This window comes from Plantibacter flavus, from assembly GCF_900177615.1.
Classification (GTDB): Bacteria; Actinomycetota; Actinomycetes; order Actinomycetales; family Microbacteriaceae; genus Plantibacter; species Plantibacter flavus.
The window spans coordinates 1,261,964-1,319,634 of sequence record NZ_FXAP01000001.1 but is presented as its reverse complement, the minus strand read 5'-3'; the positions used below and the strand labels follow the sequence as shown (position 1 = coordinate 1,319,634).

The window sequence follows — 57,671 nt, the reverse complement described above, 5'->3', positions numbered from 1 at the left end:
TTGTACGTGTCGGAGATGAAGCTGCAGGTGACGCGGATGCCCGCGATGTCCGTGATGTGTTCGCGGATGTCGTCGATGTCCTGCCCGTACTGCTTGCGTTCGATCTTGCCGATGATGCTCTCCGGCGACTTCAACCGCGAGCTGATGTGCTCGATCGGGTTGTAGTCGTGGATCTGCGTGAACTCCTCCTTGAGGATGTTGAGCTTCGTGGTGATCTCGTCGATGCCGAACTTGTACAGCATCATGAACCGCGTGAACTCGTCCTTGAGGCGCTTCAGCTCCTCGAGGTTGTCCGACGACGTTGGTCCGGTCATGGGCGTGCGCTCCAGCTCTGTCTCCGACGGGCCGACGGCCCGCTCGCACTCTACTGAAGCGGCCTTGGAACGCCTCTCAGCCTCCTGTGAATCAGGACCGTTGCGAGCAATTCAGTGCTGCAGGGCCGCGCGGCGACGTGACGAGGCCTGGAGTCGGCGGGCGCGCCCGGCGGTCAGCATCAGGCCGATGACGACCCCGGCGACGGCCCCCGACGTGTTCGCGAGGAGGTCGCGGGGATCGCTCACGCGTCCGGGGATCGCCAGCTGCGCGGCCTCGATGCCGACCGTCAGCGTGGCTGCGACAAGGATGGCGAGCCACCAGCGCCGTCGTCCGAGCAGGAGCAAAAAAAAGACGCCGATCGGGACGAACATGGCGATGTTCGCCCCGAACTCGAGGCGCTCGTAGGTGACCCACGCCGTCGACTCCCACCGGGCGAGGAGGTCGACGAGTCGGTATACGAGGGACTCGGTCCGGCCGTCGAAGGGCCGTGGGCCGAGGGTGACGGCCGCCACGAGCGCGAGGTACACCACGGTGAGGGTGCTGAGCACGGGATGGCGGCGGAACATCGGCCCAGCATGCCCGAGTCACCTTGGCGGCGCTTGAGTGTTCCCTGGACGGGGGCGATGCGTCGCCGATGAGGCCGGTCTGGTCGTCAGCAGCGCGTCAGCGCCCACGCAACCGCTCGATGTCGCGTCGTTCCCGCTTCGTCGGTCGACCGGCACCGCGGTCGCGGACGGCCACGACCTGCCGTTCCACCGGCGTCGGCAGTGGGGGAGAGCGGTCGATGAGGCATTCCGCCGCGACGTCCGCCCCGACCCGTTTCGCGATGAGGCGTCGGACCTCCACGACTCGGTCGAAGCCCGCCACGCGGAGTCGGACCTCGTCGCCGATCCTGACGGCCTGTGCCGGCTTCGCCCGCTCGCCGTTGACTCGGACGTGGCCGGCTCGGCAGGCGGTCGCGCCGGCCGAGCGGGTCTTCGTCAGCCGCACCGCCCAGATCCATGCGTCGACGCGCACGCTCGACGGGCTGTCCATCATCCGATGGTAGAGCAGCCCATCGGTAGACTCGACCCGTGACTGACGGGGCGGGGCGCGGGGTTCGACGGACCGGTGAAGACCGCGTCGTCACCCTCCCCAATGCGCTCAGCGTGTTCCGGATCCTCCTCGTCCCGGTCTTCCTGATCCTCCTCGTGCAGGGGCAGGACCTGTTGGCTCTCGCGACGCTCGCGTTCTCCGGCGTCACCGACCTCCTCGACGGGTGGATCGCGCGACGGTTCGACCAGATGACGAAGCTCGGTCGTCAACTCGATCCGGCCGCCGATCGCCTCTACATCCTCGCGGCGTTGATCGGCCTCGCGGCCCGCGGCCTCATCCCGTGGTGGTTGCTCATCGTCGTCTTCGCCCGCGACCTGCTGCTCGTCGGGCTCGCCGTCGTCCTCCACCGGTCCGGCACGGGCGTGCTGCCGGTCATCCGCGTGGGGAAGTGGGGCACGGCACTCCTGTTCATCGGGCTCCCGGTCCTCATGCTCGGCCAGGCGTTCCCCGCCGTCGCGATGATCGCGACGCCGCTCGGGTGGGTGTCGGTGATCGCCGGAGCGACGCTCTACTGGTGGGCGGGCATCCTCTACCTGCTGCAGACCGTGCGCATCTCGGGGGATGCCCGTTCGAAGCAGCGGGAACGGGCCGGATCCGGCACGTCACCCTCGACCGGGCGGCTCGACAGTGACGCCACATCGGATACGCTTGACGGAGAGGAGGTCGACGGTGGCTGAGCACGATGAGAAGTACCCCGCGACCGGGGCGTACACGCCGGGAGCTGTCGATGACGGCGCCCCGACGAGCGGCTCGGGCGATCGGGAAGTCGACACGACACTCACCTTCGGTGAAGACCTCGGAGCGGCCCTCGCGGCGATCGACTCCGACGTCACCGCTGAGGAGCACGAGGCGATCGCGGCCCTGCCGTCCGGTTCCGCACTGCTGATCGTCCGTCGTGGTCCGAACGCCGGTGCGCGGTTCCTCCTCGACGCCGACGTCACCACCGTCGGACGTCACCCCGAGGCCGACATCTTCCTCGACGACGTCACGGTGTCGCGTCGGCACACCGAGTTCCACCGTCACGGGACCGCGTTCGAGATCCGCGATCTCAACTCCCTGAACGGCACGTACTTCGACGGCGTCCGCATCGACAAGGCGATCCTGCGCGACGCCGCTGAGGTGCAGATCGGCAAGTTCCGCCTCACCTTCTACGCGTCGCGGATCGACCTCGCCTCCCAGCTGGGAAGCTAGTGGCGGCAGCCAGCGCGAACGCGCGTAGCGACGGCGCTCCGCTGCTGAGCATCGGGCAGGTCCTCGCACGCCTCACCCCGGAGTTCCCCGAGCTGAGCAATTCGAAGCTCCGGTTCCTCGAGGAGCAGGGGCTGGTGTCCCCGGCACGGACGAAATCGGGCTATCGGAAGTTCTCCAGCGAGGACCTCGAACGTCTGCGGCTGATCCTGTCGATGCAGCGCGACCACTACTTCCCCCTCAAGGTCATCCGTACCTACCTCGTCGAGGTCGACGCGGGAAGGTCGCCGCTGTTCCCCGGCAGCGGGCAAGCCGTCGGCGCGCCGTCGATCCATCCCGGGGTCCGCAGGTTCTCGAGGAACGAACTGATCCGCGAAGCCGGCGCCACCCCGATGCTCTTCAACGACGCCGTGAGCGCGTCACTGATCCTGCCCGCCGAGAACTACGGCGAGGACGCCGCGTCCCTCTTGCGGATCCTCGTGGAGCTGCAGCGCTCCGGTATCGAACCCCGTCACCTCCGCGGGTTCCGCGCTTCGATCGAGCGCGAAGTCGGGCTCATCGAGAGCGCGTTGAGCGCCGTCGCCAAGCGGAACGACGCCGCCGGCCGGGCACGTACCGCCGACCGGGCGCTGGAGATCGCCGCACAGCTCGAGGGTGTGCGGTCGAACCTCGTCCGCTCAGCACTCGAGCGACACCAATCCTCCTGATCGACCTCCCAGGGCGTAGACTGCCCTCATCCATCACGGCCAGGTCACAGTTCGATCACTCGTCACGACACGCCGTCCGTTTCGAACGGATGTCGCAGCGTTGACCGGGGCGGATCGGTAGCGTGGTGGGAGTGGTCAAGCCGGCTCGACGCCCCCGTCGAGACCGTATCGACCGTGCAGCGAACATCGAGGAGAAGCAGACATGAGTGAACTCAGTCGCGACGGGGCGTCACGGTACGGTGACCTCGGGCTGCTGTTCACCGACGGGCTTCCAGAACTCGAAGAGGGCCAGGGCTACCGCGGAGCGGTCGCCGCCCGTGCAGCCGGCATCAGCTACCGCCAGCTCGACTACTGGGCCCGGACGGGTCTGGTCGAGCCCACCGTCCGCGGTGCATCCGGATCCGGAACGCAGCGTCTCTACGGCTTCCGCGACATCCTCGTCCTCAAGCTGGTCAAGCGACTGCTCGACACGGGCATCTCCCTGCAGCAGATCCGCACGGCGGTCGACCAGCTCCGCGAAGCGGGCATCGTCGACCTCGCCCAGACCACGCTCATGAGCGACGGCGCGAGTGTCTACCTCTGCACCTCCAACGATGAGGTCATCGACCTCGTCAGCCGCGGACAGGGCGTCTTCGGCATCGCCGTCGGCAAGGTGCTGCGCGAGGTGGAGTCCACGCTCATCGAGTTCGACGCACAGTCGGCCGACCCCATGGACGAGCTCGCAGCACGTCGCTCCGCTCGCAGCGCTTAGCCCGAGCCGAAGGCGCCGGTCCCTGAGCACTCCTACCGGTCCCTGAGCACTCCTACCGGTCCCTGAGCTTGTCGAAGGGCTCACCAACGCGAGTCGCACCTTCCCTGAGAGCACGCATCCCCGGTCCCTGAGCACTCCTACCGGTTCCTGAGCACTCCTACCGGTCCCTGAGCCTGTCGAAGGGCGACCCGAGCGAGCGCCTGGTCCCCGATTGCGACTCAGGGGCTCCCCGAAGCCTCAGCTGTCGGTGGAGGGCGCCTCGACGGCAGCGGGGCTCGTCACGGCAGCCGGCTCCGGGGGAGTGCCGTCGGCGTACTCGCCGACGCGGCCCGTGCGCAGCACGCGGTCGAGGAGGGAGTCGAAGTTCTTCGCCATCTCCTGCGCCGTGTCGCCCGGCCAGACGTGGACGGGCTTGGCGGCACCCTGCGCCTGCTGGAGGGACGTGCGCTCCAACAGCTGCGGGTTGAGGATGAGGGGTCCGAACATGTCGCGGAGTTCCTTGATGCGGAACTGGTGCTCCATCGACTGCGGACGCACCCGGTTGACGATGATGCCGAGCGGCTGCAGCCGGGGGCTCAGCCCCCGACGGATCTCCTCGACGGCGCGGAGGGCGCGGTCGGCGGCGGAGACCGAGAACAGGCCCGGCTCCGTGACGACGGCGACGCGGTCGCTCGCCGCCCAGGCGGTGCGGGTGAGCGCGTTGAGCGAGGGGGCGCTGTCGATGAGGACGAGGTCGTACTCCTCCTCGACGTGCGCGAGTGCCTCTTCCAGGCGCCAGATGTCGCGGATGCTGGGGTGCGGGCCGTCGAAGTTGATCGCAGACGGGCTGCCGATCATGACGTCCATCTTGCCCGGGTGGATCTTCGTCCAGCCGCTCGCCACGATCGCCTGCTCGACGATCTTCTTCTTCGGCGAGGTCAGCACATCCGTCACCGTGAGGTGCCCTGCGACATCGACGGCCATGCCGGTCGAGACGTCGGATTGGGGGTCGAGATCCACGACCAGCGTGCGGATGTCCTTCGAGAACGCGGCGGAAGCCAGGCCAAGGGTGACGGTGGTCTTGCCGACGCCCCCCTTCAGGGAGCTAACGCTGAGTACATGCACAAGGCTCAACGTTACCGTGACTAGGCTAGGGAATCTCAACGTTTGCTGAGTTGGCTGTTGTGGGAAGGGTTCCATGTTCAGGAAGATTCTTGTCGCCAATCGCGGAGAGATCGCCATCCGGGCGTTCCGTGCCGCGTACGAGCTGGGGGCGAAGACGGTTGCGGTGTTCCCCTATGAGGACCGCAATTCGATGCATCGGCTGAAGGCCGATGAGGCTTACCAGATCGGCACGGAGGGTCATCCGGTGCGCGCCTACCTCGACGTCTCGGAGATCATCCGCGTCGCGAAGGAGTCGGGCGCCGACGCGATCTACCCCGGGTACGGCTTCCTCTCCGAGAATCCGGAACTGGCCGAGGCCGCTCGAGCCGCCGGCATCACCTTCATCGGCCCGCCGTCCTCCGTCCTGGAGATGGCCGGCAACAAGGTGACCGCGAAGGAGCACGCCATCGCGGCCGGGGTCCCGGTCTTGAAGTCCACGCCGGCCAGCCGTGACATCGAAGAGCTCCTCGCTGGAGCCGCCGACATCGGGTTCCCGATCTTCGCGAAGGCGGTCGCCGGTGGTGGTGGTCGTGGCATGCGACGCGTCGACAACGCTGAGGACCTCCGTGGCGCCCTCGAGGCCGCCATGCGCGAGGCGGACAGCGCCTTCGGCGACCCGACCATGTTCCTCGAGCAGGCCGTCGTCCGCCCCCGGCACATCGAGGTCCAGATCCTGGCGAGCGCCGACGGCGAGACCATCCACCTCTTCGAGCGCGACTGCTCCGTGCAGCGCCGGCACCAGAAGGTCGTCGAGATCGCCCCGGCCCCGAACCTCGACGAGGACACCCGGCAGGCGATGTACCGCGACGCCATCGCGTTCGCCAAGTCGATCGGCTACGTCAACGCCGGGACGGTCGAGTTCCTCCTCGACACCGCGGGGGAGCGGGCCGGTCAGCACGTGTTCATCGAGATGAACCCGCGCATCCAGGTCGAGCACACGGTGACCGAGGAGGTCACCGACGTCGACCTCGTCCAGTCGCAGATGCGCATCGCCGCCGGCGAGTCGCTCGGCGACCTCGGCCTCACGCAGGAGTCCCTGCACCTCCGCGGCTTCGCGCTCCAGTGTCGTATCACCACGGAGGACCCCACGGCGGGCTTCCGTCCCGACACCGGGAAGATCACGACCTACCGCTCTCCGGGCGGCGGCGGCATCCGACTCGACGGCGGTACGGTCGCCTCCGGCGCACAGATCAGCCCCCACTTCGACTCGATGCTCGCGAAGCTCACCTGTCGTGGGCGCACCTTCGAGGCGGCCGTCACGCGCGCCAAGCGCGCCCTCGCAGAGTTCCGCATCCGCGGCGTCTCCACGAACATCCCCTTCCTGCAGGCGGTCCTCGAGGACGCCTCGTTCGTGGCCGGCGACCTCAGCACCTCCTTCATCGACGAGCGTCCGCAGCTCCTCCGCGGGCATGTCTCGAAGGACCGCGGGACGAAGATCGTCAACTGGCTCGCCGACGTCACGGTCAACCAGCCCAACGGGTCGCGTCCGTCCGGCGCGGACCCGGTCGACAAGCTGCCCGCGATCGACATCACGACCGACGCCCCGGCCGGCTCGCGTCAGCGACTGCTCGAGCTCGGCCCGAAGGGCTTCGCTGACGCCCTCCGCGCCCAGACCGCCCTCGCCGTGACGGAGACCACCTTCCGCGACGCCCACCAGTCGCTCCTGGCCACGCGCGTCCGGACGAAGGACCTCCTCGCGGTCGCACCGTTCGTCTCCCGGCTCACCCCTGAACTGCTGTCCGTCGAGGCCTGGGGTGGCGCGACGTACGACGTGGCCCTCCGCTTCCTCGGTGAGGAGCCGTGGGAGCGGCTGGCCTCGCTGCGTCAGGCGATGCCGAACATCGCGATCCAGATGCTGCTGCGCGGCCGGAACACCGTCGGCTACACGCCGTATCCCACGGAGGTGACGAACGCCTTCGTGCGGGAGGCCGCCGACACCGGGATCGACATCTTCCGGATCTTCGACGCCCTCAACGACGTGTCGCAGATGCGCCCGGCCATCGATGCGGTCCTGGAGACGGGGACGACCGTGGCCGAGGTCGCCGTCTGCTACACCGGAGACCTGCTGAACCCGGCTGAGGACCTCTACACCCTCGACTACTACCTCCGTCTCGCCGAGAAGATCGTCGAGTCCGGTGCCCACGTGCTCGCCATCAAGGACATGGCCGGGCTCCTCCGTCCGTCCGCGGCGGCCAAGCTCGTCGCGGCGTTCCGCGAGCGGTTCGACCTGCCGGTCCACGTGCACACGCACGACACCCCCGGTGGACAGCTGGCGACCCTCCTCGCGGCGAGCAACGCGGGCGCCGACGCGGTCGACGTCGCGAGCGCGCCGATGGCCGGCACGACGAGTCAGCCGTCCGCGTCCTCGCTGGTCGCCGCGCTGGCCCACACGGAGCGCGACACCGGCATCTCCCTGCAGGGGATCGCCGACCTCGAGCCGTACTGGGAGGCCGTCCGCGCGATGTACCGGCCGTTCGAGTCAGGACTCGCGGGCCCGACCGGTCGCGTGTACACGCACGAGATCCCGGGCGGTCAGCTGTCGAACCTCCGCCAGCAGGCGATCGCCCTGGGGCTCGCGGACCACTTCGAGCTCATCGAGGACATGTACGCGGCCTCCAACAAGATCCTCGGTCGGGTGCCCAAGGTGACCCCGTCGAGCAAGGTCGTCGGTGACCTCGCCCTCCACCTCGCCGCCGTCAAGGCGGACCCGGCCGACTTCGAGGCCAACCCCGACAAGTACGACGTCCCGGACTCCGTCGTGGGGTTCATGGCGGGCGAACTCGGGGAGCTCCCGGGCGGATGGCCAGAACCGTTCCGCTCGAAGGTCCTCGCCGGTCGTTCGGTCGACATCGGGATCACGCCGATCTCCGCTGAAGACCAGGCCTCGCTCGACGGCGAGTCCGCCGAGCGCCGGTCGACCCTCAACCGGTTGTTGTTCCCGGCGCCGACCAAGCAGTTCGAGCAGCAGCGCGACCTGTACGGCGACCTCTCCGTCGTCGACACCGCCGACTACCTGTACGGCCTCGAGCCGGGCATGGAGCACGTCGTCGAGATCGACAAGGGCGTCCGGCTCTTCGTCGGGCTCGAAGCGATCGGTGCGGCCGACGAGAAGGGCATGCGCACCGTCATGGCGACTCTGAACGGTCAACTGCGTCCGGTGTTCGTCCGCGACCGCAGCATCGAGGTCGACTCCCGCGCGGCCGAGAAGGCCGACACCTCCGTCCCCGGTCAGGTGGCCGCGCCGTTCTCCGGTGTCGTGACCGTCAAGGTCGCCGTCGGTGACCGCGTCGAGGCGGGCCAGCCGGTCGCCTCGATCGAGGCCATGAAGATGGAGGCGGCGATCACGACCGCCGTCGCCGGCATCGTCGAGCGCCTCGCCATCCCGGCGACCCAGCAGGTCGAGGCGGGCGACCTGCTCGTCGTCGTGAAGCCGAGCGCCTGACCCTCCCGAGACCGGCCGCGTCCCTCCTCGAGGCGACGCGGCCGGTCTCCGCGTCCACCACACCTGTCCCGCCCGGAAGGATCCAACCCGTGACGACACGACCCATCAGACACTTCGGTGACCCGGTCCTGAAGGCTCCGACGGCCGAGGTCGTCACGATCGACGACGACATCCGCAGCCTCGTCCGCGATCTCGTGGACAGCGTGGAGCTCCCCGGTCGTGCCGGCGTCGCCGCGACGCAGATCGGCGTCGGACTCCGCGTGTTCAGCTACAACGTCGACGGCGTCATCGGGTACCTCATCAACCCCAAGCTCGTCGAGGTGCGCGGTGAACTCGAGGAGATCGGCGAGGGCTGCCTGTCGGTGCCCGGGCTCTGGTTCCCGACGCCGCGCCATCCCTACGCACGTGCCGTCGGCATCGACCTCGACGGGCAGGAGCTCGTCGTCGAGGGTCAAGGACTCCTCGCCCAGGCGCTGCAGCACGAGACCGACCACCTCGACGGCATGCTCTACCTCGACCGATTGTCGAAGGAGCACCGCCGCGAGGCGATGAAGCAGGTCCGCGAGAGCGACTGGTTCTAGACGCCGGTCGACGGGCCCGGCGGTCGTCGACCGACCGCCGAGCCCGTCGAGGCGCTACTTCAGGGACATCCCCTGGGTCTCGGGCGAACCCGCTCCGAGGTACATGCCCTCGATCGTCTCCGCGAAGTCCTTGAGGATCACGTTCCGCTTGATGCTGAGCTTCGGCGTGAGGTGACCGCTCGCCTCCGTGAGCTCGTCGTCGAGGATGACGAACTTGCGGATCGACTCCGCGCGGGACACCTTGGTGTTGGCCTCGTCGATGGCGCGCTGGACCGCGGCGAGCACCGCGGGGTTCCGAGCCGCCTCGGCGGCGCTCATCGACGCGTCCTGGCCGTTGTTGGCGAGCCATGAGGGCAGCATCTCGGTGTCGAGCGTGATGAGGGCGCTGATGAACGGCTTCTGATCGCCGACGACGACGACCTGCCCGACGACCGGGGTCGCGCGGATCGGGTCCTCGAGCGCCGCCGGGGCGACGTTCTTCCCGCCGGCGGTGACGATGATCTCCTTCTTCCGCCCGGTGATCGTGAGGAAGCCGTCGGCGTCGAAGGAGCCGATGTCGCCGGTGCGGAACCAGCCGTCGTCGAAGGCCTCCGCCGTCGCCTCGGGGTTCTGCCAGTACTCCTTGAACACGTTGATCCCGCGCACCTCGACCTCGCCGTCGTCGGCAATGCGGAGCGAGACGCCGGGGAGTGCCGGTCCGACCGTGCCGATCTTCGACTTCTGGGCGAGGTTGACCGTCGCGGGCGCGGTGGTCTCGGTGAGGCCGTAGCCCTCCAGGATCACGATGCCGAGCGCGTGGAAGAAATGACCGAGTCGCGGACCGAGTGGAGCGCTCCCGGAGACCGCGTACCGCACCCGGCCGCCCATGGCCGTGCGGATCTTCGCCAGCACGAGGCGGTCGAGGACCCGGAACTTCACCTTCAGGCCGAACGGCACGGAACCGCTCTCGAGAGCCTTCGAGTAGGCGATCCCGGTCTCGGCGGCTGCGCGGAAGATCTTGCCCTTGCCGCCGGCCTCGGCCTTCTGCTCGGAGGAGTTGTAGACCTTCTCGAAGACCCGGGGGACCGCGAGGAGGAACGTCGGCTTGAAGGTGCCGAGCGAGGGGAGCAGCTGCTTCGTGTCGGGCTGGTGGCCCGTCTTCACGCCGGAGTGCACACACAGCACGGCGATGAAGCGCGCGAAGATATGCGCCGTCGTGATGAAGAGGAGGGTGGAGGCACCGGGAGCGGACACGACGTCCTTGAGCGCGACGGCCGAGTTCCGTGACAGCTCGACGAAGTTCGCGTGGGTGAGGACGCACCCCTTCGGCCGACCGGTCGAGCCGGAGGTGTAGATGAGGGTCGCCATGTCCGAACCCACCGCGAGGTTGCGGCGGCGTTCGATCTCGTCGTCGGGGACGTCGACGCCGGCGGCAGCGATCTTGTCGAGGTCGCCGAGGTCGATCTGCCAGACCCGTGCCACCTCGGGGAGGTCGCCGTGCACCTCGTCGAAGCGGGCGAACTGATCGGGCGTCTCGACCAGCACACTCGTCGCTCCCGAGTCGCTGAGGATCCACTGCACCTGGCTCGGCGAACTGGTCTCGTAGATCGGGACGAGGAGTGCTCCGGCGAACCAGACGGCGAAGTCGATGAGGGTCCACTCGTACCGGGTCTTGCACATGAGCCCGATCTTGTCGCCGGGTTCGATCCCCGCGGCGACGAGCCCCTTCGCCAGGGCGACGACCTGCGCGTGGAATTCGGCGGTGGTCACGTCCACCCACTCCGACCCGCGGGGAACGGCGAACAGCGCGGCGTCGGGCGCAACAGCCAGGCGCTTCACGAGCAGATCGGTCGCATTGGCGGATGGGTCTGCTGCGACGACTGCGGGGACGTCGAACTGTTCCACGGCAACTCCTTCGGTACCAGGTCGGCAAGATGTGGCTCCATCCTAGAGCACGGGTGTTTGCGCGGTTTCTGTGGCGCGCAGACGCTCAGTAGACTCGACTGCGGCGCGCGGGCGACCGACTCGACGGGGCCCGGCCGCACGCCACTGCCGGTATCGGCGACATCAGCACGGCGACATCAGGACAGGGAGACGGCACCGGTATGGCAAACGCGATCGGCATCGACATCGGCGGGACGAAGATCGCGGGCGGGGTCGTCGACGACGACGGTCGTATCCTCGCGGCCGGGCGCACGCCGACGCAGGCCTCCGATCCCGACGCCATCATCGAGGACGTCGTCGCCATGGTCCGGTCCTTGGACGACGGCAGTATCTCGAGCGTCGGAGTCGCCGCCCCAGGGTTCTTCGACGCCACGCGCTCGACCGTCTACTACTCGCCGAACATCGCCTGGCGGAACGAGCCCCTGCAGGCCCGGCTGGCCGCGCGGTTGCCCGACAAGGTCGTGACGATCGAGAACGACGCGAACGCCGCGGGCTGGGCCGAGTTCCGGTTCGGCGCGGGGCGCGAGGAACGCAGCATGGTCATGGTGACGATCGGCACGGGTGTCGGCGGGGCGATCGTCCTCGACGACCGGCTGCTCACTGGTGGCTTCGGCAGCGGTGCGGAACTGGGACACATGCGCCTCATCCCTGACGGTCTGCCCTGCGGCTGCGGCGCGCGTGGCTGCGTCGAGCAGTACTGCTCGGGGAACGCGCTGCTTCGGCTCGCGAACGAGGCGGCGGACGCCGGTGGCGACGGTGCCGCCCTCGCTCGAGCGCGAGCCGCTGCCGGCGGGCTGTTGAACGGACACCACGTCTCCGCCCTGCTCGAGTCCGGCGATCCCGGCGCCCTCCGGTGCCTCAATGAGCTCGCCGATCTGCTGGGGCAGGCCCTCGCGAGCATGTCGGCCATCCTCGACCCCAACATCTTCGTGATCGGCGGCGGCGTCGCCCAGGCCGGCGACCTCCTCCTGGACCCCGTACGGGAGGCGTTCCTGACGCACCTCCCGGCGCGCGGGTTCCACCCGGAGCCGTCCTTCAGCATCGCGCAGCTCGTGAACGACGCCGGTGTCATCGGCGCCGGCGATCTCGCCAGGAGCGCCCTCGTCCTCGGCTGACGACGACGGCAAGACGGAGGAGCACGATGTTCTACTGGTTCATGAAGTACCTGGTCGCCGGCCCGATCCTGAAGTCGATCTTCCGGCCGTGGGTGATCGGCGCCGAGAACATCCCGGAGCACGGCGGCGCGATCATCGCCAGCAACCACCTGTCCTTCATCGACTCGGTGATCCTCCCGCTGTGCGTCGATCGGCGGATCTCCTTCCTGGCCAAGAGCGAGTACTTCCGCGGCAAGGGATTCGGCGGCTGGGCCACGAAGACCTTCATGCTCGGCACGGGCCAGCTCCCGATCGACCGGTCGGGAGGCAAGGCCTCCGAGGCCTCGCTCAACACCGGGCTCGCGGTCCTCGGCGGCGGTCATCTGCTCGGGATCTACCCGGAGGGCACCCGCAGTCCAGACGGGACGATGTACCGCGGCCGCACCGGCGTCGCGCGGATGGTGCTCGAGGCCGGGGTCCCCATCGTCCCCGTCGCGATGATCGACACCGAGAAGGTCATGCCCATCGGCACGAAGCTGCCCCGGATCCGTCGGATCGGGATCGTCATCGGCAAGCCGCTCGACTTCTCGCGGTTCGAGGGCATGGAGGGGGACCGCTTCATCCTCCGCAGCGTCACCGACGAGTTGATGGTCGAGCTCCGCAAGCTCTCGGGCCAGGACTATCGCGACGTCTACGCCACGAGCGTCAAGGAGCGCGCGGCGTCGGCGTGACGCTAAGCTGAAAAACCGGGCCGCGATCGCGGTCCGTTCCCCCTTCCGGGCGGGCTCCGGAGCGCGTCCGGTCGAAGAGAAACAGGAAATCCGTGTCCCACGCTACAGAACCAGTCGTCATGGCCGAACCCTCGGTGATCGCCGGACTGGACTATTGGCGTGAGCTGCCGATCAAGCAGCAGCCGTCTTGGCCGGACCAGGCCGCGGTGGCGCGTGCCTCCGCCGAACTCGCGACCCTCCCTCCGCTGGTCTTCGCCGGCGAGGTCGACATCCTGCGCGACCGGTTGGCCCGGGCGGCGAGCGGCAACGCGTTCCTGCTCCAGGGCGGTGATTGCGCCGAGACCTTCGCCGGTGCGACGGCCGAGCAGATCCGCAACCGCGTGAAGACGGTCCTGCAGATGGCCGTCGTGCTCACGTACGGTGCGTCGATGCCGGTCGTCAAGATGGGCCGGATGGCCGGGCAGTTCGCCAAGCCGCGCTCCAACGACTCCGAGACGCGGGGCGACGTCACCCTGCCCGCCTACCGCGGCGACATCGTCAACGGCTACGACTTCACCCCGGAGTCGCGCACGGCCGACCCCGCTCGGCTCGTCAAGGGCTACCACACCTCCGCATCGACGCTGAACCTCATCCGGGCGTTCACCCAGGGCGGGTTCGCCGACCTCCGTGAGGTCCACAGCTGGAACAAGGGGTTCGCCGCCAACCCGGTGAACCACCGGTACGAGGGACTGGCCCGCGACATCGACCGTGCGATCAAGTTCATGGAGGCGGCTGGAGCCGACTTCGACCAGCTGCGTGGTGTCGAGTTCTACTCGAGCCACGAGGCGCTGCTCATGGACTACGAGCGACCGATGACGCGGATCGACTCGCGGACCGGCACGCCGTACAACACCTCGGCCCACTTCGTGTGGATCGGTGAGCGGACCCGTGAGCTCGACGGCGCGCACGTCGACTTCCTGTCGCGCGTGCGCAACCCGATCGGCGTGAAGCTCGGCCCCACCACCTCGGCCGACGACATGCTGCGTCTCATCGACAAGCTCGATCCCGAGCGCGAGCCCGGGCGCTTGACGTTCATCACGCGAATGGGTGCCGGCAAGATCAGGGACGCCCTGCCTCCGCTGCTCGAGGCGATCAAGGGCGCCGACGCGACGCCGCTCTGGGTCACCGATCCGATGCACGGCAACGGACTCACGACGCCCACCGGATACAAGACGCGACGCTTCGACGACGTCGTGGACGAGGTCAAGGGGTTCTTCGAAGCCCACCGTGCCGCAGGGACGCACCCCGGCGGCATCCACGTCGAGCTCACCGGCGACGACGTCACCGAGTGCCTGGGCGGCTCCGAGCAGATCGACGAGGCGACCCTGGCGACGCGGTACGAGTCGCTGTGCGATCCGCGCCTCAACCACATGCAGTCGCTCGAGCTCGCCTTCCTCGTGGCGGAGGAGCTCGCCGCCGCGAAGTAGGTCTCACACGACGAAGCGCCCATGCCGGGTCCGGCATGGGCGCTTCGTCGTCTAGCAGCTGCGTGGGTGGATCTCGCTTCGCCGTGGCTACAGGCCGAAGTCGGTGATGTTGACGGTCGAGCCCTTCTTGACGGATTTACCCGCCGGGGGATCGGTCTTCTTCACCTTGAAGATGTCGCGGAATGCCTCGGCTACGGCGATGTCGCCGACGGTGAATCCAGCGTCCTGAAGTGCCTTGATGGCTTGATTGATCGTCTGGCCCGTGGTGTCGGGGACGGCGACCAACTCGACGCCCTTCGACACGATCAGCGTGACGTCGTCGCCCGGGATGAACGCCGTCTCGTTCCCGTCGGCATCGGTCTTGGCCTGGATGCCGATGACCTGCCCCGCGGGGATCGTGTCGTCGAACGCCTCGTCCGAGGTACCCACACCGAGCCCGACGGATTCGAGGGCGTCGCGCGCCTGGTCCGGCGTCATCCCCGAGACCGAGGGCACCTGTCCGGCCGAGACGAGCAACGTCACCGTGGAGCCTTGGAAGGACGGCCCACCCTGGCTGTAGTCGGCGCCCGAGGTCGCGTCGGTCGCCGCGAGCACGATGTCCTTCGCGATGCTCGGGTCGAACTGCTGGTTCACGGTGCCGACGGCGACGCCGAGCGCGTCCAACTGCTGTTCGGCGTCGGATTGTGCGAGCCCGGCGAGGACCGGGATGTCCACCGGCTGCGGTCCCTGGGAGACGAGGACCGTGACGGAGCTTCCCTTGTCGATCTTCGAGCCGGACGGCGGATCGCTGCCGGCGACCGTGCCGGCCGGGACGGTGAGGCTGAACGTCGCGCCTTCGACGGGCACGAAGCCCAGCTCCACGAGTTTGGCGGACGCCTGGTCGAAACTCCCGTCGGCGACGTTCGGGACCTCGACGAGCGAGCCGGGGCCCTGACCGAAGTACCATCCGGTCCCGCCAGCGAGCGCGGCGAGCATGAGGACGATCGTGAACAGCGCGACGCCCACGCGACTGCGCTTGCGGGCCTTCGTGGCGAGTTTGCCCGGACCGTCCGTCGCGTCGGCGCGCACCGGCACCTGCTGCGGTTTGGTGTTGCGGCCGATGACCTGGGTGACGTCGTCGGCGTGCTCGCTCGAATAGGAGGCCGGCATGACGATCGTGGGCTGCGCCCCGGTGGCGACCGAGGTGAACCCGAGACTGGACTCGATGGACCGCAGGCGCTCCAGCATCTCGCCGGCGTTCGACGGACGATCGTCCGGTTCGCGCTCGGTGGCCCAGAAGACGAGGTCGTCGAGTTCCTTCGGGACGGCGGGGTTCTTGGCGCTCGGTGCGGGGACCGACTCGTTGGCGTGCTGGTAGGCGATCTGCATCGGCTGCTCGCCCTTGTAGGGCTGCTCGCCGGTGAGCATCTCGTAGAGCATGATCCCGAGCGCGTAGATGTCGCTCCGCGCGTCGGCCTGTCCACGGGTGACGAGTTCGGGGGAGAGGTAGGCGATCGTCCCGAGGAGCGCTTGGCCGGTGGCCGTGTTCGCGCTCGCGGCTCTCGCGAGGCCGAAGTCGCCGATCTTGATGCGTCCGTCGTCGGCGAGGAGGACGTTCTCCGGCTTGACGTCGCGGTGGACGATGCCGGCGCGGTGCGCGGCTGCGAGACCGGACAGCACGGCGTCGAGGATGTCGGCGGCCTGCCGAGGGGTCAGCGTGCCGTTGTCGCGGATGAGGTCGCGGAGGGTGATCCCCGGCAGGTGCTCCATGACGAGGTAGGCCATGTCGGAGTCCTGGCCCTGGTCGAACACGCTGACGACGTGCGGGTTCGCGAGTCGTGCGGCGGAGCGCGCCTCCTGGATGAAGCGGTTCTTGAACGTCGTGTCGTCCGAGAGGTGGCCGTGCATGACCTTGATCGCCACGCGCCGTTCCAGCCGGAGGTCGGTGGCGAGGTACACCGTCGCCATGCCGCCCCGGGCGATGCGTGAGCGCACCTGATATCTCCCGTCGAGGAGACGGCCGATCATCGGATCGGTCTGCTGGTTGCTACTCACCAGTCGAGTGTATGGAACGTCGAGCGCGAAGAGCTGTCAACACCCCGGGAGGGCGGCGAGGTGCCTGGATCGTTACCCGAACGCGATCCGACGGCGCCGAGTGGAGCGCGGTCGTGGCAGACTGCTGTGCGTGACTGAGCAGAATTCCGAACTCGTGTGGTTCACCCTTCCTGATCTGGCGACCGAACTCGGGCTGCCGATCCGTCGCATCCGCCAGTACCTCGAGGAGCGCGACCTCCTCGCCGTCCGACGCGACGGCGTGCTGCAGGTGCCGTCGTCGTTCATCGCGGACGGCGGGCCGGTGCACAACCTGCGCGGCACGCTCACGCTGCTGTCCGACAACGGCTTCGACGACGAGGCCGCGATGGTCTGGATGCTCGAGGACGACGACGCGATCGGGACCTCGCCGATCCAAGCCCTCCGCGAGGGACGTCGTTCCGAGGTGCGCCGGGTGGCTCAGGCGCTCGCCTGATCCCGCGCCGTCCGAGCCGGACGGCTCAGGTCTCGCGGCGTGCGACCGCGACCGCGAGGCCGCGCAAGTGTGCCCGGGCGTCATCGTTGATCGGAGCCTCGCCCAGTGCGGAGAGCGCCCGTGCGACGTGGTCTTGGATGAGCTTCTCCACCTGGTCGACGGCTCCGCTGTCGCGGATGGTCGCCTGGAGCAGGCCGATCTGGTCGTCGTCGAGGTCGGGATCCCCGAGCAGCTCGTCGAGGATGGCGCGTGCGCCCGGCTGGAGGGCCTCCCTCGTGAGCGCGATGAGGATGGTGCGCTTGCCCTCTCGGAGGTCGTCGCCACTCGGTTTGCCGGTGACGGCGGGATCGCCGTAGACGCCGAGGAGGTCGTCGCGCAGCTGGAAGGCGATGCCGAGGGGGAGACCGTACCCGCGGAGCGACGCGAGCTGCTGTTCGTTCCCGCCACCGAGGAGCGCTCCGAGCGCGAGCGGGGACTCGATGCTGTACTTGGCCGATTTGAAGATCAGGACGCGCTCGGCCCGGCGGCGCTGTTCGTCGTCGGCGGCGTCGCGCCAGGCGCGCTCCTCGAGGATGTCGAGGTACTGGCCGGCCGTGACCTCGGTCCGCATGCGGTTGAACTCGGCCCGCGCTGCGCGAGCGGCGGTGCGGTCGTCCAGCTGGTCGAGTCCGTCGTCGAGGAGTTCGTCGCTCCAGCCGAGGAGCAGGTCTCCGAGGAGCGTGGCGGCTCCGGTGCCGAAGGTGGTCGGGTCACCGTCCCATCGGCTGCGACGGTGCAACTCCGCGAAGGAGACGTGTGCCGACGGTGCACCCCGGCGTGTGTCGGAGTTGTCGATGATGTCGTCGTGGACGAGCGCTGCGGCGTGGAACAGCTCGAGTGCTCCACAGGTCGCGATGACGGTCTCGAGGCCGCCCTGACCGCTGGCGTGCCTCCCGGTCGAGACGGCCTGCCAGCCCCGGAAGCAGAACTGTGCGCGAAACCGCTTCCCACCGCTGAGAAATTCCCGGGAGAAGTCGAGGAACGGGGAGAGCTCCGGGCCGATCTGCGCGACAATGGAGCTTCGCGAGGAGAGAAAGTCGGAGAGCCCGCGGCCCACCAGGGTGGCGAGTTCATTGCTTTCGATCACGCACCTAGCCTAGTCATGCTTCGGTGGCTAGACTCGATCAACAACGTCGCGTCGTGTGACCTTGAGGGGAATCAGATGCCACTTTCAGAGCAGGAGCAACGGCTCCTCGATGAGATGGAACGCCACCTCTACCGCAGCGATGCCGATTTCGTCTCCAAGGTCAGCGCTGGCGCGGGCAAACCGAGTTACCGCGGAATCGCGCTCGGCTCCCTCATCGCGGTGGTCGGGGCGATCGGCCTCGTGCTCGGAGTCGTGATCCAGCAGCCCATCGTCGGTCTGCTCGGGTTCGCGATCATGCTCACCGGCGTGCTCGTGGCGACGAAGCCGACCCGGGCTCCACTCGAACAGCCGCGACCTCGTCAGGCTGCGCCGGCAGGCCAGAAGTCCTCGCGTCTGATGGACCGCTTCAACGACCGCTGGGACAAGCGCCAGTCGGGCGACGAGCGGTAGCGAGGCCCGATCTCCTGGTCGCTCCTCGGTCGGCCACCTGACTCCACTTCCCTCCCTCGCGGCGCCGCCGCACCACGACTCCAAACGGGGCCGATCTTCGGATCGGCCCCGTTTCGTCGTTTCCGGCCCTCCCTGACCGCCCCGGGTACGGCAAAGTCCCTCCATTTCCCTCCACCCCGCAGAGTCCTGACTTTGCGGGGTTTTTTCATGAGAAGAAGGCCCAATATGGAGGAATGTGCTGCGTTGGTGGTGCAAAGTGGAGTAAAGTGGAGTCCAACCAAGATGTTGGCCAGAACGATTGGGGGCGGGGGCGTATGTTCCTCGGTAGTCACGCCCCCAAACTCGACGAAAAAGGCCGCATCATCCTGCCGGCGAAGTTCCGCGATGAGCTCTCCGGCGGGGTCGTCATGACTCGAGGCCAGGAGCACTGCATCTACGTCTTCAGCACGCGGGAGTTCGAGGCGCTCCACGAGAAGATCCGCCAGGCTCCGGTCACCAGCAAGCAGGCTCGCGACTACCTGCGCGTGTTCCTCTCCGGAGCGAGCGCCGAGACCCCCGACAAGCAGCACCGCGTGACCATTCCGTCCAACCTCCGCCAGTACGCCGGGCTCAGCCGCGACCTCGTCGTCATCGGCGCCGGCAGCCGCGCGGAGATCTGGGACGCCGAGGCATGGGAGTCCTACCTCGCCGAACAGGAGAGCGTCTTCTCCGAGACCGCCGAGGAGGTGATCCCCGGACTCTTCTAGTGCCCTGCCCCCTGACTCCCAGCCGTCCCGCCCTGACACACTTCCCCGGTGTCAGGTCGGAGCCCGCCCTGACACACTTCCCCGGTGCCAGGTCGGAACGGATGGGGATCAGGGGTCAGGGACCGTCCGGATTACGCATATGGCCATCAACGACATCCACACCCCGGTCCTCCTCGAGCGATGCATCGAGTTGCTCGCCCCCGCCGTGTCCCACGAGGGCGCGGTCCTCATCGACGCCACGCTCGGCATGGCGGGCCACGCCGAAGCCATGCTCGAGCGGTTCCCACAGTTGACCCTCATCGGGCTCGACCGGGACCTCGACGCGCTGGACATCGCTCAGGAGCGGCTCGCGCGCTTCGGATCGCGCGCTCGGTTCGTCAAAGCCGTCTACGACGACATCGACGAGGCGGCTGAGGAGCTCGGCTTCCCACAGGTGGACGGGATCCTGTTCGACCTCGGTGTCTCCTCGCTGCAACTCGATCGGACCGAACGCGGCTTCTCGTACTCGCAGGACGCGCCCCTCGACATGCGGATGGACGCATCGAGCGAGCTGACGGCGGAGACGATCCTCGCCTCGTACGACGAAGTCGCGCTTCGGAAGATCTTCTGGGAGTACGGCGATGAGAAGTTGGCGCAGCGCTACGCACGCCGCATCGTCGAGGAACGCCAGCAGCGACCCCTGACGAGTTCCGGTCAGCTCGTCGAGCTCATCGATCGGGCCACGCCGGCGGCCGCACGTCGCACCGGCCACCCGGCCAAGCGGGTCTTCCAGGCGCTGCGCATCGAGGTCAACGCGGAGCTGTCGGTGCTCGAAGCCGCCGTGCCCCGCGCCCTCGACCTGCTGCGGGTCGGAGGCCGGATCGTGTTCCTGTCGTACCAGTCGCTGGAGGACCGGATCGTCAAGCGCGAGCTCCAGGCCCGGGCGAAGTCGACCACGCCGGCGGGGCTGCCCGTCGAACTCCCGGAGCACAGCGCGGAGCTGAAGCTCCTCGTCAAGGGCGCCGAACTCGCTACCGAGGCGGAGATCGACGAGAACCCCAGAGCGAAACCCGTGCGACTCCGCGCGGCTGAACGGCTGAGGAGGCCAGCATGAGCGGAGCGACCGCAGCACTCGATCTCGCACCCGAACGGCTCGGACGTGCTCGGCCGCAGCCGACCCGGACGGCCCCCGAACGGCAGCACATCCGCGCGGTCACGACCGGGGCGCGCTCGAAGCTCCGGCCGCGTCCGATGTACGCGGTCATCGTGGTCGGCGCGGTCGTCGCCATCGTCGTCGGCCAGCTGCTCCTCAGCGTCGGGCTGAGCCAGGGCGCGTACCAGATCCAGCAGCTCGAGGGGAAGCAGGTCGATCTCGGCCGAACCTCGGCCGCGCTGGCCGAGGACCTCGACCGCCTGGCCTCGCCGCAGTACCTCGCCGTGAACGCGCAGGCACTCGGCATGGTGGGCAATTCCCTCCCGACCTACCTCCGGCTCTCGGATGGTGCCGTGCTGGGGACGCCCACGCCGGCGTCGGCGAGCACGAGTCCGATCTTCAACGCCGCCCTCGTGCCGAACGCACAGGCTGCGACGCTCCCGCTCGTAGGCGGACAGAGCGCCGCCGCCGCGGACGGCGCGTCGAGCCAGGAAGCGGTCACGCCGCCCGTACCGTTGCAGGACGGGCTGCCGTCGCCGACCACACGATGACCGGACGGCTCACAGTGGACGACGACGCCCTGCTCGGAGGTGCGACGTCAGGAGAGGACGCGGTGCGGGAATCATGGTGAGACACACGAAGACCACGCGCCGACGCCTCGCGTTCACCATCGTCGCGGTCTCCATCGTGATGACGCTCTTCGTCCTCCGTCTGGTCGACATCCAGGTTGTCCGCGCGAGTGCCTTGAGCGCCGAATCCCTCGAGAAGACCGAGACGGGCGACACGATCCTCGCCACCCGTGGCAACATCCTCGCCTCCGACGGTTCGGTGCTCGCCGAAGCGGTCATGCGCTACAGCATGGCGGCATCCCCGAAGGACGCCGGTCCGTTCGAACGCGACGTCGACGGCGCCGAGCAGACGATCACCCTCGAGCAGGCGACGAACGAGATCGGCGCGATCATCGGCAAGCCCGGTCCGGAGGTCCTCGCGCTCATCACGGACGCCCTCGCCGCGGACAAGGACTCGCTCTACGCCCTCATCGCCAAGAAGCTCACCCTCGACCAGCTCCGAGCGCTCAAGGCACTGGAGATCCCGTGGACGACCTTCAAGGAAGAGCCCTACCGGGTGTACCCGAACGGCGCTGTCGCCGGTAACATCGTCGGCTTCGTGGGCGAGGAGGGCGAGGCCCAGGCGGGCGTCGAGCTCATGGAGGACTCCTGCCTCGCCGGTAAGGACGGACGCACGACGTACGAGAAGGGCAGCGGTGGTCTCCCGCTCCCCGGTACCACGGTGACGAAGCCGGCGAAGGACGGCGGCGACGTCGTGCTCACGCTCGACAAGGACATCCAGTGGTTCTCGCAGCAGTCGCTCGCGGCGCAGGCCGAAGCGGTCGGTGCGAGCTGGGGCGTCGTCACGGTGATGGAGGTCAAGACCGGCAAGCTCCTCGCCGTCGCCGAGTACCCGGCCGTCGACCCCGGCAACGTCAGCGCGACGCCGTCCGAGGACCGAGGCTCACGGGCCTTCGCCGCGCCGTTCGAACCGGGATCGACGTACAAGTCGCTCACCGCCGCGGCGCTCATCGACCAGGGCGTCGCGAATCCGAACTCCCAGGTGGTCGCTCCGTTCCGGTACAAGCCCTCGAACGGTGCCGACATCAACGACAGCGAGTTCCACGCGGATCTGAACCTCACCCTGTCCGGTGTCATGGTCGAATCGTCCAACACGGGGATCTCGCAGTTCGGCGAGAAGATGAGTGCCGACACCCGTTACGCCTACTTCCAGAAGTTCGGTCAGCTGCAGAAGACCGAGGTCGGCTTCCCGAGCGAGTCCGGTGGCCTCATGGCGGACCCTGCGGACTGGGACAACCAGACGGACTACGCGACCATGTTCGGTCAGGGCTTCTCGACGACCGCGATCCAGGGCGCCAGCCTGTACCAGACGATCGCGAACGGCGGTGTACGCATGCCCGTCCAACTGGTAGAGGGGTGCCGGAACGCCGACGGCACCATGACCGACGTCCCCGACGCGACCGGAACCCAGGTCGTCTCCGCCGACGCGGCGAAGCAGGTCAGCGCCATGCTCGAGATGGTCGACCAGGAGAGCTGGGTCGCCAAGAACGTCGACGTCCCCGGCTACCGGGTGGCCATGAAGACCGGTACCGCACAGCAGCCGGACGGCGACGGCGGCTACAGCTCGAGCTACCTCGTCTCGATGGCCGGTTTCGCCCCTGCAGAGGCGCCGCAGTTCGTCGTTTCGGTGAACCTGGCCGACCCGGTTAAGATGAATTCATCGGCTGCAGTCGCTCCCATCTTCCGGGATGTGACCACCCAGGTGCTGAAGAGCAGGGGAGTGCAGCCGTCCACGGAGCCGGCACCGAACCTGCCGCTCAGTTTTTGAACGACCTCATGAAGGATGGGCTCAGCGTGAACAATCAGGGCCCGATCAGCCTCAGGCCGGAACATCCGCAACAGCGGGCGCTCTCGCAGCTGGTGACCGAATTCGACCTCGACCTGCACGGCTCGGCCGACGGCGTGGAGATCAGCGGTGTCAGCCTGAGCTCCGGTGCCGTCGAGCCTGGTGACCTCTACATCGGCATGCCGGGTGTCCGCGCCCACGGTGCCGCGTACGCCGAGCAGGCGAAGGAACGCGGCGCTGTCGCGGTGCTCACGGACGACGCCGGACGAGACCTGGCCGCAGCGGCCGGCTTGCCGATCGTCGTCGTGCCCGAGCCGCGTGCCGCCCTCGGCCACCTCGCCGCCTGGGTCTATCGCACCGCCGAGGAGCCGCCGACGCTGTTCGGCGTGACCGGTACCAACGGCAAGACGAGCGTGGTCTACCTCCTGAGTGGCATGCTCGCGCAACTCGGGATCGTCTCCGGGCTGAGCTCCACTGCGGAGCGGCGCATCGGCGACCTCGCGGTGACGAGCTCGCTCACCACGCCGGAGGCCAGCGAGTTGCACGCGCTGCTTGCGCGCATGCGCGAATCCGAGGTGCGCGCTGTCGCCATCGAGGTCTCCGCCCAGGCGCTGACCAGGCACCGCGTCGACGGCATCGTCTTCGACGTCGTCGGCTTCACCAACCTCAGTCACGACCACTTCGACGACTACGGCGACTTCGACGAGTACTTCGCGGCCAAACGCGAGCTGTTCGAACCCGATCGCGCCCGACGAGGCGTCGTCACGATCGATTCCGAGTGGGGCGGCCGGCTCGTCGAGCAGAGCCGGATCCCGGTGACGACTTTGACGACCCGCCCGGAGGTCGACGCCGACTGGCGCATGACGATCCTCGAGGAGACCGCCGGTTCCACGACCTTCCGACTCGACGGCCCCGGCGACCGCGTGCTCGTGACGAGCGTGCCGCTGCTCGGCTGGTTCATGGCGGCGAACGCCGCGCTCGCGATCGTGATGCTGGTCGAGTCCGGTGTGGAGTTCGACATGATCGCCCAGGCCCTCGAGCGGGACGGTGGGATCGACGCCTACATCCCGGGGCGTGCCGAGCGGATCAGTGGCGACCGCGGTCCGGTCGTGTACATCGACTACGGGCACAGCCCCGACGCGTTCCTCAACACCCTCGCAGCCATCCGGGCCGTCACGCCGGGCCGCGTGATCATGGTGTTCGGCGCCGACGGAGACCGCGACACGACGAAGCGTCGCGACATGGGTGCGATCGCCGCCCGCGGTGCCGACATCGTGGTGGTCACCGACTTCCACCCGCGGAGCGAGGACCCGGCGTCGATCCGACGCGTGCTCCTCGAGGCCGCCCGTGAAGCTGCACCCGAGGGCGAGTTGCTCGAGGTCGCCGACCCGGCGACCGCGTTCCGCGCGGCCCTCGCGCTGGCCGGGCAAGGCGACACCATCCTCTACGCCGGACCGGGGCACGAGGACTACCACGAGGTGGCCGGTGTGAAGCTCCCGTACTCGGCGCGCGACGACTCGCGCGACGCGCTGCGTGAGGCAGGGTGGCTCTGATGATCGACCTGACCCTCAGCGAGATCGCCGCGGCGACCGACGGCCGACTGATCCCAGGCTCGGCGGACGCCGGCCTCGTCGTGTCCGGCGTCGCCGACACCGACTCCCGACTCGTCACGCCCGGCGACATCTTCGTCGCGAAGCCCGGCGAGGAGACCGACGGACACCTGTTCGCCGATGCGGCGGTCGCCAACGGCGCGGCCCTGCTGATCGTCGAACGGGAGCTGGCCGTCGCCGTGCCGCAGATCGTCGTCGAGGACTCCGTGACCGCGCTCGGTGCCCTCGCCACCGAGGTCATCACGAGGGTGCGCGCGCTCGGACGACTCCGGATCGTCGGTATCACCGGCTCCAACGGCAAGACCACGACCAAGAACCTCCTCGCCGCGGTCCTCGAGCGCGTCGGGGAGACGGTCAGCCCCAAAGCCTCCTTCAACAACGAGGTCGGAGCACCGATCACCATGCTGCGCGTGACGAACGAGACGCGGTTCCTCGTCGCTGAGATGGGTGCAAGCGGCATCGGCGAGATCGCCCGACTCATCCGCATGGCGAAGCCCGACATCGGCGTGGTCCTGAAGGTCGGACTCGCCCACGCGGGGGAGTTCGGCGGGATCGAAGCGACCGTCACGGCGAAGACCGAGATGGTGTCCGAGCTGCTCCCGGAGGACGTCGCCGTCCTCAACCTCGACGATCCACGGGTGGCGGGCATGGCCGATGCCACCCGGGCACGCGTCCTCTGGTTCGGCCTCGACGACCGCGCCACCGTTCGAGCGACCGACATCGTCGCGACGGCGTCCGGAACCGCGTTCACGCTGCACCTGCCCGATGGTTCCTGTGCGGCCGTCCGGTTCAAGGTGCTCGGTGAGCACCACGTCATGAACGCCCTCGCCGCGGCCGCAGCCGCCCACGAACTCGGTGTGGAGATCGACCTCATCGTCGACGGCCTCCAGAGCGTGAGCCGGGCGGAGCGCTGGCGGATGGAGCCCCTCGGCGGACGCGACGACGTGTCCATCATCAACGACGCCTACAACGCGAGCCCCGACTCGATGTCTGCCGCCATCCGGACCCTCGCCCAGATCGGTGCTGAACGCGGCCGGACCATCGCGGTGCTCGGTGCCATGAGCGAACTGGGCGACTGGGCGGGCGAGGAACACGACCGGATCGGGCTCCAGGTCGTCCGGCTCGGCATCGGCCGCCTCGTCGTGGTCGGCCCCGAGGCCCGCCGAATGCACATCACAGCGATCAACGAAGGGTCGTGGGACGGCGAGTCGGTGTACTTCGCGACCGCGGACGAGGCGTTCGCGTACTTGAGCGCGGAGATCGCCCCGGGCGACACCGTGCTCGTGAAATCGTCGAACGCGGCCGGGCTCCGGTTGCTGGGCGATCGACTGGGGGAGTTGTACGCATGAGAGTCCTGTTGGCTGCGGGAGCGATCTCGCTGGCGTTCTCCCTGTTCCTGACCCCGCTCTTCATCAGAGCGTTCCGCAAACTCGCCTGGGGTCAGTTCATCCGCGACGACGGACCGCAGAGTCACCACACGAAGCGCGGAACCGCGACGATGGGCGGCGTCATCATCATCGTCGGCACCCTCGTCGGCTTCTTCGCGAGCTATCTGATCTTCCAGGAGCAGGTCGGCGTCTCGGCGCTCCTCGTCCTGCTGATGATGGTCGGACTCGGCATCGTCGGGTTCATCGACGACTTCCTGAAGGTCCGCAAGAAGCAGAGCCTCGGCCTCGGTGGGTGGGCGAAGGTCTCGGGGCAGCTCATCGTCGCGACGGTGTTCGCCGCACTGGCGATCAACTTCCCGAACACCGAGGGGTTCACCCCGGCATCGACGAACATCTCGGTCATCCGCGACATCCCGATCAACTTCATGGCGATCGGCATCCCGGTGATCGGCATCCTGCTGTACATCCTCTGGACCTCGGTGATCGTGGCGGCGACGTCGAACGGCGTGAACGTGACCGACGGGCTCGACGGGCTCGCCACCGGTGCCTCGATCCTCGCGATCGGCTCGTACATCATCATCGGGTTCTGGCAGTTCAACCAGTCGTGCTTCAGCTCCTCGCTCGCCTCCGACGTGGCCTACAAGTGCTACGACGTCCGGGATCCGCTCGACCTCGCCGTGGTCGCGGCGGCGATCGTGGGCGCGCTCATCGGGTTCCTCTGGTGGAACACCTCGCCGGCACAGATCTTCATGGGTGACAGCGGTTCGTTGGCGCTCGGTGGAGCGCTCGCGGCCCTGGCCATCCTCAGCAAGACCGAGCTCCTCCTGGTGCTCGTCGGTGGGCTGTTCGTCATCGAGGCCGGTTCGGTGATCGTGCAGCGCGCCTACTTCAAGGTGACCCACGGCAAGCGCATCTTCCTCATGAGCCCCATCCACCACCACTTCGAACTCAAGGGGTGGGCCGAGGTCACCGTCGTCGTCCGCTTCTGGATCATCGGTGGTCTGCTCGTCGCTGCGGGTGTGGGTTCCTTCTACCTCGAGTGGCTGAGCCGTTGAGCGCCGAGCGCCTCGACGGACTCCTGAGCTGGCACGCCGACTGGCGCGGACTCCGGGTCGCCGTCCTAGGGCTCGGGATGACCGGGTTCTCCGTCGCTGACACGCTCACCGAGCTCGGCTCGGAGGTACTGGTCCTGGCAGGCGAAGCCGCGGACGAACGAGCCGAACTCGTCGGCGTCATCGGTGCGCGGCTCATCCAGCGGGACCTGTCGACCGTGCCGTCCGAGCTCGTGGAGTTCGCTCCGGAACTCGTCGTCGTCTCACCCGGGTTCCACCCAGACCACCCCGTCGTCGCGTGGGCGCAGACGGCCGGGGTCGCCGTCTGGGGCGACATCGAGCTCGCCTGGCGGGTCCGCGACAAGGTCGGCACCCCGGCCGAGTGGATCTGCGTCACCGGCACGAACGGCAAGACCACGACTGTTCAGCTGACGGCGTCGATGCTCGTCGAGGCGGGCTTCCGGGCGGCGCCCTGCGGCAACTTCGGCGTCCCGGTCCTGGACGCCGTCCGTGATCCGCAGGGCTTCGACTTCTTCGTCGTCGAGCTCTCGAGTTACCAGTTGCACACCCTCGGCCTGCAGGGCGGTCGGAGCATCGTCTCGCCGCTCGCCAGCGTCTGCCTGAACCTCGCCGACGACCACCTCGACTGGCACGGCTCCGCCGCGGCGTATCGGGCGGCGAAGGCCGTGGTGTACGAGAACACGAAGGTCGCGTGCGTCTACAACCGCGCTGACGCGGCGACGATGTCGATGGTCGAGGAGGCCGAGGTCGTCGACGGCGCCCGCGCCGTCGGGTTCGGCCTCGACGTCCCCGGACCGAGCGACTTCGGCGTCGTGGACGGCATCCTGGTCGACCGCGCGTTCCTCGACGACCGCCGCACGAGCGCCCTCGAGATCACGACGGTCGAAGCGCTCTCCCAGCGCGGGCTCGCCGCCCCGCACATCGTCGCCAATATCCTGGCGGCAGCGGCACTTGCTCGGGCCGCCGGCATCACGGTCGAGGCCGTGCGCGACACCCTCCTGTCGTTCGGTCTGGACGCGCACCGGATCCAGCTCATCGCGCGGAGACTCGAGGTGGACTGGATCGACGACTCGAAGGCCACCAATCCGCACGCCGCCGACGCATCGCTCGCCGCCTACCGCTCCGTGGTCTGGATCGTCGGAGGCCTGTTGAAGGGCGTCTCGATCGATCACCTGGTGGAGCGGCACGCCGACCACCTGCGCGCGGCCGTCGTGATCGGCGCCGACCGCGCGGAGGTCCTCGCGGCATTCGCGCGACACGCGCCGACGCTGACCGTCATCGAGGTCGACGCAGCGGAGACTGAACACGTCATGCCGGAGGCCGTTCGCCGGGCCGCCGAGGTCGCGCAGGCAGGGGACACCGTGCTCCTCGCTCCTGCAGCCGCCTCGATGGACCAGTTCACGGACTACGGACACCGTGGTCGCCTGTTCCAGGCCGCCGTCGAAGCAGAGCTGGGAGGTGAGGCGGATGATCGATCCGCCTCGCGCTGACCCGCGCCGCGTGCGGCCGGCGTCGTCCCGGATGACGACGGTCGCCTCAGGCAGTGGGACACCCGACGCGCCGACGTCGCCGAGAGGCATGTCGAGTGCGCGGATCTCGCTGGGCAAGGTGCTGCGTCCGGAGTCGAAGAACTACTTCCTCCTGCTGGGTGTCACCCTGTTCCTCGTCGGGCTCGGGCTCGTCATGGTGCTGTCCTCGTCCTCCGTCGAGTCCTACGAGGCCGGCGACGGGTACTTCGGGCTGTTCTGGCGCCAGGCGACGTTCGCGATGATCGGTGTTCCGCTCATGCTCATCGTGAGTCGCTTCCCGGCACGGTTCTGGAAGAAGTGGGCGTGGGCGTTCCTCCTGGTGGCCATGGGCCTGCAGCTGCTCGTCTTCACACCGCTCGGCTACGAGATCGGTGGCAACCGCAACTGGATCGAGATCGGCGGCTTCACCGCGCAGCCCTCGGAAGCGGTCAAGCTCGCGCTGGTCGTGTGGCTCGGGCTCGTGCTGACGGTCAAGCAACCGCGGCTCCTCGAGTGGAAGCACGCCCTGATCCCGGTCATCCCCTTCGCCGGTCTCTCCATCGGCCTCGTCCTGCTCGGTGGCGACCTCGGTACCGTCGTGATCATGGCCCTCATCGTGTTCTCGGCGCTGTACTTCGCCGGGGTGCGACTGCGCTACATCGCGATCCCGGTGGTCGCGGGGGCCGTGCTGTTCCTCATCATGGCCGTCACGAGCGCCAACCGCATGCAGCGCATCATGGCGTTCTTCGGCGACGGCAAGGGCGACTACGAGAACGCCGACTGGCAGTCGACCCACGGCACGTGGGCGCTGGCGAACGGTGGCCTCTGGGGTGTCGGTCTCGGCAACTCGCGCGCGAAGTACGGGTGGCTGCCGGCGATCTCGAACGACTTCATCTTCGCGGCGATCGGCGAGGAGCTGGGCCTCATCGGCGCCGTCCTCGTCCTCGGGCTGTTCGTCTTCCTCGCCGTCATGTTCATCCGGGTGATCCGCACCAGCGACGACTCCTTCGTCCGGATCACCACCGGCGCCGTCATGGCCTGGATCATCGGCCAGGCGCTCGTGAACATCGGCGTCGTCCTCGGAGTCCTGCCGGTGCTCGGCGTGCCGTTACCGCTGCTGTCCTCGGGCGGCACGGCGCTGCTCACCACCCTCGTCGCGATCGGGATCGTCCTGTCGTTCGCCCGGGAGCGCGGGCGCCCCGCGTCCCAGCAGTCCCGTCGGTCACCCGCTCGACGTCCTCAATCCTCCGGAGTCACCCGATGACCACCTACCTCCTCGCTGGCGGCGGCACCGCCGGCCATGTCAATCCGCTGTTGGCGGTGGCCGACGGACTCCGCGCCAGAGACCCTGAAGCGACGATCCTGGTGGTCGGTACGGCGGAGGGACTCGAGGCGCGACTCGTCCCGGAACGCGGCTACGAATTGCTCACGATCCCCAAACTGCCCTTCCCCCGCCGGCCGAACATCGATGCGCTCCGCTTCCCCGGTCGCCTCCGCCGGACGGTCGCAGCCGTGGTGGCGATGATCCGGGACCACCAGGTGGACGTCGTGATCGGTTTCGGCGGCTACGCGGCCGCACCGGCGTACACGGCGGCGAGGCGCGCCGGCGTCCCACTGGTCATCCACGAGGCGAACGCACGTCCGGGCCTCGCGAACCGGCTCGGCGCGAGGTACACGCCCTACGTCGGTGTCGCCTTCCACCACACGCCCATCCGCAACGCACGCTTCGTCGGCATGCCGCTGCGTCGCGAGATCGAGGAGCTGGACCGCGAGACGCTCCGGCCGGCGGCCCTCGCCGAGTTCGGCCTCGTGTCGGACCGACCGCTGCTGCTCGTCACCGGCGGTTCGCTCGGCGCGAGACGGATCAATGCGACGATGAGCCAGAGCGCCGAAGACGTCGTCGCGGCCGGTTGGCAGGTGCTCCACATCACGGGTGCGAAGAGTGAGATCTCGGATCCCGGTGTCGACCACTACCACCTGCTCGAGTACTGCTCCCGGATGGAGCTCGCCATCGCCGCAGCCGACTTCGCGGTGTCGCGTGCTGGTAGCGCCACGGTCAGCGAGCTGTGCGCGGTCGGACTCCCGGCCGTCTACGTGCCCTATCCGGTCGGCAACGGTGAGCAGCGCTTCAACGCCGCCGACGTCGTGCGGGCCGGGGGAGCGGTTATGGTAGATGACGCGCAGTTCGTGCCAGCCTGGGTGCGTGAGCACCTCGTCCCGTTGCTGAGCGATCGGCACCGGGTCGACGACCTGGCCGCCCAATCCAAGAGCGTCGGTGTCTCCGACGGCACGGCTCGCGTCATCGCCCTCATCGATGAGGCGCTCCAACCATCGGTGCAGCGCGTGCGCGGCCGGTGATCCAGTCTTCCCAGAAAGCGTGACACCGTGATCAAGCCAGACCCAACCGTCGAGATCCCCGCCGACCTCGGCGTCGTGCACTTCGTCGGCATCGGCGGCAGCGGGATGAGCGGCATCGCACGGTTGTTCGTGAGCGCCGGATCGCGCGTGACCGGCTCGGACGTGCGCGAGTCGAAGAACATCGACGCCCTGCGCGAGCTCGGCGTCCCCGTCGCCATCGGCCACGATGCACAGAACGTCGGGGACGCGGACACCCTCGTCGTGACCGGGGCGCTGTGGGCGGACAATCCCGAGTACTTGCTCGCGAAGGAACGGGGTCTGACGATCCTGCACCGGTCGCAGGCGCTCGCGTGGCTGACCTCCGGGACGCGACTCATCTCCGTCGCGGGGGCCCACGGGAAGACGACGTCGACCGGCATGATCATCACGGCGCTCCTGGAGCTCGGTGCCGATCCCAGCTTCGTCAACGGTGGCGTGATCGAGTCCCTCGGGTTGAGCTCGGCCCGCGGCACCGGAGAACTGTTCGTCGTCGAGGCGGACGAGTCCGACGGTTCGTTCCTGCTCTACGACACGGCCGTCGCGCTCATCACGAACATCGACCCCGACCACTTGGACCATTACGGTTCGCTCGAGGCGTTCGAGCAGGCGTTCGTGACCTTCGCCCAGCAGGCCCGCGAACTCGTCGTCATCTCCTCGGACGACGCCCGCTCGGTCCGGATCACCCCGGCGCTCCGAGCAGCCTCCGACGGCAAGCGGGTACTGACCTTCGGCGAGGCCGCCGACGCGGACGTCCGACTGCACGACGTCGGCTCGACCGGTCCGGTCTCCTTCCAGCTCAGCTACGAGGGCACCAGCTACGCGGCGACCCTCCGCGTGCCAGGGCGCCACAACGCCATCAACGCCGCCGGCGCATTCGCGGTCCTCGTCGGCGTCGGCTTCGACCCGGCGGACGCGCTCCGGGGTATCACCGCCTTCGGCGGTACGCAGCGTCGATTCGAGCTGCACGGTGTCGTCGACGGTGTGAGTGTCTACGACGACTACGCGCACCACCCCACCGAGGTCGCAGCCGCTCTCGCCGCAGCGCGCACGGTGGTCGGCGACGGTCGTATCATCGCTGTCCACCAGCCGCACCTGTACAGCCGGACCCGCCTGTTCGCTCAGGAGTTCGCCGACGCCCTCGAGCGGTACGCCGACCACACGGTCGTGCTCGAGGTCTACGGTGCGCGCGAGGATCCCGAGCCCGGCGTGACCGGTGCGACGGTGTCGACGCGGTTCTCCGACGCTGACCGCGTCGCGTACATCGACGACTGGCAGCGCGCCGCGGACTACACGGCGACGGTCGTGCGGCCCGGCGACTTCGTCATCACGCTCGGATGCGGCGACGTCTACCGGATCGTGCCGCAGCTCCTCGAAGCCATCGCCGGTCGCGAGTCCGTCTGATGGGCGTCCGGTGAAGCGCCCGGACGGCTTCGACCCCGCGGCCGGTCCGCGCCCCGAGCGTCAGACCCGGTCGGCGGCGTCCACACCGGTCGACCGTGCCGGCGTGACCGCTGAGCCCGTCACCGAGCAGGAGACGGACGTCATCGAGCTGGACGCTGCCCGGCTCCGGCCGAAGCGGTCGGGTGCCGGGGCACCGACCCAGCCGTCGGATTCGAAGTCGAAGGCGAAGTCGGCGTCAGCCTCATCGACGCCGGCACCATCGTCGAAGGTCGGTGCGAAACCGGCGGCGACGTCCTCCGCCTCGGCGACGGCGACCCTGGAGCGCCCGGACGAACGGGAGGACGAGACGTTCCTCACCCCGCGTGAGGCCGCCAAGCTGCGACGTCGTCACGAACGCCAGGAGATCCGTCGGTTCACGGCCCGCAAGCGCGGTCGCCACCGCGCCTGGGTGGTCGCGGCCGCGACCCTCGGCCTCCTGATCGTCGTCTCGCTCGCCGGAGCCTATTCGCCCCTGCTGGCCGTCCGGTCCATCGAGGTCGTCGGTGCGAGCCGGGTGGACCAGGCCGAGATCACCGAGGCGCTCAGCGACCAGCTGGGTCGCCCGCTCGCACTGGTCGACGCGGGAGCGGTCAAGGCGGTGCTCGTCGGATACCCGCTCATCGCGAGCTACTCCCTCGAATCCCAGCCCCCGAGCACGCTCGTCGTGCGGATCGTCGAACGCGAGCCGGTGGGCGTGTTGCAGTCCGGATCGGTGTACACCCTCGTCGACGCCGCCGGGGTCACGATCGAGCGCAGCGACCAACCGATCACCGGGTATCCCACGCTCATGGTCACCGGCGGCCCGACCTCCAAGGGCTTCGTCGCCGCGGCCGCGGTGATCCGGGCGCTCCCGACGGATCTCCGCGCCCGCGTGGCGTCGGTCTCGGCGTCGACCGCGGACGACGTCACCCTCACGCTCGTGGACTCGCCCGCCGAGGTCGTGTGGGGGAGTGCGGAGGACTCGGTCCTGAAAGCGCGGATCCTCGCGACCACGATGGCGGCCACCGACCCGTCCCAGGTGAACCAGTACGACGTGTCGTCGCCGTCCGCCGCCATCGTCCGCTGAGGAAGCGCGCCGGGATATTCCCGTCGATGTGCCGACACGCCCGGAAGCGTCCCGACACCGCAGGGGCTGGGCCCTAACGTCGTGCTCAGGACAGAAAATGCATACGCAGCATAACTTTAAACCTTAACTAGAGGTTGAGAGTTCTCACGGAGGCCTGAAGTGACTACAAACCAGAACTACCTCGCCGTCATCAAGGTCGTCGGTATCGGCGGCGGCGGCGTGAACGCGGTCAACCGCATGATCGAGCTCGGCCTCCGAGGCGTGGAGTTCATCGCCATCAACACGGACGCGCAGGCGCTGCTGATGAGCGATGCCGACGTCAAGCTCGACGTCGGCCGCGAGATCACCCGCGGCCTCGGCGCCGGCGCCGACCCCGAGGTCGGACGCCGCGCGGCGGAGGATCACGCCGAGGAGATCGAAGAGGCCATCGCCGGCGCCGACATGGTGTTCGTCACCGCCGGTGAGGGTGGCGGTACCGGAACCGGCGGCGCACCCGTCGTGGCGCGGATCGCGAAGTCGATCGGTGCGCTGACCATCGGTGTCGTCACGAAGCCGTTCGGATTCGAGGGTCGTCGCCGTCAGGCCCAGGCCGAGCTCGGCGTCGCCCGCCTGAAGGAGGAGGTCGACACGCTCATCGTCGTGCCGAACGACCGCCTGCTGGAGATCAGCGACCGCGGCATCAGCATGCTCGAGGCGTTCGCGACCGCCGACCAGGTGCTCCTCGCCGGCGTCCAGGGCATCACCGACCTCATCACCACCCCCGGCCTCATCAACCTCGACTTCGCCGACGTCAAGTCGGTCATGCAGGGGGCCGGTTCCGCCCTCATGGGTATCGGCTCCTCGCGTGGCGCTGATCGTGCCATCAAGGCGGCTGAACTCGCCGTCGCCTCCCCGCTGCTCGAAGCGAGCATCGAGGGCGCCCACGGTGTCCTGCTGTCCATTCAGGGTGGCTCGAACCTCGGCATCTTCGAGATCAACGACGCCGCCAAGCTCGTCCAGGAGGCCGTGCACCCCGAGGCGAACATCATCTTCGGAGCGGTCGTCGACGACACCCTCGGTGACGAGGTGCGTGTGACGGTCATCGCCGCCGGATTCGACGGTGGCGAGCCCCTCACCAGGACGGCGGCCTCGCCGGCCGACGCGGTCATCTCCGGCGGCGTCATGAGCACCTCGGACGAGGCGCCCAGCGCTCCCATCAGCACCTCGGCCAACACGGCCTCGGAGTCGTCCGAGCACCGCTCGGCGCCTGCTGCGGCACCGGTCGCCTCCGGTGGCGACTGGAGCTCCAGGCAGAACGCGTCCTCGCCCTTCTCCGGAGCGACGCACCGCCAGCCTGAAGCGGTCGTCGAGACCGCCGTCGTCGACCCCTCGTTCGACGACGAGGGCGAGCTGGACATCCCCGACTTCCTGAAGTAGTGGGCGGCGATACGATCACCTCGACCGGGTCGGGCTCTTCGGAGCCCGATCCGGCTCTGCTCGATCGCCTCGCCGCGATCCGAGGCCGCGTCGCAGATGCTGCCCGTGCGGCCGGTCGCACCCACGAGCCGACGCTCATCGTCGTGACGAAGTTCCATCCGGTCGCACTCGTGCAGCAGCTCGCGGCCGCGGGGGTCACCGACGTGGGGGAGAACCGACACCCGGAGGCCCGCGACAAGGCCGAGGCGGCCGCCGGACTCGGGCTGCGGTGGCACTTCATCGGCCAGTTGCAGACGAACAAGGCGAAGCAGGTGCGTCGATACGTCGACGCCGTGCACTCGGTGGACCGACCCGAACTCCTGCGCGCGCTGTCATCACCGGACCGCCTCCTCGAGGTGTTCCTCCAGGTGAACCTGACCGACGACCCGGGTCGCGGCGGTGTGGCCGGCGACGAAGCGCTGGAAGCGCTCGCCACGGAGACGCTCGAGGCCGAGGGTGTCGTCCTGCGAGGCGTCATGGCCGTCGCACCGATCGACGAGCCGCCGGCCGCCGCGTTCGCGCGGGTCGTCGCGGCGTCCGCGCGGGTGCGATCCCTCGCTCCGCAGGCCGACGGCCTGTCGATCGGGATGAGCCACGACTACGTCGAGGCGATCGAAGCGGGCGCGACACACCTACGCATCGGCACGGCAATCACCGGGAATCGTCCGGTGTGACGTTAATCTCGAAGGTGCAAGGACCGCAGATCACGGAGGAAACGATGTCGAACCCACTGAAGAAGACCATGGTGTACCTCGGGCTCGCCGACGATGATCTCGAGTACGAGCAGCAGCACGCTGCCCAGGCCGAGCCCACGCAGCAGGCCGAGCCTCGCCGGGCAGAACGTCCCGAGCGCGCAGAGCGGGTCGAGCGCGTCGAGAAGGCCGCTCCCGTGACCCCGCTGCGCAAGCCGGTCCCGGTTCGTCAGCCGGTCGCCCCGAGCTCCGACCTCAACGAGATCCTCACGGTGCACCCCAAGCAGTACCGCGACGCTCAGATCATCGCCGAGAGCTTCCGCGATGGTGTCCCGGTCATCATCAACCTCTCCCAGATGAGCGACGGCGACGCCCGACGCCTCATCGACTTCGCCAGTGGCCTCTCGCAGGGCCTCTACGGGAAGATCGAGCGAGTGACGAGCAAGGTCTTCCTGCTCTCGCCCGAGCACGTCGCCGTGTCCGGCGACAACGGGCAGGGCGCACCGGAAGCGACCGAGGCGACCTTCTTCGCTCAGTCATAATCGAGGGGTGGCTTCTCTCATCTCCGTGATCGGCACGATCCTCTATCTCGCGCTGCTCCTGTACTTCTTCGTCCTCTGGGCGCGGTTCATCCTCGACCTGGCTCGGGTACTCCGCCCGCAGTGGCGACCGTCGGGCGTCGGCCTGGTCCTCGCCGAGCTCAGTTTCACCGTCACCGACCCGCCGATCCGGTTCTTCCGCCGTGTCCTCCCGCGCGTCGCGGTCGGTCCCGTCGCGCTCGACTTCGGTTGGACGCTGACGATGCTGTGTTGCATCATCGCGATGACGCTCGTCCAGCTCCTGTAGCCGCCGACGTCGGTGCCCGCGCAGGGTTCACGACGATTGTGCGGCTACGATAGAACGCCCGTCACCTGACGGGAAGCTCCGACGCTGACAACATGTCTCACCCACTGGGTCAGACTTTGCTAGCGTGGGGGCGTTGTACACAGATTTTCGATTCGACAGTGAAGGTGGTTCGCTATGGCGCTCACTCCCGAAGACGTGGTCCAGAAGCGGTTTCAGCAGACCAAGTTCCGCGAAGGCTACGACCAGGACGAGGTAGACGACTTCCTCGATGAGGTGGTCGTCGAACTGCGTCGCCTCATCCAGGAGAAGGACGAGGTCCAGCAGAAGCTGACCGCGGCCGAGGCCAAGGTCGCCGAGCTGCAGAAGGGCGGCTCCTCCGCTCCCGCCGCTCTTGCAAAGGCTGAGCCTGCTCCCGCACCGGCTCCGGTCGTCGCACCCGCCGCGGCTCCTGCCGCCGAGTCGACCGACAACACGGCCGAGAGCTCCAACAACCTCCTGCAGCTGGCCCGCCGCCTGCACGACGAGCACGTCGCAGAGGGCGCTCAGCGTCGCGACGCACTCATCGCCGAAGGCCACGCGACCGCGGCACGCGTCGTCGCCGAAGCCGAGGCGAAGCAGCGCGCACAGATGCAGATCCTCGAGCAGGAGCGCTCCGTGCTGGAGCACAAGATCGACGAGCTGCGCAACTTCGAGCGTGAGTACCGCTCGCAGCTCCGCGGCTACATCGAGGGTCAGCTGAAGGACCTCGACGCCTCGTCGTCGAGCTCCGCACCCGATGCGAAGTCCGGCGTCACCGCCGACAGCGCAGCGGTCTAGCGCAGACACCCGGTTGTCTCCCGCATCACCGTCGAAGGCCAGCGCCAGGACTCTTGCAGTCCTGGCGCTGGTTGCCGTCGTGGCCTATTCGGCCGATCAGTTCACGAAGTTCCTCGTCACCAGCAACCTGACGGTCGGTGAGTCCGTCCCCGTCTTCGGACAGGCGCTGGTCCTGTACTTCGTCAAGAACTCGGGTGCCGCCTTCTCGCTGGGCGCCGGCTACACCTGGATCTTCTCGATCCTCGCCGCGGTCGTCGTCGTCGTCATCGTCTGGTTCGCGCGCCGCATCCGTTCGCGCGCCTGGGCGATCGTGTTCGGTCTGCTCCTCGGAGGCGTGCTCGGCAACCTGACCGACCGCCTCTTCCGTGAGCCGTCCTTCGGCCTCGGCCACGTCGTCGACTTCATCTCGACGCCCTGGATGCTCCCCGCGATCTACAACGTGGCCGACATCTGCATCGTGGTCAGCATGGCGCTGTTCATCCTGTTGACGCTCTTCGGTGTCAACCTCGACGGCACGCGCACGACGCGAGCGAGCGAACGGGCAGCCCAGGATGCGGAGGACCGCGAGGCTGAGGCAGACGCGGCCACCCTCGATCCGGCGGAGCCAGGAGACGCGAGCCCGGACGCAGGTCGCCAGTGAACGAGTCCCGAAGCCTGTACGTCCCCGACGGACTCGACGGCGAGCGCGTCGACGCCGGACTTGCCAAGCTCCTGGGCTTCTCGCGGAGCTACGCGGCCGAGGTGGCGTTGGCCGGTGGTGTCGCCATGAACGGGAAGTCGGTCGACAAGTCCGATCGCCTGCTCGCCGGCGCCTGGCTCGAGATCGAATGGACGCCTCGACGGGAGGCCGTGATCGTCCCGATCGCGGTACCCGACCTCGGCATCGTCCACGACGACGACGAGATCGTCGTCGTCGACAAGCCTGCGGGCGTCGCGGCGCATCCCTCGGTCGGTTGGGAGGGACCGACGGTGCTCGGTGCCCTCGCGGCGGCGGGCTTCCGCATCTCGACCTCCGGAGCCGCCGAGCGCGCCGGCATCGTCCATCGGCTGGACGCCGGGACGAGCGGCCTCATGGTCGTCGCGAAGACCGAGCGGGCGTACACCTGGCTCAAGCGGGCCTTCCACGACCGCGAGGTCGAGAAGATCTACCGTGCGGTGGTGCAGGGGCATCCAGATCCTCTCGCCGGCACCATCGACGGCCCGATCGGACGCCACCCCCGGCACGACTGGCGGTTCGCCGTGACCGCCGACGGCAAGCCGTCGATCACGCACTACGAGACGCTCGAGGCGTTCCCGTACGCCTCGCTACTCGAGGTGCACCTGGAGACCGGCCGCACGCATCAGATCCGCGTGCACATGGCGGCCCAGCGGCACCCGTGCGTCGGCGACGCGATGTACGGAGCCGACGCTGCGCTCTCGGCGCGGTTGGGTCTCACCCGCCAGTGGCTCCACGCCACGAAGCTCGGGTTCGCCCACCCGGCCACGGGGGAGTTCGTGCGGTTCGAGGCGGCCTACCCGGCCGACCTCCAGCACGCGCTGTCCGTGCTCGAGCTCGACTGAGCCGACGCCCGCCCATCCCGTCGGCGTCAGCGACGGCATCGCTGGAACTGACCGTCAGCGGTGACGGTTAGGCTGGATCACAGACCACCTCGGCGTCCGCGCCGAACCCCACAGCACGATCCCCGGAGGCGCCGTCCGTGCCCACGTCCACCGATTCGTTCGTCCATCTGCACGTCCACAGCGAGTACTCGATGCTCGACGGAGCAGCCCGCGTGAAGCCGCTCATCCAGGCCGCGGTCGAGCAGGGGATGCCCGCCGTCGCCGTGACCGACCACGGCAACATGTTCGGCGCCTTCGACTTCTGGCGCACGGCGACCGATGCCGGCATCAAGCCGATCATCGGCACCGAGGCGTACATCACCCCGGGGACCGCGCGCGGCGACCGGACGCGGATCAAGTGGGGCGACGGCGGGGGAGACGACGTCTCCGGCGCCGGCGCCTACACCCACATGACCTTGCTCTCGGAGACCACCGAGGGGATGCACAACCTCTTCCGGCTGTCGTCGAAGGCGTCGATCGAGGGGTACTACTTCAAGCCGCGCATGGACCGCGAGATCCTGAGCCAGTACAGCGCCGGCCTCATCGCGACGACCGGCTGCCCGAGCGGCGAGGTGCAGACGCGACTCCGTCTCGGCCAGTACGACGAAGCGGTCAAGGCCGCGGCGGACTTCCGCGACATCTTCGGTGCGGAGAACTACTTCTGCGAGATCATGGACCACGGGCTCGGGATCGAGCGCCGGATCATGGCCGACCTCATCAGGCTGTCGAAAGACCTCGGTCTCCCGCTCCTCGCGACGAACGACCTCCACTACACGCATGCCGCGGACGCCAAAGCCCACGCCGCCCTCCTCTGCGTGCAGTCCGGTTCCACCCTCAACGACCCGAACCGGTTCAAGTTCGACGCCGACGAGTTCTACCTGAAGTCCGCGGACGAGATGCGCCGACTGTTCCGCGAGTACCCCGAGGCGTGCGACAACACCCTCGCGATCGCCGAGCGATGCGACGTCGCCTTCGACACCTCGGCCAACTACATGCCGCGGTTCCCGGTGCCGGAGGGCGAGAACGAGGAGAGCTGGTTCATCAAGGAGGTCGAGACCGGGCTCAACCTGCGGTACCCGAACGGGATCCCCGCCGACGTCCGGGAACGGGCGAACTACGAGACACGCGTCATCGTGCAGATGGGCTTCCCCGGGTACTTCCTCGTCGTCGCCGACTTCATCCAGTGGTCGAAGCGCAACGGCATCCGCGTCGGGCCCGGTCGTGGTTCCGGGGCGGGTTCCATGGCTGCGTACGCGATGCAGATCACCGACCTCGACCCACTCCGCCACGGGCTCATCTTCGAGCGGTTCCTCAACCCCGACCGCGTGTCGATGCCCGACTTCGACGTCGACTTCGACGACCGCCGCCGCGGCGAGGTCATCAAGTACGTCACCGAGAAGTACGGCGACGAGCGTGTCGCGCAGATCGTCACGTACGGCACCATCAAGGCCAAGCAGGCGCTCAAGGACTCGTCACGCGTCCTCGGCTTCCCGTTCGGCATGGGCGACAAGCTGACGAAGGCCATGCCGCCGGCGGTCATGGGCAAGGACATCCCGCTCGAGGGCATCCTCGACACCAAGCACCCGCGGTACAAGGAGGCGGTCGACCTCCGTGGCATCCTGGACACCGACCCGGAGGCGCGGACCGTCTTCGAGACCGCGCTCGGCATCGAGAACCTGAAGCGCCAGTGGGGCGTCCACGCGGCCGGCGTGATCATGTCGAGCGACCCGCTCATCGACATCATCCCGATCATGAAGCGCGAGCAGGACGGCCAGATCGTCACGCAGTTCGACTACCCGGCGTGCGAGTCCCTCGGATTGATCAAGATGGACTTCCTCGGGTTGCGCAACCTGACGATCATCAACGACGCCCTCGACAACATCAAGAGCAACCGCGACATCGAACTCGTCCTCGAAGACCTCGAACTCGACGACCGCGGTGCGTACGAACTCCTGTCCCGAGGCGACACGCTCGGGGTGTTCCAGCTCGACGGCGGACCGATGCGCGCGCTGCTGCGCCTCATGAAGCCCGACAACTTCGAGGACATCTCGGCGCTGATCGCCCTGTACCGGCCCGGGCCGATGGGCGCGAACTCGCACACGAACTACGCGCTGCGCAAGAACGGCCTGCAGGACATCACCCCGATCCACCCGCAGCTCGAGGAACCGCTCTCCGAGATCCTGTCGACGAGCTACGGCCTCATCATCTACCAGGAGCAGGTGATGGCGATCGCGCAGAAGGTCGCCGGCTTCTCCCTCGGGCAGGCCGACATCCTCCGTCGTGCGATGGGTAAGAAGAAGAAGTCCGAACTGGACAAGCAGTTCGAGGGCTTCTCCGGCGGCATGGTCGCGAACGGCTTCTCGATGGAGGCTGTCAACAAGCTGTGGGAGATCCTCCTCCCGTTCTCGGACTACGCGTTCAACAAGGCGCACTCCGCCGCCTACGGGGTCATCTCCTACTGGACGGCGTACCTCAAGGCGCACTACCCGGCCGAGTACATGGCCGGTCTGCTGACGAGTGTCGGCGACTCCAAGGACAAGATGGCGCTCTACCTCAACGAGTGTCGCCGCATGGGGATCCAGGTCCTGCCGCCCGACGTCAACGAGTCCATCGGGTTCTTCGCCGCCGTCGGGGAGGACATCCGGTTCGGTCTCGGTGCCGTCCGTAACGTCGGTTCGAACGTCGTGGAGCTCATCCGGCAGGCACGCGAGCGCGAGGGCCGGTTCACCTCCTTCCACGACTTCCTCCGTAAGGTGCCGCTGCCGGTGGCGAACAAGCGGACCATCGAGTCGCTCATCAAGGCCGGCGCGTTCGACTCCATGGGCGACAGCAGACGCGCGCTCTACGAGATCCACGAGGACGCCGTCGACTCGGTCGTGAAGGACAAGCGTGCCGAGGCGTCCGGGAGCATCGGCTTCGACTTCGACAGCCTGTTCGCCGAGGTCGGCGAGGTTCCGCTCGCGAGCGTCCCCGCGCGTCCCGACTGGGGCAAGCGCGACAAACTCAACTTCGAACGGGAGATGCTGGGGCTGTACGTCTCGGACCACCCGCTGGCCGGACTCGAGATCGAGTTGGCGAAGCACGCCACGACCACCATCACCGACCTCATGACCTCCGAGGGCATGGACGGCGAGACCGTCGTGATCTCGGGGCTCGTCACGAGTGTCCAGCACCGGATCGCCAAGGCCTCCGGCAACCAGTACGGCATGATCCAGGTCGAGGACTTCGGCGGCGAGATGACCGCCATGTTCATGGGCAAGGCGTATCAGGAGTTCGCTTCCGAACTCGTCGGCGACTCGATCGTGGTGGTCCGCGGACGGGTCAGTGTCCGAGACGACGGGATGAACCTCCACGCGTACAGCATCTTCTCGCCCGAACTCCCCGAGGCCGGTGCCGACCGCATGCTCCAGCTGTCGATGGCCGACGCCCGGGCGACGACCGAGACGGTGACCACGCTCAGCGACGTCCTGACGCGGCACGCCGGGTCGACCGAGGTGCGGTTGAAGCTCATCCGAGGCGAGATCGCGCGGGTGTTCGAACTGCCCCATCGCGTCAGCCTCTCGTCCGGACTCTTCGGCGAGCTGAAGTCCCTGCTCGGCCCGAACTGTCTCGGCTGACCCCGCTCGGACGCGGGCGGCAGCCGGGACGGACCGCTGCGGACGATAGGCTGTGACGGCCATGATCACCACCATTGACCTCAGGGGAGTGCGGCCGAGCCGCACCGAGCTCCTGGACATGTTGCCCCGTCCCGTCGTCGACATCACCGCGGCAGCGCATGCCGCTCAGACGCTGATCGACGACGTCCGAGCGGACGGTTCCGAGGCGCTCTTGGCGCAGGCAGACCGGTTCGACGGGGGACGCCCTGAGCGGATCCGCGTCCCACAGGCCGAGATCGACGCGGCCGTCACGGCACTCGAGCCGGCCGTGCGCGCCGCGCTCGTGGAGGCCATCGACCGGGTCCGGACCGCTACGAGCGCACAGGTCCCACCTGAGCGAACGACCGAGCTCGCCGACGGCGCGACCGTCGTGCAGCGCTGGGCCCCGGTCGGTCGTGTCGGCCTCTACGTGCCGGGTGGGAAGGCCGTCTACCCCTCGAGTGTCGTCATGAACGTCGTTCCGGCCCAGGAGGCCGGCGTCGGCTCCGTGGCGCTCGCCTCGCCCCCGCAGCGCGAGTTCGGCGGCCGCGTCCACCCGACGATCCTCGGCGCCGCCGGGCTGCTCGGGGTGACCGAGGTCTACGCCATGGGCGGCGCCGGAGCGATCGGTGCGTTCGCCTACGGAGTGCCCGACCTCGCCCTCGACCCGGTCGACGTCGTGACCGGCCCGGGCAACATCTTCGTGGCGGCCGCCAAGCGCCTCGTGAAGGGGCAGGTGGGGATCGACGCCGAAGCCGGGACCACCGAGATCCTGGTCATCGCGGACGCCGGCGCCGATGCCCGGCTCGTCGCAGCCGACCTCGTCAGCCAGGCGGAACACGACGAGGCGGCGGCATCGCTGCTCGTCACCGACAGTGCGGCGCTCGCCACCGCGGTGGAGGAGTGGCTGCAGCGGTACGCCGCAGGCACACGTCACGGAGCGCGCGTCGTCGAGGCCCTGGGCGGACCGCAGTCGGCGATCGTGCTCGTCGACGACCTCGAGGCGGCCGTGGCGTTCAGCAACGCGTACGGGCCCGAGCACCTCGAGGTGCAGACCCGCGACCCGGAGTCGCTCCTCGGCGCCATCACCAACGCCGGCGCGATCTTCCTCGGCGACCACACCCCGGTGAGCCTCGGAGACTACCTGGCCGGGTCGAACCACGTCCTCCCGACGGGCGGCCAGGCACGGTTCTCCTCGGGCCTCGGAGCGTTCACCTTCCTCCGGCCGCAGCAGGTCGTCCGGTACGACGAAACGGCGCTCCGTCAGGTCTCGGCCCACATCGTCGCCCTCTCGGGCTCGGAGGACCTGCCGGCGCACGGCGAGGCGGTGACGGCCCGCTTCGGGCTCGTCGATGCCGAGATCCGTGCGGCGGACGACACCACCGCCCCCACCACTCCCGAGGGAGCCCACTGATGTACTGCCCGTTCTGCCGCCACCCGGACTCCCGAGTGATCGACTCGCGAACCAGCGACGACGGACTCGCCATTCGCCGACGCCGGCAGTGCCCCGAGTGTGGGAGGCGCTTCAGCACCATGGAGACCTCGAGTCTCGGCGTGATCAAGCGTTCCGGCGTGGTGGAGCCCTTCAGCCGGGAGAAGGTCGTGAGCGGTGTCCGCAAGGCCTGCCAGGGTCGCCCGGTGACGGACTCCGACCTCGCCGTCCTGGCTCAGCGGGTGGAGGAGTCCATCCGTGCCACCGGCGCGTCGCAGATCGACGCGAACGACATCGGTCTGGCGATCCTCGCGCCGTTGCGGGAGCTGGACGAGGTCGCGTACCTCCGCTTCGCCAGTGTGTACCAGGCTTTCGAATCGCTCGACGACTTCGAGTCCGCGATCGCGCTGCTCCGCGTCGAGCACGCTTCCGGTGCCGCCCCCGTGCCGTCCGAGGAGCTCTGAGCCGTGTACCGCTTCCTCTTCGCCCAGGTGCTGTCCAAGCTCGATCCCGAACGTGCACACCACCTGGCCTTCGACGTCATCCGTGCGCTTCCCGCCACCGGCCTCGGCCCTGTGATCAGGCGCTGGACGGCGCCGCGACTCGACCAGTCGGTGGAGACGCTGGGGCTGCGGTTCGAGACCCCGTTCGGTGTCGCCGCCGGCTTCGACAAGGACGGCAAGGGCGTCCTCGGCCTCGGACTCCTCGGGTTCGGCCATGTCGAGGTGGGCACGATCACGGCGATCCCGCAGCCGGGCAATCCCAAGCCCCGATTGTTCCGACTCATCGCCGATCGGGCGGTCGTCAACCGCATGGGCTTCAACAACGGGGGAGCCGACCAGGCCAGGCGTCGGCTCGAACGGACCGCGCGGGTGAGCCGCCGACCCGTCCTCGGCGTGAACATCGGCAAGAGCCGTGTCGTGGACGTCGCCGACGCCACGGCCGACTACGTCCGGAGCGCGACGCTCCTCGCGCCCGTGGCCGACTACCTGGTGGTCAACGTCAGCTCGCCGAACACCCCGGGACTCCGCGGCCTCCAGGAGCTCGACCAGCTCGCGCCGCTGCTCGAGGCCGTCCGTGCCGCCGCCGGTTCGACGCCGTTGCTCGTCAAGATCGCGCCCGACCTCAGCGACGCGGAGGTCGACCGCATCGCAGAGCTGGTCGTGGAACTCGGCCTGGACGGCGTCATCGCGACGAACACGACCATCTCGCGCGACGGACTGACCACCGATCCCGCCGTCGTCGAGGCGGCCGGAGCCGGTGGGCTGTCCGGCGCACCGCTGGCCGCCCGCTCGCTCGTCGTCCTGCGGCGCATCCGGGCCATCGTGCCCCCGGAGTTGTGCGTCATCTCGGTCGGAGGCGTCGACACCGCCGAAGACGTCCGGGAGCGCCTGGCTGCAGGAGCGACCCTCGTGCAGGGGTACACGGCGTTCCTCTACCGCGGGCCACTCTGGGCGCGGCACATCAACCGCGGGCTCGACCGACTGGCCCGAACCGGCCGCTGAGCGGCACCACGCGCCATTGACGACGAACGCCCGCCGGTCTGGGACCGGCGGGCGTTCGTGGTTCGAGGACTATTTGTTGGGGAACTGGCCGCGCTTGACCTGCGGCTTCGGCAAGCGGAGCGGGCGCAGCTGCAGCGCGCGCATGGCGGCGTACCAGCGCACGCCACGCTCGTCCTGCCCGAACTTCGCCCGCAGCGCCTTCCGGACGCGGAAGCCGAGGAAGAAGCAGTCGGCGATCGCGATGATGAAGAACACCCAGAGGGTGAGCATGCCGTAGACCTGGATCTCGGGCACCGGCATGAAGGTGAGGATGATCACGAGGAACATCACCGGGATCATGAACTCACCGATGTTGAACCGGGCGTCGACGTAGTCGCGGACGAACTTCTTCTGCGGGCCGCGCTCGCGTGCCGGGAGGAACTTGTCGTCGCCGGCGGCCATACCGGCCTGCGCCCGGCGCCGTGCCTCGGCCTGCTGCGCCTTCGCCGCCTTCGAGGCCTCCTTGCGGTCGGAGGGGACGAGCGGACGCTTGTTCTGCGCCTCGCGTTCCGCGCGGGACGGGGTCGGCCGACCCTTCGCCTCCTTGGCGCCGCGCGCGAGGCGCTCAGCCGTCTGCGCTGCGGTCTCGACGATCGGCTCTGATGCCGGGGTGCTCTGCTGTTTGGCCACGATGGAACGTCCTTGATTCGGGGATTCCCTTAAGATTACTCGCATGACGACAGGTACCACGACGGAATCGACCCAAGACCCACGCAACGACCAGGAAGTCCTCGATCGGCTGCGCGAATCCGTCGCCGGTGCATTGCCGTCGTCGATCGCCGATCTGTCGGCGCTCGTCCGCATCCCCTCGGTGTCGTGGTCGGCGTTCGACGCGGCCGAGGTGGCGCGGAGTGCCGAAGCGGTCGCGGAGCTCGCCCGCGGTCTCGGCGTCTTCGACGAGGTCTCGGTGCGCCGGTCCGCAATCGACGGCGGAGCGGAGCTCGGACAGCCCGCCGTACTGGCCCGCCGCGAACCACGGAACGGCCGACCGACCGTGCTCCTCTACGCGCACCACGACGTCCAGCCCCCCGGAAGCGACGACAAGTGGGACTCGCCGCCGTTCGAACCGACCGTCCGAGACGGCCGCATCTACGGACGGGGCGCGGCTGACGACAAGGCCGGCGTCATGTCCCACATCGCCGCGATCCGGGCCGTCACCGAGGTCCTCGGGTCCGATCTCGACCTCGGGATCGTGCTGTTCATCGAGGGGGAGGAGGAGTTCGGCTCGCGGTCCTTCGGCTCCTTCCTGGAGGAGCACCGCGACACCCTCGCGGCGGACGTGATCGTCGTCGCCGACAGCGACAACTGGGACGAGCGGACGCCGGCGCTGACGATCGGTCTGCGCGGCAACGTCACGTTCCGGCTGCGCGTGAAGACCCTCGACCACGCCTCCCACTCCGGGATGCTCGGTGGAGCGGTGCCGGACGCGATGCTGGCCACGGTCACCCTGCTCGCGACCCTGTGGGACGCGGACGGTTCGGTGGCGGTCGACGGACTCACCTCGCACGACGCCGTCACCCCGGAGTTCGACGAGGCGCAGCTCCGCGCCGAGTCCGGACTGTCCGAGGGGGTCTCGCCCATCGGACGCGGCTCCATCCTCAGCCGGATCTGGTCGCAGCCCGCGATCACCGTCACGGGCATCGACGCACCGTCGGTGGCCAACGCCTCGAACACGCTCATCCCGGAGGTGTCGGTGCGCATCAGTGCGCGGATCGCCCCCGGGCAGGATCCGGCCGAGGCCTACCGTGCACTCGAGGCCCACCTCCTCGCCAACAGCCCGTTCGGCGCGCAGCTGACGATCGACGAGGTCGACCAGGGGAGCCCGTTCCTCGTGGACACGAGTGGTTGGGCCGTCGCCGAGGCGAAGCGCGCCATGGCCGACGCCTGGGAGGTCGAGCCCGTGGAGACGGGTGTCGGAGGATCGATCCCGTTCATCGCCGACCTCGTCCGGGTCTTCCCGGACGCCCAGATACTCGTCACCGGTGTCGAGGACCCGCACTCGCGTGCCCACAGCCCGAACGAGTCGCTGCACCTCGGCGTCTTCCAGAAGGCGATCCTCACGGAGGCGGTGCTGCTCGCCCGCCTGGCGGCCGCACCCCGTCCGTCCTCCGACGCGTAGACACGACGGATGCACCGCCGGAACCACGGGGTGCGTCCGGCGCGGCAGGCGGTAGAATCTCACACAGGCGTCGACCCGGCGCCGCCAGACCTCGCGAGGAGCATCATGAGCGACACCATCCTGACCGAGACCAAGATCGACGCGGCTCACGGCGTCGGCCTGTCCGACACGGCGGCGCAGAAGGTCAAGAGCCTCCTCGAGCAGGAGGGTCGCGACGACCTCCGTCTCCGTGTGGCCGTCCAGCCGGGTGGGTGCTCGGGCCTCATCTACCAGCTGTACTTCGACGAGCGCATGCTCGACGGCGACGCCACGGTCGACTTCGACGGCGTCGAGGTCATCGTCGACAAGATGAGCGTCCCCTACCTCGACGGCGCCAAGATCGACTTCGAGGACACCATCCAGAAGCAGGGGTTCACCATCGACAACCCCAATGCCGAGGGCAGCTGCGCCTGCGGCGACAGCTTCCACTGAGCCAGATTCTTCCTGAAGGGGAAATTACCCGGTCCCGGGTGGTTTCCCCTTCGTCATTCCGGTCACGATCCCGCACCGCGGACGCGAATGGTCCGGCGTTCACCGCCCATCCCCACTAGACTGGGGGGCGATCCACAGGTGTGTATTCGAAAGGTTTCAGAGGTGCGCTCGACTCGTCGTCTCAGATGGGCTGCCATTCCGGTCGCAGCCACACTCGCCATAGTCCTGGCGGGTTGTACGCAGGCGGAACTGCATGGTTACCTGCCGGGATTCGTCGAGGGCGAATCTCCCGTCACGAACCACACGGACCGCATCGCGGGCCTGTGGGTGACGGCATGGCTGGTGCTGCTCGCAGTCGGTGTCATCACGTGGGGGCTCATCATCTGGGCCGTCATCGTGTACCGACGTCGCAAGGGGCAGACCGGTCTCCCGGTCCAGCTGCGGTACAACATGCCGATCGAGATCTTCTACACGATCGTCCCGCTCATCCTGGTCCTCGGCTTCTTCGCCTTCACGGCACGCGACCAGAACGCGATCGAGACCCAGTACGAGGATCCCGACGTGGCCATCGAGGTCTTCGCCAAGCAGTGGGCGTGGGACTTCGTGTACGACGAGGCCGTCAACGGCCAGGACGTCTGGACCGCAGGCGTGCAGGCCGATGAGAAGCCCGGTGGCGTCATCGACCAGGACGCACTCCCCACGCTCTACCTGCCCGTCGGCAAGACGGTGAAGATCGCGCTGCAGTCGCGCGACGTCATCCACTCCTTCTGGGTCATCGACTTCCTCTACAAGAAGGACATGATCCCGGGCAAGACGAACTACATGTCCTTCACCCCTGAGCGCGAGGGCACGTACGCCGGCAAGTGCGCCGAGCTCTGTGGCGAGTACCACTCGCTCATGCTCTTCAACGTGAAGGTCGTCTCGCAGGCCGAGTACGACAAGCACCTCGAAGACCTGGCCGAGTCGGGCAACATCGGCGACTACGGCACGGAATACGATCGCAACAGCAACCTCCCCGGCACCAAGGCGCCGGCAGGTCTCGAAGAGCACGGAGACGGGGAATGACCTCCACCACGCTTCCCGCAGGCCAGGCGAGCGTCGTCGGACGCACCTCGGTCGAGCGCAAGGGCAACATCCTGGTCAAGTGGATCACCTCCACCGACCACAAGACCATCGGGTACATGTACCTGATCGCCTCATTCATCTTCTTCTGCCTCGGCGGCGTGATGGCGCTCATCATCCGCGCCCAGCTGTTCGAGCCCGGCGGCACGATCGTGGAGACGAAGGAGCAGTACAACCAGCTCTTCACGATGCACGGCACGATCATGCTCCTCATGTTCGCGACGCCGCTCTTCGCCGGGTTCGCGAACGCGCTCATGCCGCTGCAGATCGGCGCGCCGGACGTCGCCTTCCCGCGTCTGAACGCCTTCGCGTTCTGGCTCTACGCCTTCGGTAGCCTCATCGCCGTCGGTGGCTTCCTCACCCCGCAGGGTGCCGCCGCCTTCGGCTGGTTCGCCTATGCGCCACTGTCGAGTACGACGTTCTCGCCAGGGCTCGGAGGCAATCTCTGGGTCCTCGGCCTGGCGCTCAGCGGCTTCGGCACCATCCTCGGTGGCGTCAACTTCATCACCACGATCATCACGATGCGCGCCCCCGGCATGACGATGTTCCGCATGCCGATCTTCACGTGGAACGTCCTCGTGACGTCCATCCTCGTCCTGATGGCGTTCCCGGTGCTCGCGGCGGCCCTCTTCGGCCTCGCAGCGGACCGCGTGTTCGACGCCCACATCTACGACGCGGCCAACGGCGGTGTCATCCTGTGGCAGCACCTGTTCTGGTTCTTCGGGCACCCCGAGGTCTACATCATCGCGCTGCCGTTCTTCGGCATCGTGTCCGAGATCTTCCCGGTGTTCAGCCGCAAGCCGATCTTCGGGTACAAGACCCTGATCTACGCGACGATCGCGATCGCGGCCCTCTCCGTGACGGTGTGGGCACACCACATGTACGTCACCGGATCGGTGCTCCTGCCGTTCTTCGCCCTCATGACGATGCTCATCGCGGTTCCGACCGGCGTGAAGATCTTCAACTGGCTGGGCACGATGTGGCGCGGCTCGGTCACCTTCGAGACTCCGATGCTCTGGTCGATCGGCTTCCTGATCACCTTCGTCTTCGGCGGGCTCACCGGTGTCATCCTCGCTTCGCCGCCGCTCGACTTCCACGTCTCCGACTCCTACTTCGTCGTGGCCCACTTCCACTACGTGGTGTTCGGCACGGTCGTGTTCGCCATGTTCGCCGGCTTCTACTTCTGGTGGCCGAAGTGGACTGGCAAGATGCTCAACGAGAAGCTCGGCTACTGGCACTTCTGGCTGCTCTTCATCGGCTTCCACACGACGTTCCTCATCCAGCACTGGCTGGGCGTCATCGGGTTCCCGCGCCGCTACGCGACGTACTCACCCGAGGACGGCTTCACCTGGATGAACCAGCTGTCGACCGTGGGCTCCTTCATCCTCGCGATCTCGCTGCTGCCCTTCTTCCTGAACGTGTACATCACGATCCGGAAGGCTCCGCGAGTCACCGAGGACGACCCGTGGGGTTACGGTGGATCGCTCGAGTGGGCGACCAGCTCGCCCCCGCCGCGTCACAACTTCGTCTCCATCCCGCGCATCCGCTCGGAGCGCCCGGCCTTCGACCTCCACCACCCCGAGGTCGGTATCCCGGTCGGCGTCGGTCCTGCGAAGGACGCGCCTGACGCACCCACGCTCGATCTCGACGCCGGAAAGGTGAAGTAGCCGCCATGCGCGCCAATATCATCCTCTTCACGATCCTGACGGTGTTCTGCACCCTCCTCTGCGCGGTCTACACGGTGTGGTCGCTCGTCGACCCGCTGCACGGCCGGGTCGAGTGGGTCGGCACGGTCACCCTGGCTCTGGCCGCGATCCTCAGTGCCTTCCTCGGCTTCTACCTCAGCCGGGTGCACAAGAGCCAGGGCGCCGAGCTCCCCGAGGACACGCTGACGGCAAACATCGACGACGGCGACCCGGAGATCGGGCACTTCAGCCCGTGGAGCTGGTGGCCGATCATCCTCGCCGGTGCGTGCGGTCTGCTCGTGCTCGGTCTGGCGGTCGGGTTCTGGATTGCGATCATCGGCATCCCGCTCGTCGTGATCGCGGTTGTCGGCTGGAACTACGAGTACTACCGCGGATACTTCGCGCGCTGATGGTCGCCTCGTTCAGCATCCGCCGTGGTCAGTCCGACGACCGTTCAGCCGTCTTCGCGCTGGCCGGCCAGCTGATCACCGGGTCCATCCCGCCTGCTGCGGACGATTTCATGGCCGCCTACAACAACGTCATGCGCCCTCGTGAAGACGAGACCAACGTACTGTACGTCGCGGTCGACGAATCGGATCGTGTCGTCGGATACACCCTGATGACGGTGTCGCGGCTGCTGCACGCGGCCGGCCTGACGGCCCACCTGCAGGAGCTCGTGGTCGACGAGACCGCCCGCGGCGCCGGCATCGGATCGGCCCTGGTCGAGGCGAACGAGCACTACGCCGTCGAACGCGGTGCGCGCCAGCTGACGATGTCCACCTCTCGAGCCGGCGACTTCTATCGTCGTCTCGGCTACAACGTGACGGCGGAGTTCTACAAGAAGATCCTCCCGCTGGGCTGATCCAAGTTGTCATCGAAGAGCCCCCGAGCCATGCTCGGGGGCTCTCTCGTGTTCTGGTGCTCGCTTGGACGCTGAGAACAAGCAGCCGCCATGGTGCGAGGACAGCGCCCGAAGTCGTGACCCTCACCCTTCCGGCAGACCAGGCTGCTCACACAGTGGCAGCCGTACTCCGGTGTGACCCCTGCGCACGTCTCAGGGACCAGGGGAGCGCCCCTGGTCCCTGAAGACTGTCGAGGGGCGCACACCGCCGCCAACAGGGGACTCAGCGTGTGTATCGAAGAGACCTGGCGCAGAGTGCGAACCTCGTCCTGAGCCTGTCGGGGGCACACGCCGCCCGCAGAGGACTCAGGGTGCGTACGGAAGGGATCTGGCGCAGGTATTCCGGTCCCTGAGCCCGTCGGAGGGCGGCAGCGGTCCGGTGTCTCCTCGGTACGGTCCTGAACGCCCTGGGTCGGGAACGTCGCCCCCGGGGCCGGTCGATCGGCTCCCATCGTCTGCTGTCGCGCAGGAATGCCGGTGAGCCGCGGTGAGCGAACGTGGGGCCCTGAGTGTGTACGAAGCGCTCACATTGCCCACAGCGGCCCTCGTCGCCCGGAGAACGGGGGAGAGGACTGCACGGACGTCCGCTGTCGCACGCGTCTTGCCGCGGCGCAGTTCGGCGATACCCGCCCTCAATGACGAAAGCCCCGCAGTCCGTGAGGACTGCGGGGCTTTCCCAGGGGATCCGCCTAGTGGTGGTCGCCGTGGGAACGTTCGATCTCCGTGTTCGTGACCGGAGCGATCCGATCCTCGAAGAACCAGCGGGACATCGCGGCGCGAGCCTTCTGGACACCGGTGATCTTGCCCTTGGCGTTCGGACGGATCATCAACGGCTTGTGGTCGTCGTAGCTCGCGAGGCGCCAGCGCTCGTACTCGTCGACGGGCTCGTGGACTTCGATGAACTCGCCACCGGGGAGGCGGACGATGCGCCCGGTCTCGTACCCGTGGAGGAGGATCTCGCGATCCTTCTTCTGCAGCGCCAGGCAGGTCCGCTTCGCGATGAAGTAGGCGATGAACGGTCCGAGGATGAGGATCGCCTGCAGCGTGTGGATCACGCCCTCCATCGTCACCTTGAAGTGGGTGGCGATGATGTCCGAGCTCGCAGCAGCCCACAGGGCGGCGTAGAAGGTGACACCGGCAGCACCGATGGCGGTGCGGGTCGGCGCGTTGCGCGGACGGTCGAGGATGTGGTGCTCGCGCTTGTCACCCGTGATCCACGCCTCGACGAACGGGTAGATGAACACCGTGACGATGAACAGACCCAGGACGAGGACGGGAAGGATGATGTTGAACGAGAACGTGTGATCCCAGAGGACGAACTCGAGGTGCGGGGGAACCAGGCGGAGCGCGCCGTCGGCGAACCCGATGTACCAGTCAGGCTGCGTACCCGCCGAGACCGGGGAGGGGTCGTACGGTCCGTAGTTCCAGATCGGGTTGATCGTGAACAGCGAGGCGATGAGCATCACGACACCGAAGACGATGAAGAAGAAGCCACCGGCCTTCGCCGCGTAGACGGGGAGGACGGGGAATCCGACCACGTTCTGCTCGGTGCGACCGGCGCCCGGGAACTGCGTGTGCTTGTGCACGACGACGAACACCAGGTGCAGGGCGATGAAGAGCAGCACCAGCGCCGGCAGGAGCAGGATGTGGAGCGTGTAGAGCCGGCCGACGATGTCGGTGCCCGGGAACTCTCCACCGAACAGCAGGAAGGTCGTCCACGTACCGATGATGGGCAGACCCTTGACCATGCCGTCGATGATCCGCAGACCGTTACCGGAGAGCAGGTCGTCGGGCAGCGAGTACCCGGTGAAGCCCTCGGCCATGGCCAGGATGAACAGGACGAAACCGATCACCCAGTTCAGCTCACGCGGCTTCCGGAACGCACCGGTGAAGAAGATGCGCAGCATGTGCAGGCCGATGGACGCCACGAACAGCAGGGCCGCCCAGTGGTGCACCTGACGCATCAGGAGGCCGCCGCGGATGTCGAAAGAGATGTCGAGCGTCGACGCCATGGCGACGGACATCTCGATGTTCTTCAGCGGGACGAAGGACCCGTCGTAGTGGACTTCCGCCATCGATGCCTGGAAGAAGAAGGTGAGGAAGGAGCCCGACAGCAGGATGATGACGAAGCTGTAGAGCGCGACCTCGCCGAGGAGGAACGACCAGTGGTCGGGGAAGATCTTGCGGCCGAACTCCTTGACGGCGACCGAGATGGACGTCCGCTCTTCGAGGTAGTTCGCTGCGGCGCCGGTGAAACCACCGGAGCTCTTCGCCGGAGCGGCCTTGGCCTGCTCAGGGGCGCGTGTTGCGGTCGAGGTGCTCAATGACGCTCCCAGAAGCTCGGGCCGACAGGTTCGTGGAAGTCGCTCCGCGCGACGAGGTAGCCCTCGTCGTCGACGGTGATCGGCAGCTGCGGAAGCGGCCGGGCGGCCGGTCCGAAGATGACCGCGCAGTGGTTCGTGACATCGAACTGCGACTGGTGGCAGGGGCAGAGGAGGTGGTGCGTCTGCTGCTCGTAGAGCGCGACCGGGCAACCGACGTGCGTGCACACCTTGGAGTAGGCGACGATGCCGTCGTAGGACCAGTCCTTCTTGGACTCCTCCTCGACGAGGTCTTCGGGCTTCAGCCGCATGAGCAGCACGATCGCCTTGGCCTTCTCGTTGAGGACGTGGTCGGCCTCGTGGAGGTTCTCGGGGATCACGTGGAACGCGCTACCGAGGGTCACGTCGGACGCCTTGATGGGCGTACCGGAAGGGTCGCGTGCGAGGCGCGTGCCTTCCTTCCACATCGTGTGCTGCATGAGCTCGACGGGGTCTTCGTCGTACGGCGCGAGACCGCGGAACAACGCGATGCCGGGGAGCGGGAAGACGATGAGCGAGCCGATGAGGCTGTTACGGATGAGCGCGCGTCGTCCGATGCCGGACTCGACGTTCGCCTGGTGCATGATCTCCACCGCGCGATCGCGGCTGGCCTGGTTGCCGCCGACCTTGTGACGGTAGTCGATGCCCTCTTCGTCGTGCATGAGGGCCTTGCCCCAGTGCACGGCACCGATACCGATCGCCAGCAGGGCCAACGCCATGCCGAGACCGATGAACAGGTTGTTCAGGCGGACCGAGGCGATGTCCTCGGGCTCGATCGGGAACGCCATGTAGGCGGCGACCGCCCAGACGCTGCCGGCGATCGACAGGTAGAAGAGGGTGTAGACGGCGCGCTCGGCCCGCTTGTCCTTCTTGGGGTCGAGGTCCGTGACGCGCTTCCGGTGCGGAGGCAGGCCGGGGTCGACGACGGCGTCGCGGGAGATGACCCCGGTACCGGTCGCGACCTGCAGCTCCTGCCCGTGGGCGGACGGATCGGCAGACGAGTCGGCGGCTGGGTGACCCGAGCCGCTCGAGTTGTCGTGAGCCATGGTGCTCCTTCTTACGTGTTGTCGATCCGCGTCGGTCAGTTCGACTTCGCGGTGATCCAGACGGTGAGGGCCACGATCGAGCCGAGGCCGAAGATCCAGAGGAACAGGCCCTCGGAGACGGGGCCGAGCGAGCCGAGGTCGTTGCCGCCCGGTGACGGGTTCTTCTCCATGAACTTGAGCGCGGTGATGATGTCGCGCTTGTCCTCGGGGGAGAGGTTCATGTCGTTGAAGACGGGCATGTTCTGCGGGCCGGTGATCATGGCCTCGTAGATGTGGGCGGCGCTGACGCCGACGAGCGAGGGAGCGTACTTGCCCTCGGTCAGGGCACCACCGGCGGCTGCGACGTTGTGGCACATCGCGCAGTTGATGCGGAAGAGCTGTGCGCCGTTGGAGGCGTCGCCCTCACCGTCCAGGTACTGCTCCTCGGGGATCTCCGGGCCGGGTGCGACCGAGGCGACGTAGGCCGCGAGGGACGAGATCTGCTCCTCGGTGAACTGCACGGGCTTCTCCGGGGCCTGCGGGCCCTGGTTCTGCAGCGGCATCCGGCCGGTGCCGACCTGGAAGTCGACGGCGGCGGCACCGACGCCGAGGAGGCTCGGTCCGGCGGTCGTGCCCTGCATGTCGAGGCCGTGGCAGGTGGCGCAGTTCGCGGAGAAGAGCTTCTCGCCCTCGTCGACGGAGGCCTGCGACTTGGCGGCGGCGACGGGCTCCGCGCTGGCCGTGCTGACGCTGACGGCTGCGTAGGCGCCACCGGTCACGAGGAGGCCGATGGCGAGCAGCGCTGCCGAGGCGAACGGGCTGCGGCGGCCGCTCTTGCGCGTGGCGCGAGCGGCCTTCTTGGACGCCTTGGTGGTCGTCGTCTGGGTGGGGTCAGTCTTCATGGAGTCAGTCATTCCGGGTCAGCGCAGGATGTAGATGACGAAGTAGAGGCCGATCCACACGACGTCGACGAAGTGCCAGTAGTACGAGACGACGATGGCGCTCGTCGCCTCCTTGTGGCCGAATCGTTTGACGGCGTATGCGCGGCCGATCACGAGGAGGAAGGCGATGAGGCCGCCGGTCACGTGCAGGCCGTGGAAGCCGGTCGTGAGGTAGAACGCCGAGCCGTACGCGTTCGAGCTGAGGGAGATGCCCTCGCTGACGAGCGTCGCGTACTCGAGGATCTGGCCGGAGACGAACACTGCGCCGAGGGCGTAGGTGAGGAAGAACCACTCGACCATGCCCCACTTGCGCGGGCTCCAGCCCGTCATGCGGGGCTGCATGCGCTCCGCGGCGAAGACGCCGAACTGGCACGTGAACGACGAGGACACGAGGATGATCGTGTTGATCGTCGAGTACGGGACGTTCAGGCGACCGGCCTCGGCCGCCCACAGCTCGGGAGCCATCGATCGCAGCGTGAAGTAGATCGCGAAGAGGCCGGCGAAGAACATGACCTCGCTGCCCAGCCAGACGATCGTTCCAACCGCGACCGTGTTCGGTCGGTTGATCCGGGGCGCGCTCGGCGCAAGGTTGATTGAGGTGCTCGTCACCCCTCCATTATGGCCGAAAGCCGGAGCGGTTTTTCGCATTTCGGGGGCGGCGAGCACGCTCGGATCAGTAAGGCTAGCCTTATTTCCTGACCGGAATCTTCGGTTCTGCTGCGGGATTCATGTGATCTTCGCCTCCACAGGCAGCTCCGGGCGTCGGCGAGTCGCGCTTGTAAGATCGTCGACATGCCTCTCACGACCTGGCCGACGCTCATCGGCGACCTGCTCGCCGGAACCGATCTCAGTGTGTCGGAGTCGACGTGGGCGATGGAACGCATCATGACCGGCCAGGTGACGGACGCTCAGCTCGCCGGCTTCCTCATCGCGCTGCGGCGTAAAGGGGAGACGGTCGACGAGATCGTCGGGTTCCGCGACGCGATCCTCGACCACGCGAAGCCGCTCGTCGCCCCCTCTCGGGCCCTCGACATCGTCGGCACCGGCGGCGACCGCTTCGGCACGGTCAACATCTCGACGACCGCGTCCATCGTCGCGGCGGCGACGGGCATCCCCGTCATCAAGCACGGCAACCGCGCGGCGAGCTCCGCCTCGGGATCAAGTGACGTGCTCTCGGCGTTGGGCGTCGACCTCGCTCTGCCGACGGACCTGGTGGGGGAGGTGCTGGCGTCGACGGGCATCACCTTCGCGTACGCGGCGGCGTTCCACCCCGGTTTCGGCCACGCTGGAGCGGTCCGTGCGGAGCTCGGCGTGCCGACGGTCTTCAACTTCCTGGGCCCGCTCGTCAACCCGGCCCGGCCGGAGGCGTCGGCGGTCGGTGTCGCGCACGCCGACCGCATCCCGCTGTTCGTGGGCGTCTTCCAGACGCGTGGGGCGACCGCCCTCGTCTTCCGGGGCGACGACGGACTCGACGAACTGACGACGACAGGGCACAGCCACCTCTGGGAGATCACCCGCGGAGCCGTCACCGAGCACGACCTGGATCCCCGGGAACTCGGCATCCGCCGTGCGTCGATCGATGATCTGATCGGCGGTGACGCCCAGCACAACGCCGGTGTCGTGCGCGCCACGCTCGCCGGCGAGGAGGGTCCGGTCCGCGACATCGTCCTGCTGAACGCCGCGGCCGGGATCGTCGCGTTCGAACTGTCGGAGGATCCGACGCAGGCCCAGCGGC

The 57,671-nt window shown here is 68.1% G+C and carries 53 protein-coding genes (2 of these 53 running past the window's edge); 41 read left to right on the top strand and 12 right to left on the bottom strand.

The window, feature by feature from the left end; translation table 11 throughout:
* The 3 genes from B9Y95_RS06195 to B9Y95_RS06185 form a co-directional block, all read right to left on the bottom strand.
* On the bottom strand, positions 1–314 hold the 5' portion of the coding sequence (locus tag B9Y95_RS06195; protein WP_082916274.1) for a GTP pyrophosphokinase. 433 nt of this gene lie to the left of the window's left edge; 314 of the gene's 747 nt are visible here — the first part of the coding sequence; the start codon lies at positions 312–314; its stop codon lies off the left edge, out of view.
* Between the two features lie 111 nt (positions 315–425).
* Positions 426–881, bottom strand: a complete 456-nt coding sequence (locus B9Y95_RS06190) for a VanZ family protein (RefSeq protein WP_085510979.1) — start codon at positions 879–881, stop codon at positions 426–428.
* Between the two features lie 97 nt (positions 882–978).
* Positions 979–1,350, bottom strand: coding sequence for an RNA-binding S4 domain-containing protein (locus B9Y95_RS06185; protein WP_200811349.1), 372 nt, complete (start codon positions 1,348–1,350; stop codon positions 979–981).
* 38 nt (positions 1,351–1,388) lie between these two features.
* Here B9Y95_RS06185 and B9Y95_RS06180 point away from each other — a divergent pair, with 38 nt between their 5' ends.
* From B9Y95_RS06180 to B9Y95_RS06165, 4 genes are all read left to right on the top strand, one after another.
* Positions 1,389–2,087 (top strand): CDP-alcohol phosphatidyltransferase family protein, encoded by a 699-nt coding sequence (locus B9Y95_RS06180; protein ID WP_085510977.1) that lies wholly within the window; start codon positions 1,389–1,391, stop codon positions 2,085–2,087.
* A complete protein-coding gene (locus B9Y95_RS06175) occupies positions 2,080–2,601 on the top strand; it encodes an FHA domain-containing protein (protein ID WP_086473205.1) in 522 nt (173 codons plus the stop codon). The genes B9Y95_RS06180 and B9Y95_RS06175 overlap by 8 nt, the downstream gene beginning before the upstream one ends.
* The gene (ftsR, locus tag B9Y95_RS06170) at positions 2,601–3,305 is read left to right on the top strand and encodes a transcriptional regulator FtsR (protein WP_085510975.1); all 705 of its coding nucleotides are present in this window, start codon (positions 2,601–2,603) and stop codon (positions 3,303–3,305) included. Before B9Y95_RS06175 ends, ftsR begins: the two co-directional genes overlap by 1 nt.
* Before the next feature lie 202 nt (positions 3,306–3,507).
* Complete coding sequence (locus B9Y95_RS06165; RefSeq protein ID WP_064297014.1) at positions 3,508–4,056, top strand: MerR family transcriptional regulator; 549 nt, start codon at positions 3,508–3,510, stop codon at positions 4,054–4,056.
* A 237-nt stretch (positions 4,057–4,293) separates the two neighbouring features.
* On the opposite strand, the gene B9Y95_RS06160 is transcribed toward B9Y95_RS06165, so the two are convergent.
* Positions 4,294–5,160 (bottom strand): ParA family protein, encoded by an 867-nt coding sequence (locus B9Y95_RS06160; protein WP_085510974.1) that lies wholly within the window; start codon positions 5,158–5,160, stop codon positions 4,294–4,296.
* A 73-nt stretch (positions 5,161–5,233) separates the two neighbouring features.
* Between B9Y95_RS06160 and B9Y95_RS06155 the strand changes: the two genes are divergently transcribed.
* Entirely contained in the window at positions 5,234–8,641 is a 3,408-nt protein-coding gene (locus tag B9Y95_RS06155; RefSeq protein WP_079706023.1) for a pyruvate carboxylase, read from the top strand.
* An 89-nt stretch (positions 8,642–8,730) separates the two neighbouring features.
* Positions 8,731–9,222 carry a peptide deformylase gene (def, locus tag B9Y95_RS06150; protein ID WP_085510973.1) on the top strand — a complete coding sequence of 164 codons (492 nt, stop codon included), beginning with the start codon at positions 8,731–8,733 and terminating at the stop codon, positions 9,220–9,222.
* Positions 9,223–9,276: 54 nt separating this feature from the next.
* Here the strand turns inward: def and B9Y95_RS06145 are convergent, their stop codons facing one another.
* Positions 9,277–11,106 carry an AMP-dependent synthetase/ligase gene (locus B9Y95_RS06145; protein ID WP_085510972.1) on the bottom strand — a complete coding sequence of 610 codons (1,830 nt, stop codon included), beginning with the start codon at positions 11,104–11,106 and terminating at the stop codon, positions 9,277–9,279.
* A 200-nt stretch (positions 11,107–11,306) separates the two neighbouring features.
* On the opposite strand from B9Y95_RS06145, the gene B9Y95_RS06140 reads away from it, so the two are divergent.
* The 3 genes from B9Y95_RS06140 to B9Y95_RS06130 all read left to right on the top strand — a co-directional run bounded on the left by B9Y95_RS06140 (position 11,307) and on the right by B9Y95_RS06130 (position 14,436).
* Complete coding sequence (locus B9Y95_RS06140; protein ID WP_085510971.1) at positions 11,307–12,260, top strand: ROK family glucokinase; 954 nt, start codon at positions 11,307–11,309, stop codon at positions 12,258–12,260.
* Positions 12,261–12,286: 26 nt separating this feature from the next.
* Positions 12,287–12,970, top strand: a complete 684-nt coding sequence (locus B9Y95_RS06135) for a lysophospholipid acyltransferase family protein (protein ID WP_064297009.1) — start codon at positions 12,287–12,289, stop codon at positions 12,968–12,970.
* Positions 12,971–13,089: 119 nt separating this feature from the next.
* Positions 13,090–14,436: a class II 3-deoxy-7-phosphoheptulonate synthase gene (locus tag B9Y95_RS06130; RefSeq protein WP_056005400.1), complete on the top strand. Its 1,347-nt coding sequence runs from the start codon at positions 13,090–13,092 to the stop codon at positions 14,434–14,436.
* Between the two features lie 87 nt (positions 14,437–14,523).
* On the opposite strand, the gene pknB is transcribed toward B9Y95_RS06130, so the two are convergent.
* Complete coding sequence (gene pknB, locus B9Y95_RS06125; protein WP_085510970.1) at positions 14,524–16,470, bottom strand: Stk1 family PASTA domain-containing Ser/Thr kinase; 1,947 nt, start codon at positions 16,468–16,470, stop codon at positions 14,524–14,526.
* A gap of 130 nt (positions 16,471–16,600) precedes the next feature.
* Between pknB and B9Y95_RS06120 the strand changes: the two genes are divergently transcribed.
* Positions 16,601–16,942, top strand: a complete 342-nt coding sequence (locus B9Y95_RS06120; protein ID WP_064297006.1) for an Rv2175c family DNA-binding protein — start codon at positions 16,601–16,603, stop codon at positions 16,940–16,942.
* Between the two features lie 25 nt (positions 16,943–16,967).
* On the opposite strand, the gene B9Y95_RS06115 is transcribed toward B9Y95_RS06120, so the two are convergent.
* Positions 16,968–18,068, bottom strand: coding sequence for a polyprenyl synthetase family protein (locus tag B9Y95_RS06115; protein ID WP_085510969.1), 1,101 nt, complete (start codon positions 18,066–18,068; stop codon positions 16,968–16,970).
* Positions 18,069–18,143: 75 nt separating this feature from the next.
* On the opposite strand from B9Y95_RS06115, the gene B9Y95_RS06110 reads away from it, so the two are divergent.
* The 24 genes from B9Y95_RS06110 to B9Y95_RS05995 all read left to right on the top strand — a co-directional run bounded on the left by B9Y95_RS06110 (position 18,144) and on the right by B9Y95_RS05995 (position 45,273).
* A complete protein-coding gene (locus B9Y95_RS06110) occupies positions 18,144–18,518 on the top strand; it encodes a DUF3040 domain-containing protein (protein ID WP_064297004.1) in 375 nt (124 codons plus the stop codon).
* Between the two features lie 314 nt (positions 18,519–18,832).
* Positions 18,833–19,264 (top strand): division/cell wall cluster transcriptional repressor MraZ, encoded by a 432-nt coding sequence (gene mraZ / locus B9Y95_RS06105; RefSeq protein WP_064297003.1) that lies wholly within the window; start codon positions 18,833–18,835, stop codon positions 19,262–19,264.
* 139 nt (positions 19,265–19,403) lie between these two features.
* Positions 19,404–20,357 (top strand): 16S rRNA (cytosine(1402)-N(4))-methyltransferase RsmH, encoded by a 954-nt coding sequence (rsmH, locus tag B9Y95_RS06100; protein WP_085510968.1) that lies wholly within the window; start codon positions 19,404–19,406, stop codon positions 20,355–20,357.
* A complete protein-coding gene (locus tag B9Y95_RS06095) occupies positions 20,354–20,947 on the top strand; it encodes a cell division protein FtsL (protein WP_085510967.1) in 594 nt (197 codons plus the stop codon). The genes rsmH and B9Y95_RS06095 overlap by 4 nt, the downstream gene beginning before the upstream one ends.
* A 73-nt stretch (positions 20,948–21,020) precedes the next feature.
* The gene (locus B9Y95_RS06090; RefSeq protein ID WP_085510966.1) at positions 21,021–22,793 is read left to right on the top strand and encodes a peptidoglycan D,D-transpeptidase FtsI family protein; all 1,773 of its coding nucleotides are present in this window, start codon (positions 21,021–21,023) and stop codon (positions 22,791–22,793) included.
* Between the two features lie 26 nt (positions 22,794–22,819).
* Complete coding sequence (locus tag B9Y95_RS06085) at positions 22,820–24,364, top strand: Mur ligase family protein (protein WP_234993978.1); 1,545 nt, start codon at positions 22,820–22,822, stop codon at positions 24,362–24,364.
* Positions 24,364–25,770 (top strand): UDP-N-acetylmuramoyl-tripeptide--D-alanyl-D-alanine ligase, encoded by a 1,407-nt coding sequence (locus tag B9Y95_RS06080; protein ID WP_085511093.1) that lies wholly within the window; start codon positions 24,364–24,366, stop codon positions 25,768–25,770. Before B9Y95_RS06085 ends, B9Y95_RS06080 begins: the two co-directional genes overlap by 1 nt.
* Positions 25,767–26,864 (top strand): phospho-N-acetylmuramoyl-pentapeptide-transferase, encoded by a 1,098-nt coding sequence (gene mraY / locus B9Y95_RS06075; protein WP_085510964.1) that lies wholly within the window; start codon positions 25,767–25,769, stop codon positions 26,862–26,864. Before B9Y95_RS06080 ends, mraY begins: the two co-directional genes overlap by 4 nt.
* The gene (gene murD / locus B9Y95_RS06070; RefSeq protein WP_085510963.1) at positions 26,861–28,372 is read left to right on the top strand and encodes a UDP-N-acetylmuramoyl-L-alanine--D-glutamate ligase; all 1,512 of its coding nucleotides are present in this window, start codon (positions 26,861–26,863) and stop codon (positions 28,370–28,372) included. Before mraY ends, murD begins: the two co-directional genes overlap by 4 nt.
* Positions 28,350–29,654 (top strand): putative lipid II flippase FtsW, encoded by a 1,305-nt coding sequence (gene ftsW, locus B9Y95_RS06065; protein WP_085510962.1) that lies wholly within the window; start codon positions 28,350–28,352, stop codon positions 29,652–29,654. Before murD ends, ftsW begins: the two co-directional genes overlap by 23 nt.
* Positions 29,651–30,748 carry a UDP-N-acetylglucosamine--N-acetylmuramyl-(pentapeptide) pyrophosphoryl-undecaprenol N-acetylglucosamine transferase gene (locus B9Y95_RS06060; protein WP_085510961.1) on the top strand — a complete coding sequence of 366 codons (1,098 nt, stop codon included), beginning with the start codon at positions 29,651–29,653 and terminating at the stop codon, positions 30,746–30,748. Before ftsW ends, B9Y95_RS06060 begins: the two co-directional genes overlap by 4 nt.
* Positions 30,749–30,775: 27 nt before the next feature.
* Positions 30,776–32,188 (top strand): UDP-N-acetylmuramate--L-alanine ligase, encoded by a 1,413-nt coding sequence (gene murC / locus B9Y95_RS06055; RefSeq protein WP_085510960.1) that lies wholly within the window; start codon positions 30,776–30,778, stop codon positions 32,186–32,188.
* 10 nt (positions 32,189–32,198) lie between these two features.
* The gene (locus tag B9Y95_RS06050) at positions 32,199–33,293 is read left to right on the top strand and encodes a cell division protein FtsQ/DivIB (RefSeq protein ID WP_085510959.1); all 1,095 of its coding nucleotides are present in this window, start codon (positions 32,199–32,201) and stop codon (positions 33,291–33,293) included.
* Positions 33,294–33,452: 159 nt separating this feature from the next.
* Positions 33,453–34,709, top strand: coding sequence for a cell division protein FtsZ (gene ftsZ / locus B9Y95_RS06045; RefSeq protein WP_085510958.1), 1,257 nt, complete (start codon positions 33,453–33,455; stop codon positions 34,707–34,709).
* On the top strand, positions 34,709–35,422 hold the full coding sequence (locus tag B9Y95_RS06040) for a YggS family pyridoxal phosphate-dependent enzyme (RefSeq protein ID WP_234993977.1): 714 nt from the start codon (positions 34,709–34,711) through the stop codon (positions 35,420–35,422). Before ftsZ ends, B9Y95_RS06040 begins: the two co-directional genes overlap by 1 nt.
* A 44-nt stretch (positions 35,423–35,466) precedes the next feature.
* A complete protein-coding gene (locus B9Y95_RS06035; protein WP_064296992.1) occupies positions 35,467–35,982 on the top strand; it encodes a cell division protein SepF in 516 nt (171 codons plus the stop codon).
* 7 nt (positions 35,983–35,989) lie between these two features.
* Positions 35,990–36,286 (top strand): YggT family protein, encoded by a 297-nt coding sequence (locus B9Y95_RS06030; RefSeq protein WP_064296991.1) that lies wholly within the window; start codon positions 35,990–35,992, stop codon positions 36,284–36,286.
* Between the two features lie 174 nt (positions 36,287–36,460).
* Entirely contained in the window at positions 36,461–37,102 is a 642-nt protein-coding gene (locus tag B9Y95_RS06025) for a DivIVA domain-containing protein (protein ID WP_079706011.1), read from the top strand.
* Positions 37,062–37,742: a signal peptidase II gene (lspA, locus tag B9Y95_RS06020; RefSeq protein ID WP_085510957.1), complete on the top strand. Its 681-nt coding sequence runs from the start codon at positions 37,062–37,064 to the stop codon at positions 37,740–37,742. The genes B9Y95_RS06025 and lspA overlap by 41 nt, the downstream gene beginning before the upstream one ends.
* On the top strand, positions 37,739–38,662 hold the full coding sequence (locus B9Y95_RS06015; RefSeq protein ID WP_085510956.1) for an RluA family pseudouridine synthase: 924 nt from the start codon (positions 37,739–37,741) through the stop codon (positions 38,660–38,662). Before lspA ends, B9Y95_RS06015 begins: the two co-directional genes overlap by 4 nt.
* Positions 38,663–38,853: 191 nt before the next feature.
* A complete protein-coding gene (gene dnaE, locus B9Y95_RS06010; protein ID WP_234994006.1) occupies positions 38,854–42,318 on the top strand; it encodes a DNA polymerase III subunit alpha in 3,465 nt (1,154 codons plus the stop codon).
* A 61-nt stretch (positions 42,319–42,379) separates the two neighbouring features.
* Positions 42,380–43,750 (top strand): histidinol dehydrogenase, encoded by a 1,371-nt coding sequence (hisD, locus tag B9Y95_RS06005; protein WP_085511091.1) that lies wholly within the window; start codon positions 42,380–42,382, stop codon positions 43,748–43,750.
* Positions 43,750–44,232, top strand: coding sequence for a transcriptional regulator NrdR (nrdR, locus tag B9Y95_RS06000; RefSeq protein ID WP_064296987.1), 483 nt, complete (start codon positions 43,750–43,752; stop codon positions 44,230–44,232). The genes hisD and nrdR overlap by 1 nt, the downstream gene beginning before the upstream one ends.
* Positions 44,233–44,235: 3 nt before the next feature.
* Positions 44,236–45,273, top strand: a complete 1,038-nt coding sequence (locus tag B9Y95_RS05995) for a quinone-dependent dihydroorotate dehydrogenase (RefSeq protein WP_085510954.1) — start codon at positions 44,236–44,238, stop codon at positions 45,271–45,273.
* Positions 45,274–45,342: 69 nt separating this feature from the next.
* Here the strand turns inward: B9Y95_RS05995 and B9Y95_RS05990 are convergent, their stop codons facing one another.
* Positions 45,343–45,942: a DUF3043 domain-containing protein gene (locus tag B9Y95_RS05990; protein WP_064296985.1), complete on the bottom strand. Its 600-nt coding sequence runs from the start codon at positions 45,940–45,942 to the stop codon at positions 45,343–45,345.
* Between the two features lie 43 nt (positions 45,943–45,985).
* On the opposite strand from B9Y95_RS05990, the gene B9Y95_RS05985 reads away from it, so the two are divergent.
* The 6 genes from B9Y95_RS05985 to B9Y95_RS05960 all read left to right on the top strand — a co-directional run bounded on the left by B9Y95_RS05985 (position 45,986) and on the right by B9Y95_RS05960 (position 51,571).
* Positions 45,986–47,431 carry a dipeptidase gene (locus B9Y95_RS05985; RefSeq protein ID WP_079706004.1) on the top strand — a complete coding sequence of 482 codons (1,446 nt, stop codon included), beginning with the start codon at positions 45,986–45,988 and terminating at the stop codon, positions 47,429–47,431.
* A gap of 105 nt (positions 47,432–47,536) precedes the next feature.
* Positions 47,537–47,902, top strand: coding sequence for an iron-sulfur cluster insertion protein ErpA (gene erpA / locus B9Y95_RS05980; protein ID WP_064296983.1), 366 nt, complete (start codon positions 47,537–47,539; stop codon positions 47,900–47,902).
* 162 nt (positions 47,903–48,064) lie between these two features.
* Complete coding sequence (gene ctaC / locus B9Y95_RS05975) at positions 48,065–48,967, top strand: aa3-type cytochrome oxidase subunit II (protein ID WP_079706003.1); 903 nt, start codon at positions 48,065–48,067, stop codon at positions 48,965–48,967.
* Positions 48,964–50,691 carry an aa3-type cytochrome oxidase subunit I gene (gene ctaD, locus B9Y95_RS05970; RefSeq protein WP_085510953.1) on the top strand — a complete coding sequence of 576 codons (1,728 nt, stop codon included), beginning with the start codon at positions 48,964–48,966 and terminating at the stop codon, positions 50,689–50,691. The genes ctaC and ctaD overlap by 4 nt, the downstream gene beginning before the upstream one ends.
* Positions 50,692–50,696: 5 nt before the next feature.
* Positions 50,697–51,119 carry a cytochrome c oxidase subunit 4 gene (locus tag B9Y95_RS05965; RefSeq protein ID WP_085510952.1) on the top strand — a complete coding sequence of 141 codons (423 nt, stop codon included), beginning with the start codon at positions 50,697–50,699 and terminating at the stop codon, positions 51,117–51,119.
* Positions 51,119–51,571, top strand: coding sequence for a GNAT family N-acetyltransferase (locus B9Y95_RS05960; RefSeq protein ID WP_085510951.1), 453 nt, complete (start codon positions 51,119–51,121; stop codon positions 51,569–51,571). The genes B9Y95_RS05965 and B9Y95_RS05960 overlap by 1 nt, the downstream gene beginning before the upstream one ends.
* A 728-nt stretch (positions 51,572–52,299) precedes the next feature.
* On the opposite strand, the gene qcrB is transcribed toward B9Y95_RS05960, so the two are convergent.
* The 4 genes from qcrB to ctaE are packed head-to-tail and all read right to left on the bottom strand — an operon-like array spanning position 52,300 to position 56,545.
* A complete protein-coding gene (gene qcrB, locus B9Y95_RS05955) occupies positions 52,300–53,934 on the bottom strand; it encodes a cytochrome bc1 complex cytochrome b subunit (RefSeq protein WP_064296978.1) in 1,635 nt (544 codons plus the stop codon).
* Positions 53,931–55,016: a cytochrome bc1 complex Rieske iron-sulfur subunit gene (gene qcrA / locus B9Y95_RS05950; RefSeq protein ID WP_085510950.1), complete on the bottom strand. Its 1,086-nt coding sequence runs from the start codon at positions 55,014–55,016 to the stop codon at positions 53,931–53,933. Before qcrA ends, qcrB begins: the two co-directional genes overlap by 4 nt.
* A 35-nt stretch (positions 55,017–55,051) precedes the next feature.
* Complete coding sequence (gene qcrC, locus B9Y95_RS05945; protein ID WP_064296976.1) at positions 55,052–55,897, bottom strand: cytochrome bc1 complex diheme cytochrome c subunit; 846 nt, start codon at positions 55,895–55,897, stop codon at positions 55,052–55,054.
* 18 nt (positions 55,898–55,915) lie between these two features.
* Positions 55,916–56,545 carry an aa3-type cytochrome oxidase subunit III gene (ctaE, locus tag B9Y95_RS05940; RefSeq protein WP_428844491.1) on the bottom strand — a complete coding sequence of 210 codons (630 nt, stop codon included), beginning with the start codon at positions 56,543–56,545 and terminating at the stop codon, positions 55,916–55,918.
* A gap of 183 nt (positions 56,546–56,728) precedes the next feature.
* Here ctaE and trpD point away from each other — a divergent pair, with 183 nt between their 5' ends.
* A protein-coding gene (gene trpD, locus B9Y95_RS05935; RefSeq protein WP_085510948.1) for an anthranilate phosphoribosyltransferase crosses the window boundary here: on the top strand, positions 56,729–57,671 show its 5' portion. 119 nt of this gene lie beyond the right edge of the window; the window shows 943 of its 1,062 coding nt (coding positions 1–943); its start codon is at positions 56,729–56,731; its stop codon lies beyond the right edge, outside the window.

Excerpts from the sequence above, each read along its gene's own strand:
- dnaE (WP_234994006.1), top strand. The coding sequence starts at position 38,854 with ATGCTCGACGGAGCAGCCCGCGTGAAGCCGCTCATCCAGGCCGCGGTC.
- B9Y95_RS06090 (WP_085510966.1), top strand. The coding sequence starts at position 21,021 with ATGGTGAGACACACGAAGACCACGCGCCGACGCCTCGCGTTCACCATC.
- B9Y95_RS06135 (WP_064297009.1), top strand. The coding sequence starts at position 12,287 with ATGTTCTACTGGTTCATGAAGTACCTGGTCGCCGGCCCGATCCTGAAG.
- B9Y95_RS06060 (WP_085510961.1), top strand. The coding sequence starts at position 29,651 with ATGACCACCTACCTCCTCGCTGGCGGCGGCACCGCCGGCCATGTCAAT.
- hisD (WP_085511091.1), top strand. The coding sequence starts at position 42,380 with ATGATCACCACCATTGACCTCAGGGGAGTGCGGCCGAGCCGCACCGAG.
- B9Y95_RS06165 (WP_064297014.1), top strand. The coding sequence starts at position 3,508 with ATGAGTGAACTCAGTCGCGACGGGGCGTCACGGTACGGTGACCTCGGG.
- qcrA (WP_085510950.1), bottom strand. The coding sequence starts at position 55,016 with ATGGCTCACGACAACTCGAGCGGCTCGGGTCACCCAGCCGCCGACTCG.
- B9Y95_RS06155 (WP_079706023.1), top strand. The coding sequence starts at position 5,234 with ATGTTCAGGAAGATTCTTGTCGCCAATCGCGGAGAGATCGCCATCCGG.
- B9Y95_RS05965 (WP_085510952.1), top strand. The coding sequence starts at position 50,697 with ATGCGCGCCAATATCATCCTCTTCACGATCCTGACGGTGTTCTGCACC.
- B9Y95_RS06190 (WP_085510979.1), bottom strand. The coding sequence starts at position 881 with ATGTTCCGCCGCCATCCCGTGCTCAGCACCCTCACCGTGGTGTACCTC.
- lspA (WP_085510957.1), top strand. The coding sequence starts at position 37,062 with ATGCGAAGTCCGGCGTCACCGCCGACAGCGCAGCGGTCTAGCGCAGAC.
- B9Y95_RS06080 (WP_085511093.1), top strand. The coding sequence starts at position 24,364 with ATGATCGACCTGACCCTCAGCGAGATCGCCGCGGCGACCGACGGCCGA.
- B9Y95_RS06095 (WP_085510967.1), top strand. The coding sequence starts at position 20,354 with ATGAGCGGAGCGACCGCAGCACTCGATCTCGCACCCGAACGGCTCGGA.
- B9Y95_RS06035 (WP_064296992.1), top strand. The coding sequence starts at position 35,467 with ATGTCGAACCCACTGAAGAAGACCATGGTGTACCTCGGGCTCGCCGAC.
- mraY (WP_085510964.1), top strand. The coding sequence starts at position 25,767 with ATGAGAGTCCTGTTGGCTGCGGGAGCGATCTCGCTGGCGTTCTCCCTG.
- B9Y95_RS06025 (WP_079706011.1), top strand. The coding sequence starts at position 36,461 with ATGGCGCTCACTCCCGAAGACGTGGTCCAGAAGCGGTTTCAGCAGACC.
- B9Y95_RS06140 (WP_085510971.1), top strand. The coding sequence starts at position 11,307 with ATGGCAAACGCGATCGGCATCGACATCGGCGGGACGAAGATCGCGGGC.
- rsmH (WP_085510968.1), top strand. The coding sequence starts at position 19,404 with ATGGCCATCAACGACATCCACACCCCGGTCCTCCTCGAGCGATGCATC.
- B9Y95_RS06130 (WP_056005400.1), top strand. The coding sequence starts at position 13,090 with ATGGCCGAACCCTCGGTGATCGCCGGACTGGACTATTGGCGTGAGCTG.
- ftsW (WP_085510962.1), top strand. The coding sequence starts at position 28,350 with ATGATCGATCCGCCTCGCGCTGACCCGCGCCGCGTGCGGCCGGCGTCG.
- B9Y95_RS05960 (WP_085510951.1), top strand. The coding sequence starts at position 51,119 with ATGGTCGCCTCGTTCAGCATCCGCCGTGGTCAGTCCGACGACCGTTCA.
- mraZ (WP_064297003.1), top strand. The coding sequence starts at position 18,833 with ATGTTCCTCGGTAGTCACGCCCCCAAACTCGACGAAAAAGGCCGCATC.
- B9Y95_RS06185 (WP_200811349.1), bottom strand. The coding sequence starts at position 1,350 with ATGGACAGCCCGTCGAGCGTGCGCGTCGACGCATGGATCTGGGCGGTG.
- B9Y95_RS05985 (WP_079706004.1), top strand. The coding sequence starts at position 45,986 with ATGACGACAGGTACCACGACGGAATCGACCCAAGACCCACGCAACGAC.
- nrdR (WP_064296987.1), top strand. The coding sequence starts at position 43,750 with ATGTACTGCCCGTTCTGCCGCCACCCGGACTCCCGAGTGATCGACTCG.
- qcrC (WP_064296976.1), bottom strand. The coding sequence starts at position 55,897 with ATGAAGACTGACCCCACCCAGACGACGACCACCAAGGCGTCCAAGAAG.
- erpA (WP_064296983.1), top strand. The coding sequence starts at position 47,537 with ATGAGCGACACCATCCTGACCGAGACCAAGATCGACGCGGCTCACGGC.
- ctaD (WP_085510953.1), top strand. The coding sequence starts at position 48,964 with ATGACCTCCACCACGCTTCCCGCAGGCCAGGCGAGCGTCGTCGGACGC.
- B9Y95_RS06110 (WP_064297004.1), top strand. The coding sequence starts at position 18,144 with ATGCCACTTTCAGAGCAGGAGCAACGGCTCCTCGATGAGATGGAACGC.